At 71.3% G+C, this 57,340-nt stretch carries 46 protein-coding genes and 3 pseudogenes (1 of these 49 cut by a window edge); 21 read left to right on the top strand and 28 right to left on the bottom strand.

Translation table 11 applies throughout. The features are described from left to right. A protein-coding gene (locus KBX00_RS22960; protein WP_210830129.1) for a PP2C family protein-serine/threonine phosphatase crosses the window boundary here: on the top strand, positions 1-584 show its 3' portion. The gene continues 1,096 nt to the left of window position 1, outside the view; 584 of the gene's 1,680 nt are visible here — the last part of the coding sequence; the start codon falls outside the window, past its left edge; its stop codon occupies positions 582-584. A gap of 37 nt (positions 585-621) precedes the next feature. Here the strand turns inward: KBX00_RS22960 and KBX00_RS22955 are convergent, their stop codons facing one another. Beyond that, on the bottom strand, positions 622-1,173 hold the full coding sequence (locus tag KBX00_RS22955) for a MarR family winged helix-turn-helix transcriptional regulator (protein ID WP_301548444.1): 552 nt from the start codon (positions 1,171-1,173) through the stop codon (positions 622-624). A gap of 92 nt (positions 1,174-1,265) precedes the next feature. Here KBX00_RS22955 and KBX00_RS22950 point away from each other — a divergent pair, with 92 nt between their 5' ends. Continuing rightward, complete coding sequence (locus KBX00_RS22950) at positions 1,266-2,390, top strand: PP2C family protein-serine/threonine phosphatase (protein ID WP_210830128.1); 1,125 nt, start codon at positions 1,266-1,268, stop codon at positions 2,388-2,390. 15 nt (positions 2,391-2,405) lie between these two features. On the opposite strand, the gene KBX00_RS22945 is transcribed toward KBX00_RS22950, so the two are convergent. The 7 genes and pseudogenes from KBX00_RS22945 to KBX00_RS22915 all read right to left on the bottom strand — a co-directional run. Then, on the bottom strand, positions 2,406-3,890 hold the full coding sequence (locus KBX00_RS22945; RefSeq protein WP_210830127.1) for a sugar transferase: 1,485 nt from the start codon (positions 3,888-3,890) through the stop codon (positions 2,406-2,408). A gap of 203 nt (positions 3,891-4,093) precedes the next feature. Continuing rightward, positions 4,094-5,857, bottom strand: coding sequence for a substrate-binding domain-containing protein (locus KBX00_RS22940; protein WP_210830126.1), 1,764 nt, complete (start codon positions 5,855-5,857; stop codon positions 4,094-4,096). 145 nt (positions 5,858-6,002) lie between these two features. Continuing rightward, positions 6,003-7,037 carry a lactonase family protein gene (locus tag KBX00_RS22935; protein WP_210830125.1) on the bottom strand — a complete coding sequence of 345 codons (1,035 nt, stop codon included), beginning with the start codon at positions 7,035-7,037 and terminating at the stop codon, positions 6,003-6,005. 106 nt (positions 7,038-7,143) lie between these two features. Further along, positions 7,144-7,746, bottom strand: coding sequence for an ATP/GTP-binding protein (locus tag KBX00_RS22930; protein WP_210830124.1), 603 nt, complete (start codon positions 7,744-7,746; stop codon positions 7,144-7,146). Further along, positions 7,727-8,116 (bottom strand): DUF742 domain-containing protein, encoded by a 390-nt coding sequence (locus tag KBX00_RS22925; RefSeq protein ID WP_210830123.1) that lies wholly within the window; start codon positions 8,114-8,116, stop codon positions 7,727-7,729. The genes KBX00_RS22930 and KBX00_RS22925 overlap by 20 nt, the downstream gene beginning before the upstream one ends. Continuing rightward, entirely contained in the window at positions 8,106-8,525 is a 420-nt protein-coding gene (locus KBX00_RS22920) for a roadblock/LC7 domain-containing protein (protein WP_210830122.1), read from the bottom strand. The genes KBX00_RS22925 and KBX00_RS22920 overlap by 11 nt, the downstream gene beginning before the upstream one ends. A 191-nt stretch (positions 8,526-8,716) precedes the next feature. Beyond that, positions 8,717-11,440 (bottom strand): annotated as a pseudogene (locus KBX00_RS22915) (nitrate- and nitrite sensing domain-containing protein); the annotation flags it as partial. Positions 11,441-11,737: 297 nt separating this feature from the next. Between KBX00_RS22915 and KBX00_RS22910 the strand changes: the two are divergent. From KBX00_RS22910 to KBX00_RS22900, 3 genes are all read left to right on the top strand, one after another. Then, positions 11,738-12,334 (top strand): hypothetical protein, encoded by a 597-nt coding sequence (locus tag KBX00_RS22910; protein ID WP_210830120.1) that lies wholly within the window; start codon positions 11,738-11,740, stop codon positions 12,332-12,334. A gap of 10 nt (positions 12,335-12,344) precedes the next feature. Next, the gene (locus tag KBX00_RS29875) at positions 12,345-13,343 is read left to right on the top strand and encodes a hypothetical protein (RefSeq protein ID WP_210830119.1); all 999 of its coding nucleotides are present in this window, start codon (positions 12,345-12,347) and stop codon (positions 13,341-13,343) included. Positions 13,344-13,485: 142 nt separating this feature from the next. Then, positions 13,486-13,866, top strand: a complete 381-nt coding sequence (locus tag KBX00_RS22900) for a hypothetical protein (RefSeq protein ID WP_210830118.1) — start codon at positions 13,486-13,488, stop codon at positions 13,864-13,866. Positions 13,867-14,066: 200 nt separating this feature from the next. On the opposite strand, the gene KBX00_RS22895 is transcribed toward KBX00_RS22900, so the two are convergent. Next, the gene (locus KBX00_RS22895; protein WP_210830117.1) at positions 14,067-15,875 is read right to left on the bottom strand and encodes a glycoside hydrolase family 6 protein; all 1,809 of its coding nucleotides are present in this window, start codon (positions 15,873-15,875) and stop codon (positions 14,067-14,069) included. A gap of 534 nt (positions 15,876-16,409) precedes the next feature. Between KBX00_RS22895 and KBX00_RS22890 the strand changes: the two genes are divergently transcribed. Together KBX00_RS22890 and KBX00_RS22885 are read left to right on the top strand one after the other, a co-directional pair. Then, on the top strand, positions 16,410-17,498 hold the full coding sequence (locus KBX00_RS22890; RefSeq protein WP_210830116.1) for a hypothetical protein: 1,089 nt from the start codon (positions 16,410-16,412) through the stop codon (positions 17,496-17,498). Further along, positions 17,482-18,183 carry a class F sortase gene (locus tag KBX00_RS22885; RefSeq protein WP_210830115.1) on the top strand — a complete coding sequence of 234 codons (702 nt, stop codon included), beginning with the start codon at positions 17,482-17,484 and terminating at the stop codon, positions 18,181-18,183. The genes KBX00_RS22890 and KBX00_RS22885 overlap by 17 nt, the downstream gene beginning before the upstream one ends. Before the next feature lie 103 nt (positions 18,184-18,286). On the opposite strand, the gene KBX00_RS22880 is transcribed toward KBX00_RS22885, so the two are convergent. After that, on the bottom strand, positions 18,287-23,341 hold the full coding sequence (locus KBX00_RS22880) for an NAD-glutamate dehydrogenase (protein WP_210830114.1): 5,055 nt from the start codon (positions 23,339-23,341) through the stop codon (positions 18,287-18,289). 285 nt (positions 23,342-23,626) lie between these two features. On the opposite strand from KBX00_RS22880, the gene KBX00_RS22875 reads away from it, so the two are divergent. After that, positions 23,627-25,582, top strand: a complete 1,956-nt coding sequence (locus KBX00_RS22875) for a penicillin-binding transpeptidase domain-containing protein (protein ID WP_210830113.1) — start codon at positions 23,627-23,629, stop codon at positions 25,580-25,582. Between the two features lie 415 nt (positions 25,583-25,997). Here KBX00_RS22875 and KBX00_RS22870 read toward each other — a convergent pair. The 6 genes and pseudogenes from KBX00_RS22870 to KBX00_RS22845 all read right to left on the bottom strand — a co-directional run. Then, positions 25,998-26,990 (bottom strand): annotated as a pseudogene (locus KBX00_RS22870) (arginase family protein); the annotation flags it as partial. Positions 26,991-27,057: 67 nt separating this feature from the next. After that, positions 27,058-27,969 carry a tetratricopeptide repeat protein gene (locus KBX00_RS22865; protein WP_210830112.1) on the bottom strand — a complete coding sequence of 304 codons (912 nt, stop codon included), beginning with the start codon at positions 27,967-27,969 and terminating at the stop codon, positions 27,058-27,060. A 99-nt stretch (positions 27,970-28,068) separates the two neighbouring features. Then, positions 28,069-29,757, bottom strand: coding sequence for a methylmalonyl-CoA mutase (locus KBX00_RS22860; protein WP_210830111.1), 1,689 nt, complete (start codon positions 29,755-29,757; stop codon positions 28,069-28,071). Between the two features lie 105 nt (positions 29,758-29,862). Beyond that, positions 29,863-30,255 carry an Asp23/Gls24 family envelope stress response protein gene (locus KBX00_RS22855; protein WP_301548440.1) on the bottom strand — a complete coding sequence of 131 codons (393 nt, stop codon included), beginning with the start codon at positions 30,253-30,255 and terminating at the stop codon, positions 29,863-29,865. Between the two features lie 97 nt (positions 30,256-30,352). After that, positions 30,353-31,288, bottom strand: a complete 936-nt coding sequence (meaB, locus tag KBX00_RS22850) for a methylmalonyl Co-A mutase-associated GTPase MeaB (RefSeq protein WP_301548450.1) — start codon at positions 31,286-31,288, stop codon at positions 30,353-30,355. A 65-nt stretch (positions 31,289-31,353) separates the two neighbouring features. After that, on the bottom strand, positions 31,354-32,553 hold the full coding sequence (locus KBX00_RS22845) for an acetyl-CoA C-acetyltransferase (RefSeq protein WP_210830108.1): 1,200 nt from the start codon (positions 32,551-32,553) through the stop codon (positions 31,354-31,356). Positions 32,554-32,614: 61 nt separating this feature from the next. Here KBX00_RS22845 and mce point away from each other — a divergent pair, with 61 nt between their 5' ends. The 4 genes from mce to KBX00_RS22825 all read left to right on the top strand — a co-directional run bounded on the left by mce (position 32,615) and on the right by KBX00_RS22825 (position 38,477). Next, on the top strand, positions 32,615-33,088 hold the full coding sequence (gene mce / locus KBX00_RS22840; RefSeq protein ID WP_210830107.1) for a methylmalonyl-CoA epimerase: 474 nt from the start codon (positions 32,615-32,617) through the stop codon (positions 33,086-33,088). 98 nt (positions 33,089-33,186) lie between these two features. Further along, on the top strand, positions 33,187-34,542 hold the full coding sequence (gene ccrA, locus KBX00_RS22835; RefSeq protein WP_210830106.1) for a crotonyl-CoA carboxylase/reductase: 1,356 nt from the start codon (positions 33,187-33,189) through the stop codon (positions 34,540-34,542). 290 nt (positions 34,543-34,832) lie between these two features. Next, entirely contained in the window at positions 34,833-36,113 is a 1,281-nt protein-coding gene (locus tag KBX00_RS22830; protein ID WP_210830105.1) for a DivIVA domain-containing protein, read from the top strand. Between the two features lie 168 nt (positions 36,114-36,281). After that, positions 36,282-38,477, top strand: a complete 2,196-nt coding sequence (locus KBX00_RS22825; RefSeq protein ID WP_210830104.1) for a hypothetical protein — start codon at positions 36,282-36,284, stop codon at positions 38,475-38,477. A gap of 323 nt (positions 38,478-38,800) precedes the next feature. Here KBX00_RS22825 and KBX00_RS29435 read toward each other — a convergent pair whose 3' ends face one another. Continuing rightward, positions 38,801-39,115, bottom strand: coding sequence for a hypothetical protein (locus KBX00_RS29435; RefSeq protein ID WP_307869053.1), 315 nt, complete (start codon positions 39,113-39,115; stop codon positions 38,801-38,803). A gap of 283 nt (positions 39,116-39,398) precedes the next feature. Here KBX00_RS29435 and KBX00_RS22815 point away from each other — a divergent pair, with 283 nt between their 5' ends. Together KBX00_RS22815 and KBX00_RS22810 are read left to right on the top strand one after the other, a co-directional pair. Beyond that, entirely contained in the window at positions 39,399-40,199 is an 801-nt protein-coding gene (locus KBX00_RS22815; protein WP_210830103.1) for a helix-turn-helix transcriptional regulator, read from the top strand. Beyond that, positions 40,190-40,372, top strand: a complete 183-nt coding sequence (locus tag KBX00_RS22810; protein ID WP_210830102.1) for a DUF397 domain-containing protein — start codon at positions 40,190-40,192, stop codon at positions 40,370-40,372. The genes KBX00_RS22815 and KBX00_RS22810 overlap by 10 nt, the downstream gene beginning before the upstream one ends. A 118-nt stretch (positions 40,373-40,490) precedes the next feature. On the opposite strand, the gene KBX00_RS22805 is transcribed toward KBX00_RS22810, so the two are convergent. From KBX00_RS22805 to KBX00_RS22785, 5 genes are all read right to left on the bottom strand, one after another. Then, on the bottom strand, positions 40,491-41,300 hold the full coding sequence (locus tag KBX00_RS22805) for an alpha/beta hydrolase (protein WP_210830101.1): 810 nt from the start codon (positions 41,298-41,300) through the stop codon (positions 40,491-40,493). Then, positions 41,297-41,587: a hypothetical protein gene (locus KBX00_RS22800; RefSeq protein WP_210830151.1), complete on the bottom strand. Its 291-nt coding sequence runs from the start codon at positions 41,585-41,587 to the stop codon at positions 41,297-41,299. The genes KBX00_RS22805 and KBX00_RS22800 overlap by 4 nt, the downstream gene beginning before the upstream one ends. A 55-nt stretch (positions 41,588-41,642) precedes the next feature. Continuing rightward, a complete protein-coding gene (locus KBX00_RS22795; RefSeq protein ID WP_210830100.1) occupies positions 41,643-43,427 on the bottom strand; it encodes a 3-hydroxyacyl-CoA dehydrogenase family protein in 1,785 nt (594 codons plus the stop codon). Between the two features lie 180 nt (positions 43,428-43,607). Next, complete coding sequence (locus KBX00_RS22790; protein ID WP_374225349.1) at positions 43,608-44,672, bottom strand: alpha/beta fold hydrolase; 1,065 nt, start codon at positions 44,670-44,672, stop codon at positions 43,608-43,610. Between the two features lie 112 nt (positions 44,673-44,784). Further along, positions 44,785-45,249 carry an FHA domain-containing protein gene (locus tag KBX00_RS22785; protein WP_210830098.1) on the bottom strand — a complete coding sequence of 155 codons (465 nt, stop codon included), beginning with the start codon at positions 45,247-45,249 and terminating at the stop codon, positions 44,785-44,787. Positions 45,250-45,502: 253 nt separating this feature from the next. Between KBX00_RS22785 and KBX00_RS22780 the strand changes: the two genes are divergently transcribed. Next, positions 45,503-46,999 carry an aldehyde dehydrogenase family protein gene (locus KBX00_RS22780; protein ID WP_210830097.1) on the top strand — a complete coding sequence of 499 codons (1,497 nt, stop codon included), beginning with the start codon at positions 45,503-45,505 and terminating at the stop codon, positions 46,997-46,999. Positions 47,000-47,003: 4 nt separating this feature from the next. On the opposite strand, the gene nucS is transcribed toward KBX00_RS22780, so the two are convergent. Further along, positions 47,004-47,663: an endonuclease NucS gene (gene nucS, locus KBX00_RS22775; RefSeq protein ID WP_093410627.1), complete on the bottom strand. Its 660-nt coding sequence runs from the start codon at positions 47,661-47,663 to the stop codon at positions 47,004-47,006. Positions 47,664-47,734: 71 nt separating this feature from the next. Between nucS and KBX00_RS22770 the strand changes: the two genes are divergently transcribed. After that, entirely contained in the window at positions 47,735-48,355 is a 621-nt protein-coding gene (locus tag KBX00_RS22770) for a DUF4126 domain-containing protein (RefSeq protein WP_210830150.1), read from the top strand. An 83-nt stretch (positions 48,356-48,438) separates the two neighbouring features. Continuing rightward, entirely contained in the window at positions 48,439-48,738 is a 300-nt protein-coding gene (locus KBX00_RS22765; protein WP_210830096.1) for a DUF1540 domain-containing protein, read from the top strand. 44 nt (positions 48,739-48,782) lie between these two features. On the opposite strand, the gene KBX00_RS22760 is transcribed toward KBX00_RS22765, so the two are convergent. Further along, positions 48,783-50,786, bottom strand: coding sequence for a protein meaA (locus KBX00_RS22760; RefSeq protein WP_210830095.1), 2,004 nt, complete (start codon positions 50,784-50,786; stop codon positions 48,783-48,785). 108 nt (positions 50,787-50,894) lie between these two features. Between KBX00_RS22760 and KBX00_RS22755 the strand changes: the two genes are divergently transcribed. Both KBX00_RS22755 and KBX00_RS22750 read left to right on the top strand, forming a co-directional pair. Then, entirely contained in the window at positions 50,895-51,743 is an 849-nt protein-coding gene (locus tag KBX00_RS22755) for an ABC transporter ATP-binding protein (protein ID WP_210830094.1), read from the top strand. Beyond that, the gene (locus tag KBX00_RS22750) at positions 51,740-52,588 is read left to right on the top strand and encodes an ABC transporter permease (RefSeq protein WP_210830093.1); all 849 of its coding nucleotides are present in this window, start codon (positions 51,740-51,742) and stop codon (positions 52,586-52,588) included. Before KBX00_RS22755 ends, KBX00_RS22750 begins: the two co-directional genes overlap by 4 nt. 39 nt (positions 52,589-52,627) lie before the next feature. Here the strand turns inward: KBX00_RS22750 and KBX00_RS22745 are convergent, their stop codons facing one another. Together KBX00_RS22745 and murA are read right to left on the bottom strand one after the other, a co-directional pair. After that, positions 52,628-53,476 carry a 3-hydroxyacyl-CoA dehydrogenase family protein gene (locus tag KBX00_RS22745; protein WP_210830092.1) on the bottom strand — a complete coding sequence of 283 codons (849 nt, stop codon included), beginning with the start codon at positions 53,474-53,476 and terminating at the stop codon, positions 52,628-52,630. 74 nt (positions 53,477-53,550) lie between these two features. Next, on the bottom strand, positions 53,551-54,993 hold the full coding sequence (gene murA / locus KBX00_RS22740) for a UDP-N-acetylglucosamine 1-carboxyvinyltransferase (protein ID WP_210830091.1): 1,443 nt from the start codon (positions 54,991-54,993) through the stop codon (positions 53,551-53,553). Here murA and KBX00_RS22735 point away from each other — a divergent pair. Next, on the top strand, positions 54,992-55,564 hold the full coding sequence (locus tag KBX00_RS22735; RefSeq protein WP_210830090.1) for a cob(I)yrinic acid a,c-diamide adenosyltransferase: 573 nt from the start codon (positions 54,992-54,994) through the stop codon (positions 55,562-55,564). The two genes, murA and KBX00_RS22735, sit on opposite strands and share 2 nt — an antisense overlap. Further along, positions 55,540-55,956, top strand: coding sequence for a VOC family protein (locus tag KBX00_RS22730; protein ID WP_210830089.1), 417 nt, complete (start codon positions 55,540-55,542; stop codon positions 55,954-55,956). The genes KBX00_RS22735 and KBX00_RS22730 overlap by 25 nt, the downstream gene beginning before the upstream one ends. A 337-nt stretch (positions 55,957-56,293) precedes the next feature. Here the strand turns inward: KBX00_RS22730 and KBX00_RS22725 are convergent, their stop codons facing one another. Further along, complete coding sequence (locus KBX00_RS22725) at positions 56,294-56,896, bottom strand: hypothetical protein (RefSeq protein ID WP_210830088.1); 603 nt, start codon at positions 56,894-56,896, stop codon at positions 56,294-56,296. Between the two features lie 324 nt (positions 56,897-57,220). Next, positions 57,221-57,340, bottom strand: a pseudogene (locus tag KBX00_RS22720) (IS30 family transposase); the annotation flags it as partial.

Here is a 57,340-nt window from a genome sequence, read left to right as displayed (position 1 = left end):
CCGTCGGAGACGTCTGCGGCAAGGGGGTGGGTGCGGCCGTGCTCACCGGCCGGGTACGCCAGTCGCTGCAGACCCTACGTCTGGTCGAACGGCAACCACGGGAGCTGCTCAAGCTGCTCGACCGGGCACTGCTCGACCCGCCGGACACGAACCGGCGCGGCCAGTTCACCACCCTGCTGCTGGGCGACCTGCGCGTCGAACCCGAGGGCGAGCTGCGGATCCGGATCGCCGGTGGCGGACATCCGGCATGCCTCGTGGTCCGCGCCGACGCGACGGTGGCCGCGATTCGGGTGGGCGGGATGCCGGTGGGTGCGCTGCCCGGTGCCCGGTTCGCCGCCGCCGACCTTCGGCTGAGCCCCGGCGAAACGCTGTTCCTGCGTACCGACGGGGTCGCCGAGGCCCGGGGCGGCCCGCGCGGCACGGAGATCTTCGGCGAACAGCGGCTACGCCGGACGCTGGCGGCCGGCGCCGGGCGGCCCCCGGCGACGGTCGTCGACCGCGTGCTCCGGGAAATCGACAAGTGGTGCGCCGGGCACCGCCACGACGACGTCGCGATGCTGGCGATCGGTCCGGCCGCAGACTGATCCGGGCGGGCGTCAGCACCGGCGGTAGCCGGCCCGGTCAGGCCGTCCGGAAGACGGAGACGTCCCCCGCGGCCCAGCCACGAGGTGCCGGCTCGACGGCATCCCGGCCGTCCGCCTGTTCCGCACGCGGTTCCTCGGGCTGCGGCACCAGCGGCGACACCGGTCGTACGACCCGCGAGCGGGCGGCCTCGTCGAAGGCACGCAGCCCGCGCAGCAGCGCCTCCCGGGCTTCGGGAGCCATGTCGGCCAGGATCGCCGCCAGGTGCTGCCGACGGTCGTCGCGCAGCTCGGTCAGCAACCGGCGGGCCTCGGCGGTCAGATGCAGCGAGATCTCCCGCCGGTCGGCGCGCCCCGGCTCCCGCTCCAGCATCCCGGCGGCGACCAGCCGGTCGCAGAGTCGGCTGGCCGACGAGAGCAGCATGTCCAGCCCGGCGGCGAGGCGCCGCAGGTTTATCCCGTCATGCCGTTCGACGAGCATGACGGCGCGAAGCTGGGCGGTGGAGATACGGTTGGCCGTCCGCTCTCGCGCACCGTCCCAGACCGTCAGCAGGGCACCTGCCGCGGTATCCAGCTCGGCAGCCATACTCATCTCGGGTCCCGGTGGACCATGCAGTTCCGCCATGGTGCGCCCGAGCGTACCCCGATTCCGTCGGTGGTTGGGCTTGTGATCAAGGAGAGACCATGACCGAGCCGGTCGACAAGGGCCGCGCGGCCATCACCGCCGCCCCCGTGGACCTCCTGTTGACGCACGTCGGCGAGCTGCTCGAGCGGGAGTACGGCATCACCGACACGGAGCTTTTCCAGGTCGACTATCGGCTGGCGGCGTTGCTGCCACTCGGTTCCGGGGATGCGGTGACCACCCCCGGGCACCCGGCTTGGCGCTGCTTCGACCACCAGAGCCCGATTTACGACGACGGGGTCGGGTACCTGCCGCTGAGCATGCGTGGGGAACAGCGTGGCGTGCTTCGGGTGAGTCCGGTCACTGAGACGCGGCTGGCCGAGCTGGCCGACGTCGCCACCGCGCTGGCCCACGAGTTGGCCGCGGTCGACGCCGGCACGGACGTGTACCGGGTGGCCCGGCGCAGCCGCCGGCTCACCCTCGCCGCCGAGGTGCAGTGGGAGCAGTTGCCGGGACGCAGCCGGCTGCGTCCCTCCTTCAGCCTCGCCGGCCAACTGGAGCCGGCGTACGCGGTGCGCGGCGACAGCTTCGACTGGTCCGACGACGGGGAGCGGGTCTGGCTCGCCACGATCAACGGGATGGGTGAGGGGGTCGCCGCGTCGATGCTCACCGCCCTCGCCACCTACGCGCTGCGCAACGCCCGCCGGGCCGGCATTCCCCTGGCCGACCAGGCCGCCCTGGCCGACCAGGCGATCTACGACCTGCATCGGGGTGAGCAGTATCTCGCGACCCTGCTGCTCGAACTGGACCTGCGCAGCGGGCTGCTCACCGCCGTCGACGCCGGCTCGCCCCGGCTCGTTTTGCTGCGCGACGGCGAGGTGAGCATTCAGCCGCTTGAGGAGCAGTTCCCGCTCGGCATGTTCGAGGGGACCAACTACCGGGAACAGTTCGTCCAGCTCCAGCGCGACGACCGACTGTTCATGATCAGCGACGGGGTGATCGAGGCGACCAGTGGCAACGAGCGGTACGGCCAGACGGCGCTCGACCGGATGTTGCGCCGGACCGCACCGATGACGCCGCTGGACGCGGTCCGCTCCCTGCTCGGCGACCTGCGCGCGTTCGTCGCCGGTGATCTCACCGACGACGCCGTCGTGGTCTGCCTGGACTGGTTCGGCCCACAGCCGTGAGGCATCCCCGCCGGGTCAGTACGCGCCGCGGCTGTTGACCACCGCGCCGACGGTCTTCCACAGGATCGTCAGGTCGGCGGCCAGCGACCAGTTCTCCACGTAGTAGAGATCGAGCCGGATGCCGTCCTCCCAGCTCAGATCGGAGCGTCCGCTGACCTGCCAGAGCCCGGTCATCCCCGGCTTCACCAGCAGCCGGCGGGCGACGTCGCCGTCGTAGCGAGCGACCTCGGAGGGCAGCGGCGGCCGGGGACCGACCAGGCTCATCTGCCCCAGCAGGACGTTCACCAGTTGCGGCAGCTCGTCAAGTGACCATTTGCGCAACAGCCGGCCGACCCGGGTCACCCGGGGGTCGTCGCGCATCTTGAACAGCAGGCCGTCGGTCTCGTTGCGGGCGGCCAGCTCTGCCAACAGCACGTCCGCGTTGACCACCATGGTGCGGAACTTGAAGACCCCGAACTCCTGGCCACCCTGCCCGACCCGGGTCTGCCGGAACAGCACCGGGCCCCGGCTGTCCAGTTTCACGGCCAACGCGATGACCGCCAGCAGCGGCAGCAGCAGGGCCAGCGCGACAAGCGACATCGACCGGTCGACGAACCCCTTGACCAGTTTGCGGACGCCGCGGAACTCGGGTGCCTCCACGTGAATCAGCGGCAGGCCGGCGACGGGGCGGGTGTGGATGCGCGGGCCGGCCACGTCGGTGAGCGCCGGAGCCAGCACCAGGTCGATGCCGGTGCCCTCCAGTTGCCACCCGAGCCGACGCAGCCGGGTGGCGGTCAGCTCCCCGCAGGCGGTGACGGCGACCGTGTCGGCGCCGATCGTGGCGGCGGCCTCCGGGATGGCCCGGAACGAGCCGACCACCGGCACGTCGCCGAGCCGCTGGGCGACCGGGGCGAGCAGAGCGTCCGGGATGCAGGCACCGACGACCTGGTAGCCGGCGTACGGCTCGCGGCGCAGGGTGTGCACCAACTCCAGCACGTGGGCGGTGTCACCGACCACCAGCACCCGCCGCGACCAGCCCGACCCCTGCGACCGGGCGCGGTGCAGGCGCTTACGGGCAGCGAACCGGGCCACCTCCAGACCGATCGTGCCCACCGCGAAGGCGATGGCCAGGAAGCCTCGGGAGACCCCGACGTCGGCGACGTAGCCCGCGATCGCGGCGGCCCCGGCAAGGCGCAGACTCGCCATGCTCACCCGCCGGTACTCGTCCGCACCGTAGCCCACCACCCGGTCGTCGTAGCAGCGCAGAGCCTTCAGCGACACCAGCCAGGCCAGCACGAGCGCCGGGGCGACCAGGACGTACGGCACCGGGCCACGGGGCACGGCCTCACCGAACCGGACGGCGTAGCCGACCAGCACCGCCACCGCCAGCACGGCGGTGTCCAGCACGACAAGCCTCCGGACGTACGCCCGCTGGTCGGTGCGCACCGGTCGCCCCGGTGGCGGGACGTCGTGCGGTCGCGATGACGATCTGACCGGGGTCAACAGCGTCGCCGAGGTCACCGGCCCTCCCACTTCGCTCGCCGACGGCACGGGCCCGGCCGGGAAGGTCGGGTCTGCCGATGCACGACGACATCCTGCCCTGACAACCATGGCTACCAATTGCTTCCGACATATTGCCGTCAGTTTCCAAGGCGTAGGACAACGAGAAAGGAGCCTGTGGTACCGGCGAAATCGGTACCACAGGCCCCTTGCGGAGTCTCAGATCAGGCGGGTGCCTTCCGCAGCGCGATCGCCCGGAGGAAGATGTCACCGATCTTGGTGGGGTCCGTGGCGACGAACGCACCGCCACCGGCGCTCTTCGCGATGGTGTCCAGCTCCGACTTGCTGACCTCGGTGCCGATGCCGATGATGATCACCTGGATCGGCTGCTCCGGATCCTTGATCCGCTTCAGCTCGGCGAGCAGTGCCTTCTGGGAGATGCCGTTGGCGTCCTCGTTCTTGCCGTCGGTGAACAGCACGATCGAGTTGACCTTGCCCGGTTCCCAGTTCGCCTGGACGTCCTTGTACGCGGCCAGCAGCGTGTCGTACAGGCCAGTGTCGCCGCTCGACGAGGCGACCCGGTCCAGGCCCCGCTCCAACTCGCTGCGCTGCCGCGACAGCGGCGCGATCGGCACCAGTTCCTGGTAGTCGCGGGAGCCCACCAGGTTCGTCGAGAAGACCCACAGGCCGATCGACCAGGAGTCGTCGAAGAGGTTCAGCCCGCGCCGGGCCGCCTCCGTGGTGACCTGCTGTCGGGTCGCGCCGTTGGCGGTCGGCACCTCGTTCTTCATCGAGCCGGAGACGTCGATGATGCAGAGCATCCGGCCGGACAGGGTGGCGATGGACCAACTGGAGACCGCCCGCTCCACCGCGTCCGGCGCCAGCCCACCGGCGGCGACGCCGCCCTGGGCCGGAGGTGCGACGGAGGCGTCCCCGCCGGCCGGGCTCGGCGCGCCCTGCGGCGCGTTGAAACCGGTGCCCCAGTTGCCGTCCGGCGCCCGCAGCGACTGCCCGGCCAGCTTGTCCTTGAACGACGTCGTGGTCAGCGCCTCGAACAGCACCCCGGCGGCGGACGCCTTGGCCGGCTCGATCCCGGGCAGCACCGCGTACGGGTAGTCCAGCGGCAGTGGCGCCGGCTTCAGGTAGAGCGCCGCCAACGGCACCGGAGGCTTCCGGGCGTTGTACTCGATGACGTCCTCCTCGGACAGCGCCGCCGCACCGAGAGCGCTGGCCAGGGTGGTGGCGTCGGTGGCCGTCGGGAACTTGGCGAGCAGGTCCTGGCGCAGCGCCGAGGCGCCGGAGGCCAACGCCCGCAGCGCGCCGACGCGCTCCTGTTCGGCGGTCTCACCGCCGGTCGACGCCGCGGCGGTCATCATCGACAACAGGCCGGACAGTCCGGCGGCGTCCCGGGTCGGCTCCACGATGCCGGTCTTCAGCGGCCGATCACTGTTCAGGCGCGTCAGCAGGTCGGTCCAGCCGAGCTCCTGCTTCGGCCAGCCCAACCGGGTGGCGATCGGTTCCGGCATGGCGACCACCACCGGGCTGCTCGCGATGGAGGAGCCGTTGCCGGGCTCGAAGGCCGCCGCGCCGCCGGTCTTGAGTCGCAGCAGCCAGGTCGAGGAATCCGGAATCCAGACGTCCGGGCTCACCGCGGTGCCGCTGGCCTGGCCCACTCCGGCCAGGATCGCGCCGTGCTTGGCCGCCACCACCGCGGCCACCTCCACCGGGTTGGAGGCGGCGACCGTCACATCGATGCACGTTCCATCGACCGCGGCACCCTTCTCCTCCCACTCGGTGGCCGCCTGGTCGACCGCCGGGGCGAGCTCGCTGGCCACCGCGACGGACAGCTCGATCTTGCCCGAGCAGTCCTGGCCGGCGAGTTGGCGATAGCCGACCCACCCGCCAGCGGTGACGACGAGTACGCCGACCGCTGCTGCGGCGGCGGCACCGTGGATACTTGAACGCATGCGATGGCGGCCTGCTGACACGCAGACCATCTTGCGTATCCGACCGTTGTCCTGCCATGGCCGTTCGGACGAAAGTTACAGAGGAGAAACAGTTCACCGCGATTCGGTGACTTTGAGTGATTAGTCAGCGGCGCAATGTGGATGCATCTATGTCCGAGCCCCACGATCAGGGCAGAACGCAAGTAGGGCTCGCAACCGGCAGCGGCTCGCCGATCGCCACCGGCACGCCGGTCGCCGGTTCGACCCGGAACGTGCGCACCATGTCCGCCCGTTCGTCGGCGACGTACAGGTATTCCCCGATCAGGGCGAAGTGGCGCGGCCACTCGCCGCCGGTCTCCACCTCCGCCACGAGCTCTGGCAGCTCCGCACCGATGGCGAAGACCGTCACCGTGCCGACGCCCCGGTTCGCGACGTAGAGGAAGCGGCCGTCCGGACCGATTCCGATCTCGGACGGCTGGACGTGCCCGCCCCGGTCGCTGGCGTCGACCCGGCCACGTTGGTGCAGCGCCCCGTCGACCACCTCGTAGGCCAACACCGAGCCGTCCAGCTCACCCGAGACGTAGCAGCGCCGCCCGTCGGGGTGCCGGGCCAGGTGCCGGGGTCCCACCCCGGGCGCGGTTCGCACCCGGGGCGCGCGTGGCACCAGTCGTCCGGTGGCGCTGTCCAGGTCGTACCGGTAGATCGAGTCGGTGCCCAGATCGACCGCCAGCAACGGCGACCCACCCGTGCCCGGCGAGACCATGTGAGCGTGCGCCCGCTCCTGGCGTTCGGGGTCGGCTCCGTGTCCCTGGTGCTCCACCACATCGCTGCGCTCGCCCGGCACCCCGTCGGCGTCGAGCGGGAATACCGTCACGCTGCCGCCGCCGTAGTTGGCCACGAACAGGTGACCACCGTCGGGCGCGACCGCCAGGTGGCAAGGCTCCGCTCCGCCGGTGGGCCGCGAGCCGATCGGCGACAGTTCACCGTCGGCCCCGACCTGCCACGCGCTGATCTGGCCGTCGGGCAGCTCGTTTACCGCGTACAGCACGGGCCGCGCCGGGTGGCGGGCGAGGAAGGAGGGCGACGCGGTGACCGCGACGGTGCCCAGCGACGTCAGCTCACCGGTACCCGGATCCCGCCGGGCGGCGACGATGCCGGTGCCGCGCCCACCACTGGGCGCGGTGTACCCGCCGATGTGAACGATCTCGCCTCGACCTGCCACCGGTTGCCGCCCTCCGCTCGTTTCCGTCGCATCCACCTCGACAGCCTTCCCCCGACACCGGCGGATTAGACCTCTCCACCGCGACCCGGGGGACGCCCCGGTCGGCTCACGCCGTCGGTACCGGCTCGCCCCGGTGCCGGGCGACGTGTTCGACCAGGGAGATCAGCACGGTCTTGCCGGACTGCCGATCGCGGGCGTCGCAGAGCACCATCGGCACGTCCGGGTCCAGATCCAGGGCCCTGCGTACGGCCTCCAGACTGAACCGCCGGGCATCGTCGAAGCAGTTCACCCCCACCACGAACGGGATGCCCCGCTGCTCGAAGTAGTCGATCGAGGGAAAACAGTCGGCCAGCCGTCGGGTGTCGGCGAGCACCACCGCGCCGAGCGCCCCGAAGGCCAGCTCGTCCCAGAGAAACCAGAACCGGTCCTGTCCCGGGGTACCGAACAGGTACAGCTGAAGGTCCTCGTTGATGGTGATCCGTCCGAAGTCCATCGCCACCGTGGTGGTCGTCTTGGTCTCCACCCCGGAGAGGTCGTCGGTGTCGATGCCGGCACCCGTGAGGATCTCCTCGGTCTGCAACGGCCGGACCTCACTCAACGCACTCACCAGCGTCGTCTTGCCGGCGCCGAAGCCGCCGGCGATGAGGATCTTCAGCGCGATGGGAACGCGATTGCCCCGCCGCTCGCCGTCATAACGCACGGAGTCCATCGACCACCGCCTTGAGGATGTCGTTGTCGGGTAGGTAGGTGGCGCGCGGCGGCTGGTGCACGGCGACCAGTCCGCGGGACAGCAGATCACCAAGCAGTACCCGGACCACGCCGATGGCCAGGTCGAGGTCCGCGGCGAGTTCCACGACCGGGGTACCGCGGCCGGCCAACTCGACCAGCAGCCGGTGCTCCGGATGCAGCTCCGGGAAGGCCGCGAGGTCCGGATCCGGCTTCGCCAACACGTACGCGACCAGGTCGAGTCCGTCGGTGCTGGGACGGGCGCGTCCCCCGGTCAGGGTGTACGGCCGCACCACCGGCCCGGCGTCGTCGTCGAGCCACTCGTGTCGGTGCCCGGGTAAGTCAGTTTGCATCGGTGGTACCCGCAGCCGCCCGGGCCGGCGCGCCCAGGTTCTCGCCCACCCGGGTCACCAGCATCGCCATCTCGTACGCCACCAGGCCGATGTCCGCGTCGGCATCGCTGGCGACCGCCAGGCACGCGCCCTGGCCCGCCGCGGTGACGAAGAGGTACGCGGACTCCATCTCCACGACGGTCTGCCGGACCGGTCCACCGGTGAGGTGCCGGCTCGCACCCCGGGCCAGGCTGGACAGGCCGGACGCCAGCGCACAGAGGTGCTCGGCGTCGGCGGTGCCCAGCCCCGCGGAGGAGCCCAGCAGGAGTCCGTCGGCCGACAGCACCACGGCCTGCCGCGCGGTCGGCACCCGCTTCAGCAGATCGTCCAGCAACCAGTCGAGATCTGCGTTCTGCCTCGTCGATTGCATCAGGCGTCCCTCTCAGTCACGGTCGGGGAATCCACCGGCGCCGACTCGGTGGCCGGCGGGGTGCCGGGCGGCGCGGTGCTCCGGTCCTGACCCACCGGGCCCGGCCCGACCGGGCCGGGAACCACCACGGCGGAGCCGGCCGGCTCGGTCGGGTCGGCGGCAGCCGCACCGGGCTGGTGGTTCGGCTGCGCCGGGGACGGTCCGGCCGGGGCGTTCTCGTCGCCGAGGCTCGGTCCATCCGGGTCAGGGTTCGAGGTTCGGGCGGCGGCCCGCCGGCCCCGGGCCGTGCCCGCCTGCAACGCCGACATGACGCGACGTGCCTCCTCCGGGCTGCGCGGTGCCGGATCACGGTACGGCCGGGCCACGGTCCGGGACGCCACCACCGGTTGTCGGACGGTCGGACCGTCGATCGCGGCCGTCCGGGCGGGCCGTGCGGTCATCGCCGGCAGTTGCACGGTTGGCGCGTCCAGCACGCGGTCGCCACCGGGTACGTCCCGGTGCGCGGGATCCGGTCCGGCCGGCTGACCGGTACCGGGCTCGGCTGAATCGCTCCCGGACGGCCGCGCCGGTGCGGGCTGAGGTTCCGGTCCGGTCCGGACGACGGGAGCCACCTCGGTGGTGGAAGGAACGCCGTTGCCGTTGCCGGCACCGGTGGCCGACGGTGTCGGCGAGCCCGACACGGCGGTGGTGGGCGACGCGGCGGTGGTGGGCGACGCGGCGGCGGTGGGCGACGCGGCGGCGGAATCGCGGCGGCGGATTCGACGGGGCAGGCCGTCCGCCTCCGCCGGCCCGACCGTCGAGCTACCGCCCTGGGTCCGGACCGTCGTCTCGGTGACCGGACCGCCTTGCGCCGGGCCGCCGCCGGAGGCCGCCGTGCCGGGCGGGACGGCGCGGGTTCGGGGCCGGGGCACCGTGGTCAGCCGGGTCGCCCGGGCCAGCCGCCGCTGCTCCGGCGTAGCACCCTTGTCGTCGCCCGCCAGCGCCTCCGGACCGGGCAACGGCGACGGTTCCTCCGTGATCAACTCCGTCGGGATGAGCACCACGGCGGTGAGGCCGGTCCTCTTCGACCGACGCAACCGCACCCGGACGTCGTGCCGGGCGGCCAGTCGCGCCACCACGAACAGACCGAGCCGGGCGGTCTCGCTGGGATCGAACTCCGGCGACCGGGCCAGCTTCCGGTTCGCCTCGTCGATGGCCGCCTCGCTCATGCCGAGACCGTCGTCGGTGACGGAGAGGGCGTAACCGTGCGCCACGTGCTCACCGGAGATCTCGACCCGGGAGTCGGGTGGCGAGTACGCCGTGGCGTTCTCGATCAACTCGGCGAGCAGGTGGATGATGTCCCCCACCACCCGGCCTACCGTGCCGGCAGGCTGCACCGTGGTGATGTCGACCCGGTCGTACGACTCGACCTCGGAGATCGCCCCGCGGATGAGGTCCACCATGGCGACCGGGTTGCGCCAACCCCGGCCCGGTGTCGCACCGGCGAGGATGACCAGATCCTCCGCGTGCCGCCGGAGCCGGGTGGCGAGGTGGTCGACGCGGAACAGTTCGGCCAGGTGATCGGGGTCCTCCGCGTCGCGTTCCAGCCGGTCGAGCAGCGCGATCTGCCGGTGCACCAGGCCCTGACTGCGTCGCGCGATGTTCAGGAAGACGTCGTTGAGACCACGACGCAGGCTCACCTCGACCATGGCCGAGCGGATGGCGACCTTGTGCACCTCGGTGAACGCCTGTGCGACCTGGCCGATCTCGTCGGCGCCCCGGTCGGCCACCGACGCCTCCCGGGCCAGGTCGACCTGCTCACCCTTGCGCAGCCGGTCCACCACCTCCGGCAGGCGCCGCTCGGCGTCGGCGAGCGTGCCGCGTACCAGGGTCAGCCGTTGGGCGAGGGAACGGCCGACCCGGACCGCCACCACAAGCGCGAGCACGACGGCGATCAGGCCGAGCAGTCCCGCGGCGGCCAGCCGCACCAGGGTCCGTACCGCCATCGGCACGGACCGGTCGGCCAGGCCGTCCGCCTGGGTCAGTTCGAAGTCCCGCAGCGACTGCTGCACCGTGTCGTAGCTCGTCTGCCACGCCTGCGGGTCGAGCCGCAGCCGGGCCGAAGGGTCGGCGGCGACGACGTCGTCCTGCATCGCCCGCAGCCGGCCGAACGCCTCCTGCTCGGTCAGCCGCTGGTACGCGGTCCGGTCCGCCTCGGGCAGGTCGGCCACGGCGGCCTCGGCCAGGAACCGCTGATTTCCGATGCCCTGCACGAGCAGGGTGTGTTCGCCCTCGGCGAACCTGCCCGAGGTCAGCACCCCGGCCAACAGCGCGTCGGTCTGACCCAGCAGTTCCCGCGAGCGGCCGAGGCTGGTCAGTGCCAACGCCTCGCGGTTGAGGTCGTGGTCCGGCAGGTTGGCCAGGGCGGTGAAGGTGTGGAAGGCGGCGGAGATCATGCCGCTGTAGAGCCCGACGGCACCGGAGCGGTCGAGATCCCGACGGTCGATGAAGCCGCGTCCGGCCGGCAACGCGTCCAGTTCGCCGATGAGCCGATCGAGCCGGGCTTCGAGCAGCTCACCGGCGGCGTCCCGCAGCTGATCCCCGCCGACCCGGCGACGCAGCTCGGCGATCGCCGCGTCGGTGCGGGACCGCTGTGCCACCAGCGCCGGCAGCACACAGTTGGCCGGCGGTTGGCCGCACTCGGTGCGCGGCGAGGCGAGGTGCACCACGGAGAGCCGGCGTTCCCGTTGCAGTTCGGCCACCACGGTCTCGCCGGGCCTGCCGAGGTCGTACAGGAGGGTACGGGCGGCGAGCAGGTCGAGCGCCGGCCCGAAGGTGAGCGTGGTCGCGAAAATCCACAGTGCCAGCAGGGCGGTCACCGGCACGACGACCAACGCGGTCAGCTTCGAGCGGATCGGCCAGTCGCGGGTGTTCAATCGGACCTCGCCCGGAAGGGTGGCTGGAAGGGCTCCGGCACAGCCGGGCAGCGCCGTCACCGGAGCGCACCCGGTCGTCCCGCCGGGACGCCGGCTCGGGCGCCTTGGGCAGGATACGTAATCCGCGCCGGTCGCACTACCGTCCGTCGAGACTACCGGTGCGTTGCCGAACGTCCCGACGACGAACCACTTGTCGGGTTCCGCGGTGTGGCCTGCGGAGGTCGGGCCAGGAAAGTGTGCCGGAACGGGATTGGCGATCAGTGCGTGGCGGGAATACCTGCAGGCGAAGGAGGAGCCATGTCGCCCACGCAGATAGTCGTCACCATCCTCGTCATCCTGGTGGTCGCCGCCATCGCCGCCGCCGTCGTCGTGGCCGGCCGTCGCCGGGCGCTCCGGCAGCGGTTCGGCCCCGAGTACGACCACGTCGTCGCCGAGCAGGACAGCCGCAGCGCCGCCGAGCGCGAGCTGCGGGACCGGGAGCGCCGGCACGCCGAGCTCGAACTGGTCCCGCTCACCCCCGAGTCCCGTGCCCGGTACGCCGAGGCATGGGAGGAGCTTCAGGTACGTTTCGTCGACGCACCCGCCGAGACCGTGGGGCAGGCCGACGAACTGGTCAGCCGGCTGATCGCCGAACGCGGATACCCCACGGGTGAGTTCGACGACCAGATCGCCCATCTCTCCGTCGAGCACGCTCGCACGCTTGGTCACTACCGCGACGCGCACGAGATCCACCTGCGCAACTCCCGGGGCGAGGCCAGCACCGAGGATCTCCGCCAGGCCGTCGTCCACTATCGCGCCCTCTTCAGCGACCTGCTCGGCGAGGAGTCGCCGGTCGCTGCGGGGATGCCGGAACAGCGCCACCCCGATGCCGCCCACGACGCCACCAACCGCTGAGGAGATCACCATGCGGCAGGAAGAGCAGCAGCTCAACAACGACCACCCGGAGACCGTACGCTCCGCCCCGGCGACGGCGCCGGCCACTGAGGACGACCGCGAGCCGGGCGACGAGGTCGACACCGTCGACGAGCCGACGGATCGGGACCGGTCGGAGGCCGACCGCGGCCGCCCCTGGGACGGCCGGCCCGGCTCCGACGGTGAGCGGGCCGAGTTCCACGAGCCCGGTCCGGTGCCGACCGCCTTCGGCGCGACCACGGTCGGTGGCGCGGTCGCCGCGTCCGCGCTGGCCAGCCCGCGTCCCGAGGACGAGCGGGACCCGCGTGAGGAGGACACCGCCCGGCCCGGCGACGGTGCGGTCGACGGCGAACGTGAGGGACTGCGGGCGGACCCGACGGCCGAGTTCGACCGGACCGGCGACGAGTTCGCCGACGACCGCGACGTCGAGGCGTCGACCGCCACCGGCGAGAAGGCGGGCGACAGCCCGGCCGACGACCGGGTGGCCGACGACCGCGTCGACGTGGACCCGGCGACGGACGACACCGTGATGGCGACCGCGACGGTGGACGACGACACCCGGACGGCGACGACGGAGGCCGGCGACGACGCCCGGACCATGACCGACGACGACACGGCGGCGGGTGGGGTCGGCTACGGCAGCGCCACTCCCACGATGGTCGACCCCGACACCCAGACCTCGGGCGAGGGCACGTCCAACTCCCAGGCGGCGGTACCGGCCGGGGCGGCGACGCTGTTCGACGGCGCGACGGCGCAGGGCTTCCGGGACCGCTGGCGCGACGTCCAGTTGCGCTTCGTGGACGACCCCCGGGCCGCAGCGGGCGAGGCGCAGTCACTGGTGGAGGAGGCCATGGAGGCGCTGTCCGCCGCACTTGCCGAGCACCGCAACAAGCTCGGCGGCTGGCAGGAGGACGGCTCGGCCGACACCGAGCAGCTGCGGGTGGCCGTGCGCGAGTACCGGGACTTCCTCGACCGGGTGCTCGGCCGCTGACTCTGCGCAGCTGTGCCGCCCGAGGGCGGGTGACCCGGATCCGGGTCACCCGCCCTCGGCGTACCACCGTCAGGCATGGCTACCGGCGAGGCGGGTACGCCCAAGAGGGTCGACAGCGCCGCGTGACAGGAGGGCAGCAGCGATGACGGATCGTGATCGGCAACGACCGCTGGAGGAGCGCCCCGAGGCGGCTGCGGCGGTCGACGACGACAGCACCGTTCCGCAGCTGATGACCGGAGGTGGACCCGACCGGGACAATCCGGCGTTCGCCGAACCGGACGAGCGGCCCGGAAGCGGGCCGACCGACGACATCATCGCCGACCCGTACGCCGCCGGCACCGGCGCGACGGGGACCGGCACCGGGGCGGGCGGAGACAACATCCGCTCCGGCGCGGAGCAGCCCTGGGAGCCGGAGGATCTGGTGATGGCGCGAGGGCAGGATCTGACCGCCGAGAACATCGAACGGGCCCGGCGCGAACTGGACGAGACCGGTCGCGCGGCGATCGAGAAGACCGTTCCCTGATCCGCCCGTGCCCCGGTGCGCCCCCACCAAGGCGGCGGTAGCCGGTTGCGGCGTACCGACGTCGCCGGGCGGGTGACGGCAACCGTGGCGCAGGCGGCGCGAGGGGCCCCTGGTCCGACCGGTGCGGTCGGACCAGGGGCCCGGGTGACCTGCCGCCGCAGCGCCTCACCTACTGTCGGCGGCGGGTGTGCCTGTGTCCGTCAGGACAGCGGCGGGTAGGCGTTGGCCATCAGCTCGGCGAACTGTGCCGGGAACCAGGCGCCCGAGATCGGGGCGTCCGCCAGGGCACCGCTCATGCTGTTGCCGTTGCGGTCGTTGCCGGTGTAGGTCGGGTCGCACATCCGGTCGAAGCCCTTGCCGTCGTTGTTCGGGATCTCGCTGCTGGAGCCGTCCGACTCGCCCGGGGGCTTGATCCAGACGTACGCGTCGATGCCGGACGCCGGGGCCGCCTTCGGACGCTCGCCCAGGCCAGCACCGGACTGGTTGCACCAGTTGCCAGGGTGGATGCGGCGGTCGACCCGGCCACCCTCCACGTAGGCGTTCACGCTGGTCGTCGGGCCCGCAGCGGTGGGCCGCTCGGAGCCGCCCCAGCCGTTACGGGAGGTGTCGATCAGCATGCCGATGCCGCTGGGGAAGCCCTGCCCGACCAGTTCCTGGCGGAACGCCTGGGCGAAGCTCTGCTCGTCGTTGTACTGGTTCCAGTCGATCCAGTCGGACTGCCGCACCGACTGGCCGTTCACCGAGTCGGTGATCTTCACATACGGCTCGATGGTCGCCGAGTAGTTCGCGGTGTTGACGATGAAGCCGTGCACGTGGTTGACGGTGCTGCCGGAGGCCGTCGCGGCCTCCTTCAGGATCTGGGCGGTCGGGGTGAAGTTGCTGTCCCAGCCGATCCAGCCGTGGTGAGCGGCGTCGACGTAGTTGTAGACGTTCGAGAAGGCGCCCAGCTGAGCCAGGGCGTAGCCGACACCCTGCACGTACGCGCCGTTGGCCTTGACCGTGTCACACATCACGGTGCCGCCCGCGTTGCCGCTGGTGTTGGTCACCAGGTTCGGCAGCGAGTCGACCTCGATGACGTTGATGATCCTGATGTTGCGGTACTTCGGGTCACCCTGGATCGCCGCGATCGGGTCGATGTACTCGGCCTTGTACTTCGGCAGCTCGTCCGCCTGAAGCTCACCGTTGGAGGCGAGCGCCGCGCAGTCGCGGCCGGGCAGGTTGTAGATGACGAACTGGATGTAGTCGGCGTCCTGCTCCAGCGCCTCGTCCAGGTGGTCGCGGATCCCCATCGGACCGTTGGACTGGCTGTTGTCGGTACCCTCGATCGCCGCGATCCGGTCGATCCAGACCGCGGTCGGGGTGTTCGACACCCGGCTGCCACCGGTGACCGACTCGGCCTTGGCCTTCCACTCCGGGTTCACGTAGCCCTGGGCGTTCAGGTACGGGTTGTCCACCCTGGTGCCGGGCGGCGGCGGGCTGGTCGGCGGAGTGCTGGTCGGCGGGGTACTGGTCGGCGGCGTGCTGGTCGGCGGGGTACTGGTGGGCGGCGTACTGGTCGGCGGGGTGCTGGTCGGCGGCGTGCCGCCGTTGCAGGCCACTCCGTTGACGGTGAACGAGGTGGGCTTGGGGTTGCTGCCGCTCCACGAGCCGTTGAAGCCGATGTTGGTGCTGGCACCGGTGGCCAGGTTGCCGTTCCACGACTCGTTCTGCGCGGTCACGTTCCGGCCCGACTGGCTCCACCGGGCCGACCAGCCCTGAACGAGACGCTGGTTGGCGTTGGGGAACGTGAAGCCGAGCGTCCAGTTGCTGAGCGCGTCGCCGACGTTCCTGATGGTCACGTTGGCGGTGAACCCGCCCTGCCAGTCGTTCGTCGTGTACGTCACGTCGCACTGCGTCGCCGCGTGCGCCGCGGTCACCGGTAGCGTCACCAAACCGCCCGCGACCAGCGCGCTCGCGCCGGCCAGCGCGACGGCCCGGCGTCGACCGGACAGCCTTCTCCACACATTCATGCCACTGATCTCCTTGGGCGAGACCGGATCCGCGTACGGCCCGGCACGTGGCCCGAGGGACGTCCTGCGCGGACGGCCGCCGGTGCCAACGGGATTCTTCGGGAGCGCCCGACCCGGACGGGCGTTGGTGGTGGTGCGACGACCGGCGTCACCGGTCGGCGGCCAGGTGGTCGTCCCGGCGAACCGGATGCCCTCGACACCTGCCTACGCGGTGTGGCTCTGCTCACCGCGTGCAGCGATTCTTGCATGGGAGCGCTTCCATGGCAATGGTTCGATGCTTTCGAAAGACTACCGGGACAAAAGCCGCACCGTCTCCGATGGTCGCGCCCGCGAGCCACCTGGCCAACGGTCCGGCCACCGCCCGAAAGACGGACAGGGTGGCATTCCCCGGGCGAGTGACCGAGGCCGAAGCCGGCATACCGAACTAATGGCAGAACACGAATTTTTCCCTGCATAAGTCATGAAACGGTCTAACGTCAGTTCTGGCTCGGTTGTTGCCGGCCGCAGGACAACAGGGATGGAGTGACACAGGTCATGGCTAAGAAGATGCTGGGGAAGGTGGTTGCGGGTGCTGCCCTCGGCAGCGCTTCCCTGCTGGTGTTCGCGCCGGGGGCCGCGTACGCCGACGGCCAACCACAGACGGATGAGGGCAAGGTCTTCGCCAAGCCGCACGCCGTCAAGGCCGGCGAAGAGGTCAAGCTCGTGCAGATCTGCCCCGAGGAGCAGGAGCACCCCTTCGTCTGGTCCAAGGTCACCGGGAAGGTGAAGCTCGAACCGGCTCGCGACGGCGGTTCGCGGGGCGACCACAAGGACTGGCGCGAGGAGAACGGCGCCGCCGAAGGCGCGGACCGCGAGGGCTGGTCCGGCCACGAACGTTCGCAGCCCGCCGAGGCCGAGTCCGGCAGCGGTTGGGGCGGCGGCGCGGCGGACGCCCGCGACGACTGGAAGGGCGAGGAGCACGCCCAGGACGCCGAGGGTGGCGACTCGAAGGACCACGACAAGAAGGACAAGAAGGACTGGAAGGACCAGGCCGAGGAGAGCGACTCGGCCGACGAGAAGTCCACCGGCGGCTGGTCCGGGCACGAGAACGGCTCGGACTCCGCCGAGCACGACTGGTCCGGCAAGGACGACTCCGGCGAGTCGGACGAGCGCGAGTGGTCCGGCAAGGACGACTGGTCCGGCGAGTCGGGCGAGAGCGAATGGTCCGGCAAGAGCGAATGGTCCGGCGAGTCGGGCGAGCGCGAGGAATGGTCCGGCGAGTCGGGCGAGCGCGAGGAATGGTCCGGCGAGTCGGGCGAGAGCGAGGAATGGTCCGGCAAGCGCGACTGGGCGGCCGACGAGCGTGGCAAGGGCGACAGCTGGGAGCACAAGAAGGACTTCGTCTACTACGGCGAGGCCCAGGTTGCCGAGGACGCCAAGCCCGGCACGTACAAGCTGGAGGGCTCCTGCGGCACGGGCGAGCTGGTCGTCCTGCCGAACGGTGGGGTCGACGGCGGTGACGGTGGCATCGCCACCGGCGCCGACCGTGGTCTGGCCGCCGCCGGAGCGAGCCTGGTCGGCGCGGCCGCCCTCGGTGGCCTCGTGCTGATGCGCCGTCGTCGGGTCGATGAGTTCGCGGCCTGACGCGACGACGAGACGGGCCGGCGGCCGTCACGGTGGACCGTGGCGTGCCGTCGGCACCGCCGTCGTCGTCCTGCTCGCCATGACGGGCTCCGGGCTCGTCGGCGCGTCGTTGAAGACCACCGACTCGGTGCGTCCACCACAGCCCGTGGCGGGTACGAACCAGCCGTCCCCGAACGGTCCGTTCGCCGAGGCCGACCTCGACGGCGCGCGGCGGGTACCCGCCGGACTCCCCCGGGCCGCGCCCACCAGGATCGACATTCCCCGCATCGGAGTCCGCGCCGGCATCATGGCGCTCGGCACCAACCCCGACGGCACCGTCCAGGTGCCGCCGCTCGACCAGGCGCTGCTCGCCGGTTGGTACGAGCCCGGCCCGAGCCCGGGGGAGCCGGGCAACTCCGTCATCGTCGGACACGTGGACTCGGCCGCGATCGGTCCCGCCGTCTTCTTCTCGCTCGGCGCCCTGCAACCCGGCGACACCGTGAGCGTCGAACGGGCCGACGGCCGGACGGCGACCTTCCGGGTGGACTCGGTGGCCGCGTACCCGAAGGACGCCTTCCCCACCGAGCAGGTGTACGGACCCAGCGACCGCCCGGGACTGCGGGTGGTCACCTGCGGCGGCCAGTTCGACGAGGCCACCGGCGACTACCCCGACAACGTGATCGTCTTCGCCTCCCTCACGCCCTGACCCCTGTCCCGCACACGCCGATCATGCAGTTGTGGCACCGAACGAAAGCCGTGTACCCAGGCGTTCGGCGCGCCACAACTGCATGATCGCGAAGGGCGAGGCGTCAGCTGGCGGCGGAGGTCCGGACCAGGGTGCGGATCTGGCGCAGCAGCACCGACAGGGCCGCCAGGTCCGCGCGGGACTCGTCGAACTCACCCATCGCCCGTTCGGCGCGGTGGATCGAGGTGGCGTTCGACTGCTCCCACTGCTGGACCCGCTCCTGCGGCGGCAGGTCGCCCGGCGTGGAGTCCAGCACCTCCGCGGTGAGTGCGGCGAGCGCGGCGTACAGGTCGTACCGCAATGCCATCCTCGCCAGCGTCTGCCACCGGTCCTCGCGCGGCAGCAGGGAGATCTTCGACAGCAACGAGTCCACCCGGAACCGGTCGGAGAGCACGAAGTAGATCGAGGCTACCTCGCCCACGTCCCGCCCGGCGCTCGCGGCGGTCTCGACGACGTCCAGCAGGCCGAAGCTGTACATCAGTCGGGTACTGCGCTCGGCCAGCTCCCGCGGCACCCCACGCTCGGTCATGGAGTCGATGTGCGCCGCGATCGACTCGCGCTCGCTGCCGTAGAACAGCGTCTCCATCCGGGGCAGCAGCCGGGCGATCCCGTCCCGCAGTCGGGCGATCTCCGCCGGCACGTCGATCGGCGAGCGGCGGTTGGTCACCAGCCACCGGACCGCCCGGTCGAGCAGCCGTCGGGTGTCCAGGTAGACGTTCGTCTGCAATTCCGGATCGATCCGGTTGTCCAGCGTCTCGACCGCGTCCCACAGCTCGCGCAGTCCGAAGACCTCACGAACCACCACGTACGCCCGGATCACGTCGGCCGCCGTGGCGGCGGTCTCCTCCACCACCCGGAAGACGAACGAGATCCCGCCCCGGTTGATCGCCTCGTTGACCAGCACCGTGGTCACGATGTCGCGACGCAACCGGTGCCGGTTCATCCGGTCGGCGAACCGCTGCCGCATCGGCGTCGGGAAGTAGTTGACCAGCACCTCGCCGGTCCACCCCTCGTCGGGCAGCGTGTCGGTGAGGATCTCCTTCTCCAGGGCGATCTTCACGTACGCCAACAGCACGGCGAACTCCGGCGCGGTCAGTCCGGACTCGGTGCGTACCGCCAGTTCCTCGTCCGGCGGCAGCGCCTCAAGCGACCGGTCCAGCACGCCGGCTCGCTCCAGCTCCGTGATCATCCGCCGGTGCACCGGAAGCAACGAGGTCGCCTGGGCCTGGGAGTTGTTGATCGCCCGAGCCTGGTCGTAGTTGTCCCGCAGCACCAGCTCCGCGACCTCGTCGGTCATCCGGGCGAGCAGCTCGTCCCGCTCGGGAATGGTCAGCTCGCCGTCGGCGACCGCGGTGTTCAGCAGGATCTTGATGTTCACCTCGTGGTCGGAGCAGTCCACCCCGGCCGCGTTGTCGATGAAGTCGGTGTACATCCGGCCGCCCGCCTGGGCGTACTCGATCCGGCCGTGCTGGGTGAAGCCGAGGTTGCCGCCCTCACCGACCACCCGGCAGCGCAGGCTGCGGCCGTCCACCCGGATCGCGTCGTTGGACTTGTCGCCGACCTGGGCGTTGGTCTCGCTTGACGCCTTGACGTAGGTGCCGATGCCGCCGTTCCAGAACAGATCGACAGGCGCGGTGAGGATGGCCTTCATCAGCTCCTGCGGGCTCAGCTGGTCGACGTCGTCGTCGAGCCCGAGCACGGCACGGACCTGTGGTGAGATCGGCACCGACTTCGCCGTACGCGGGTAGATCCCGCCACCGGCGGAGATCAACTCGGTGTTGTAGTCCTCCCAGGTGGACCGGGTCATCTCGAACAGCCGCTTCCGTTCGGCGTACGAGGTGGCCGGGTCCGGGTCCGGGTCCAGGAAGAGGTGCCGGTGGTCGAAGGCGGCCACCAGCCGGATGTGCTCCGACAGCAGCATGCCGTTGCCGAACACGTCACCGGACATGTCGCCGACTCCGGCCACGGTGAAGTCCTGGCTCTGGGTATCGTGCCCCATCTCCCGGAAGTGCCGCTTGACCGACTCCCACGCGCCCCGGGCGGTGATGCCCATCTTCTTGTGGTCGTATCCGGCCGAGCCACCGGAGGCGAAGGCGTCGCCCAGCCAGAAGTTGTGTGCCGTCGAGATCTCGTTGGCGGTGTCGGAGAAGGTCGCGGTGCCCTTGTCCGCCGCCACCACCATGTACGGGTCGTCGCCGTCGTGCCGAACCACGTCGTCGGGCGGCACGATCTCACCGGCCACGATGTTGTCGGTGACGTCCAGCAACGCCGAGACGAACTCCTTGTAGCAGGTCACCGCCTCGTCCCGGTCGCCCGGCTTCTGCTTGAGCACGAAGCCGCCCTTGGCTCCCACCGGCACGATCACGGCGTTCTTCACCATCTGCGCCTTGACCAGGCCGAGCACCTCGGTACGGAAGTCCTCCCGCCGGTCGGACCAGCGCAGGCCGCCCCGGGCCACCGGCCCGAACCGCAGGTGCACACCCTCGAACCGGGGCGAGTACACGAAGATCTCGAACTTCGGTCGCGGCGCGGGCAGCTCGGGTATCGCCTGCGGGTCGAGCTTGAACGCCACGTACGGCTTGGGCCGCCCACCCACCGGCCGCTGGTAGAAGCTGGTCCGCAGGGTGGCCTGGATCAGGTTCAGGTAGGACCGCAGGATCCGGTCCTGGTCGAGGCTGGCCACGTCGTCGAGCGCGGTACGGATCTCGGCCGCCAGTTCGGCACCGCGCCGCTGGCGCTGTTCGGCACCGACCGGGCCCGGCTCGAACCGCGCCTCGAACAGCTGCACCAGCAGCGTGGCCAGGTGCGGGTACGCGATGAAGGTGGACTCCATGTAGTCCTGCGAGAACACCGTGCCGGTCTGCCGCAGATACTTCGCGTACGCCCGCAGCACCACCACCTGGCGCCAGGTGAGGCCGGCGAGCAGGACCAGCTCGTTGAAGCGGTCCACCTCGGCCTCGCCCCGCCACGCCGCCGCGAAGGCGTTCTCCACGTGCGGGCGCACCTCGGCCAGTTCCTGGTGCCCCTCCGGCAGTCGCAGCCCGAAGTCGTACAGCCAGATCCGGCCGTCGACCCGTTCCACCTCGTACGGGTGCTCGTCGACGACCTTCACCCCGAGCGAGTGCAGCACCGGCAGCACCGCCGAGAGCATCATCGGCTCGCCGTAGCGGTACACCTTGAACCGCACGTCCATCGACTCGTCGGCGTCCGGACCCCGACCCACGGCACGCGGCGCCAACTGCTTGCGGAACAGGTGCATCTCCAGCTGGCCGGGCTCCTCCAGCAACTCCAGCTTGGCCAGGTCCTTCATCGCCTCGTACGGCGTGTGCCCGTCCTTGTAGCCCTCCGGGAACGCGTCGGCGTACCGGCCGAACAGGTGCTTGGCCTGCTCGTCACCGAGCTTGCGCTCCAGCACCAGCCGGTAGTCGTCGTCCCACAACCGGGTGGCGTCGGCCAACTCCTCGGCAAGCAGGTCGGCGTCGATGTCGCCGGGCGGGCTCGTCGGGTCGGTACGCACGATGAAGTGCACCCGGGCCAGCATCGACTCGGTCACCCGGGTGGTGTAGTCCACCCCGACACCGTTCAGCTCACGCAGCAGGATGTCCTGCATGCGCAGCCGGTTCTGGGTGGTGAACCGGTCCCGGGGCAGGTAGATCAGACAGGAGATGAACCGCCCGTACGCGTCCCGGCGCAGGAACACCCGCAACTGCCGGCGACCGGCCATCCGCAGCACCCCGACGACCGCGTGGTACAGGTCGTCGGTCTTGATCTGGAACAGCTCGTCGCGCGGGTACGTCTCCAGGATCTGCATCAGATCCTTGCCGGAGTGGCTGCGCAGGCTCAGGCCCGACCGGTCCAGCACCTCGGCGACCTTGCGCCGGACCACCGGCAGCTCCTGGACACTGGTCCGGTACGCGGCGGTGGAGAACAGGCCCAGGAAGCGGCGCTCGCCCACCACCTCGCCGTTCTCGTCGAAAATCTTGAAGCCGATGTAGTCGAGGTACGCCGAGCGGTGCACGGTGGCCCGCGAGTTCGCCTTGGTGATGATCAGCAGACGCTTCTCGGTGACCTTCTCGTGCGCCTCGGGCGTCATCGAGGACAGCGCCCGCGCCTCCGGCGAGTCCTGACGCAGGATGCCAAGTCCGGTGCCGAGCACCGCTTCCAACGCCGGCCCCTCCTCGGCCGAGTTCGGCACCAGCCGGTACTCGCGGTAGCCGAGGAAGGTGAAGTGGTCGTGCGCGAGCCAGCGCAGCAGCTCCACCGAGTCGGTAATGTCCTTCTCCGGCACCGGCGGCCGGTTGTCACTGGTCCGCGCGGCGGCCAGCTCGTCGGCGAGGGCGAGGGCCCGCTGGCGCATCTTCGGCCAGTCCTCGACGGCCTCCCGCACGTCGGTCAGCACCCGTTGGAGTTCCCGGCGCAGCTTGTCCCGCTCCTCCGGGTCGCGGACCGGGTCGATCTCGATCCGCATCCAGCTCTCCACCAGGTCGCCGGAGATCGCGTCGTCCGGCTCCACGTCGGCGGCGACCTCGACCAGCCGCCCCAACGGCTCCCGGCGGACCACGACCAGTGGGTGCACCAGCAGGTGGACGTCCAGGTGGTGGGTGTTGAGCAGGGCGGTCACCGAGTCGACCAGGAACGGCATGTCGTCGGTGACGATCTCGATGACGCTGTGGTGCTGCTCCGCGTCGGGCGAGTGGATCCGCAGCTTCAACTCACCCGGCACCCGCTGCCGGGCCAGTTCCCGGTGCGCGCGGGCGGCGTCGAGCATCTCCTCGGCGGTGAACCCGATCAGTTCCTCGTCCGGCGCGAACCGCCAGAACCTGCCCACCAGGGTCGCCGCGTCGTGGTCGTCGCCGGCCAGCGACACCGCCTGGGCCACCAGTCGCTCGGCGTTGGGCACCGGCTCGTCGAACTCGGCGTCCTCCGCGTCGTCGGTCAGCGCCTCCGGCGGTAGTCCCAGGTCGTAGAGGGTGTCGATGCTCGAACCGGTCATCCCGGTCGCACCTGTGTCTAGCCGACCGAAACCGTCCCCGTCGGTCGCCGTGTCGAAACTGTCGTCCCGGCCGGTGTCAACCTGCCGGAGGTCGGGTTCCGGTTTGATCGCCGGACGCCGGTCCATCGGTGCCACTCCCCTCGACCCACAACGCTGTGGGTCACTCTGCCGCCAAGCCTAGGCCGACCGATCGCTTCCTCCGTCGGCGGACCACCGGCCGGACGTCCGGATCTCCGACGCCGTCCTTTCACCCGTTGCGGTACGAGGTTCGACCGGGTTCGGAGTACCCCACCTGATGTTGTTCATCACACCGTCACGAGACCGTCTTTTCGCCTGGCCAGGCCGACCGGGGCAGTGGCCGGCGCGTCGGCGTACTAGCGTGCGGAGCAGCCGACCAGGAGGAAGCACCAGATGCACGTTCCGCGCCGACACCGCCGCAGCCGGTCGCCACTGGCGGTCGCCGCCACCTGCCTGGTCGTCGCGGCCAGCCTGGTCGCCTGCTCCGGCGAGGACGGCCCACAGCGCACCGTCGACGCCTTCCTGGACGGCTGGCGCAAGGGCGACCTGAACGCCGTCGGTTTCGTCGACCCCACCGGTGCGAAGATTGCCGCCGGCACCGTCGTCCAGGAGATCCGGGAGCTCTCCGGCGAACTCGTCGACGCTCCGCTCACGCTGACCCGTCAGGGCGATCCCGAGGTGGTCCGGGACACCGCCACCGCAAGCATCCGCGCGGAGTGGACGCTGCCGGGCGGGACGAGTTGGGCGTACGACCGGCCGGTGCGACTCACCCAGGGCCGCGACGACCAGTGGCAGGTGATCTGGGAGCCGCAGATCGTCCAGGAACAGCTCACCCGCGGCGATCGGCTGGGACTGCGGCGGGACCGGGCACCCCGGGCCACCGTGCTCGACGGTGCCGGTGAGCCGATCGTGGCGCCGCGCGACGTGGTCCGGGTGGGGTTGCAGCCCAACGAGGTGACCGACGTCAAGGCCATGGTCCGCGAGCTGGACGCCGCGTTCCGCGCCATCCGGCCGGCGATCACCCCGCCGGTCGACCTGTCTGACCTGCCGAAGCGGCTCAAGGAGGCGAAACCGGACGCATTCGTCGAGGTGGTCACCCTGCGCGACGAGGCGTACCGGCAGATCAAGTCGCGCATCCACCCCCTGCCCGGGACGAAGTTCCCGACCGACAAGCTGGACCTCGCACCCACCCGCGAGTTCGCCCGGGCGGTGCTCGGCAGCGTCGACCCCGCTTACGCCGAGGACCTCGCCGACCATCCCGACCGCTACTCCCCCGGCGACCTCGTCGGTCACGGTGGGTTGCAGGGCCGCTGGGACGAACGGTTGCGTGGCGTACCGGGCCTGGCCGTCGTCATCAACCGGGCCGGGCCGAACGGCACCGTCGAGTCGACCGGCACCGAGGTCTTCCGCCGCGAGCCCCAGCCCGGCCAGCCGGTTCGTACCACCCTCGACGTGACCACCCAGAACGCCGCGGACCGGGCGCTGCGCGCCGAGCGCCGGCGGGCCGCCCTGGTGGCCGTACGGATCAGCGACGGTGCCGTGCTCGCCGCCGCCAACGGTCCCGGTGCCGCCGGCGAGAACCTGGCCTTCACCGCGCAGGTGCCACCCGGCTCGACCTTCAAGATGGTCAGCGCGTTCGGGCTGATCGAGCGCGGCGCGGTCACTCCCGACACCACTGTCGACTGCCCGAAGAGGTTCGACGTGGAAGGACGTTTGTTCAAGAACTCCAATGACTTCGCCCTCGGCGAGGTGCCGTTCCGCACCGACTTCGCCAAGTCGTGCAACACCGCCTTCGCCGCGCTCGCCCCCCAGCTGGGCGCGGACGGTCTGGCCGCCGCCGGACGCACCCTGGGTCTGGAAGGCGAGTGGGCAGACCTGGGTCTCGATGCGTTCACCGGCAAGGTCTCGGCGAACGGCGGCGCCACCGAGCAGGCCGCCGCGGCGATCGGCCAGGGCACGACAGTGGTCAGCCCGCTGGCCATGACGGCGGCGACCGCGGCGGTGGCCCGGGGCAAGTTCCTGCCACCGCAGTTGCTCGTGGATCCCGCGCCGGAAGGGGCCGCCGAGCCGGGGCCACAGTTGAAGCCCGAGGCGGTCAAGGCCGTCCAGGACATGATGCGCGAGGTGATCACCAGCGGTTCCGGCACGGCCCTGCGCGACGTACCGGGCGAGCCGGTGCACGGCAAGACCGGCACCGCCGAGTACGACGACAACCCGGAGAACACCCACGCCTGGTTCGTCGGCTGGCAGGGCGACGTGGCGTTCGCCGTTTTCGTCGAGAAGGGCGGCTCGGGCAGCGGCACGGCGGTACCGATCGCCGAGCGCTTCCTGCGCGCCCTGGCCGACTGAGCGCCTCAGCCCTCCCAACCGCCGCTGACCCCCCGCAAACGCTCCCCGGTAAGCAACTTCGGGGTTGTTGCTGGGTCAGCGGGGCCTCCAGGCAGCAACAACCCTGAAGTTGTCCGAAACGGCGGCGGGATGAGACGGCGGCGCTCTGTCAGGCGGCCGGCCCGCCGGTGGCGGTCGCCGGACGAGTGGCCCCCGTCGAGAAAGCAGTGCCGCCCAGGTCACCATCGGCTACACCACCATCGGCCAGGTCATGATCAGCCAGGCCACCATCGACCGGGTCACCGCCACCCACACCGCCACTGCCGTCGCCCGCGCCACCGCCGTCCGTGCCGCCACCGCCACTCGGGCGGCCGTCGCTGTGGCGATGGTCGTCGGACTGACCGCGGTCGACAGGTGCCGGTGCGTCCGGTGGGCCGGGTTGATCGATGCTCCGGCGCGGGCCGGGGGTGGGACGGCGACTCTCCTCGGGACGCAACCGAGGTGGCGCCGAACCGGGAGCGGTCACCGGGCGCAGGCCGGACACCACGGTGTTGACGATCTCCGCGGCGTACGCGCCGTCCGGGTCGTAATCGGGATCGAAGACGGTCAGCTCGACACCGAGACAGTGCGGGGTGTCGACCAGGCCGGCGAGCAGGATCTCCAGCTCGGCGAAGGCGATGCCACCCGGGTCGGGCGCGTCGACCGCCGGCATCACGGCGGGGTCGAGCACGTCCACGTCGACGTGCACCCAGTAGCCGGCGCAGTCGGCCAGTTGCTCGTGCGCCCACTGGGCGGTACGCGCCGCGCCCTCGGCGCGGAGCGCCGGCACCGGTCGGGTGACGATGCCGGCGGCCTGCAGGTCGAGCCGGTACTCGTCCTGGGCACGGATGCCGAGCACCACCACGTCGACGTCGCGGAAGTAGGGTCGCCGTCCCTCGATGCCCGCCAGGTCGGCCTGGCCACGACCGGTGACCAGGGCGAGATCCTCACCCGCCGCCGCGCCCACGTACGAGGCGTTGCCGGGGTGCCGGAAGTCGGAGTGGCCGTCGACGAAGACCAGCCCGATGCGGCCACCTACCGCCTCGCCCAGCCGGTGCATGGCCAGCGCCGAGCCGAGCAGGATCGAGCAGTCACCGCCAAGGACCACCGGGAACTCGCCCCGGTCGATGATGGCGCCGATCCGGTCGGCAAGTGCCGCCGAGTAGTCGGCGATCTCCCGCGCGTGGCAGACCCCGTCGCCTGGTCGCCAGTCGCCGGCGTCGTAACGGGGCGGGGTCAGGCAGCCCGCGTCGCGGGCGCGCAACCGGGGCAGCAGTCCCTGGTCCCGTAGCGCGCCGGGCGCCTTCCCGCAGCCCGGCACGGAGGTGGGTGTGGGCGGGCGCAGACCGAGGTTGCTCGGCGCGTCGAGGACGGCGATCCGGCGCAATATGGGCTCCCGTCCTCTCGGTGTGAAGGCGGGCCGGCGACACGCCGGCCCGCGCTGGCGTGGCAGGTACTCAGAACAGGGCGCTGGCCAGCGCCCGGCGGGCCGAGGCGACGGCCGGATCCTCCGGCCCGGCGATGGCGAACAGGCCGACCAGGTGCTGACGGACCTTCTCCCGGTCGTCGCCACCGGTGCGGCGTACCAGCCCCACCAGGCGCTGGTACGCCTGATCGGCCAGACCGCTGAGCACCTCGATGTCGGCGGCGAGCAGTTGGGCGTCGACGTCGTCGGGCTTGGCCGCCGCGGCGGTGAGCGCGGCCTGCGGATCGGCGCCGGCCACCCGGCGGGCGAGCCCCACCTGGGCCAGCCCGGCCTCGGCGGCGGCGTCCGCCGGGGTCTCGGCGAGGATCTTCCGGTACGCCTGCTCGGCGGCGTCCAGGTCGCCGCTCATCAGCGCGTCGTCCGCCTCGTCGAGTCGTGGATCCTCCGGCTCGGCCACGCTCACCCCGCCGGCCTTGAGCACGGCCTGAAGCCACTGGCGCAGCTGCGCCTCGGGCACCACGCCGGAGAAGGCGTCGACGGGCTGCCCGCCGACCACCGCGTACACCATCGGGATGCCCTGGACCCGGAACATCTGCGCGAGCCGCGGGTTGGCGTCCACGTCGACCTTGGCGAGCACCCAGGCGCCGCCACCCTCCACCGCCAGCCGTTCCAGCACCGGGGAGAGTTGCTTGCAGGGCTGACACCACTCGGCCCAGAAGTCGATCACGACGGGTGTGGTCAGCGAGCGCTCCAGCACCTCGGACTGGAAGGTCGCCTCGGTCACGTCGATGACGGTGACGCCACCGACGGCGCCGCCGGGCGCCCCGGCGGGCGGGCCGGCCTGGACCGGAGCCGGTGTAGAACTCGGGGCAGGGGTGCGCAGCGCGCTGAGGTCGACCGCGCCGCGGGTGAAGATCGACGAGGTGATCCGTGGGTCGCTCATGGTTATCTAGTCTCGCACGCAGTTCGCCGAACTCGGATCAGCCTCGGCCCGCGCAGTTGCCACTGTCACCCCTGCCCAGCCGCCCTGGTGGGCCGAAGGTCAGAACCGTGCAGGCTCGCGGTAAACGCCCCATTCGGCCCGCAGCGCGTCGCAGATCTCGCCGAGCGTCGCCTCCGCCCGGACGGCGTCGAGCATCGCCGGGATCATGTTCTCCCCGGTACGGCTCACCGCCACCATCGCCTCGACCGCGGCACGTACCCGGGCCTCGTCCCGGCCGCGTTTGCGGTCGGCGAGCATCCGGCGCTGTTCCACCTCCACCTCGTGCGAGATGCGCAGGATCTCCAACTCCTTGGCGACGGTGCCGGTGTGGCAGTTGACGCCGACGATCTTCTTGTCGCCCTTCTCCAACGCCTGCTGGTACGCGAACGCGGCCTCGGCGATCTGTCCGGTGAACCAGCCGTCCTCGATGCCGCGCAGGATGCCGGAGGTCATCGGCCCGATCTGGTGCGGGCCGTCGCCGCCGAGCGCGCGGATCCGGGCGAAGATCTCCTCCGCCTCGGCTTCGATCCGGTCGGTGAGCGCCTCGACGTACCAGGAGCCGCCCAGCGGGTCTGCCACGTTCGTCACCCCGATCTCCTCCATCAGCACCTGCTGGGTACGCAGGGCGATCTCGGCGGAGGAGTCGGTGGGCAGGGCGAGGGTCTCGTCGAGGGCGTTGGTGTGCAGCGAGTTGGTGCCACCGAGCACCGCGGCGAGCGCCTCGACGGCGGTGCGTACCACGTTGTTGACCGGCTGCTGCGCGGTCAGCGACACACCGGCGGTCTGCGTGTGGAAGCGCAGCCAGAGCGCCTTCTCGCTGGTGGCGCCGTAGACGTCACGCAGCCAGCGGGCCCAGATCCGGCGGGCGGCCCGGAACTTGGCGATCTCCTCGAAGAAGTCGACGTGCGAGTCGAAGAAGAAGCTCAGACCGGGAGCGAAGACGTTCACGTCGAGCCCGCGCGACAGCCCCAGTTCGACGTAGCCGAAGCCGTCGGCCAACGTGTACGCCAGTTCCTGCGCGGCCGTCGAGCCGGCCTCCCGGATGTGGTACCCGGAGACCGACAGCGGCTTGTAACGCGGGATCTCGGCGGCGCAGTACTCCATCAGGTCGCCGATCAGCCGCAGGTGCGGCTCCGGGTCGAACAGCCACTCCTTCTGCGCGATGTACTCCTTGAAGATGTCGGTCTGCAACGTCCCGTCGAGGCTCGACAGGTCGGCGCCCTGGCGCTCGGCGGCCACCAGGTACATGCAGAACACCGGCACCGCCGGGCCGGAGATGGTCATGCTCGTGGTGACCCCGGCCAGGTCGATGCCGTCGAAGAGCACCTCCATGTCGGCGGCGCTGTCCACCGCCACCCCGCAGTGGCCCACCTCGCCGAGCGACTGCGGGTCGTCGGAGTCGCGGCCCATCAGGGTGGGCATGTCGAAGGCGACCGAGAGCCCGCCCCCACCGGCGCCCAGGATCATCTTGTAGCGTTCGTTCGTCTCCCGGGCGTTGCCGAACCCGGCGAACTGGCGGATGGTCCAGGTCCGCCCCCGGTAGCCGGTCGGGTGCAGGCCCCGGGTGTAGGGGAACTCCCCGGGCCAGCCGATGCGCTCGAAGCCCGGATACGCCGCGCCCTCGGGCGGGCCGTAGACCGGCTCGACAGGCATTCCGGAGAGCGTGGTGAAGTCGGCGTCCCGCTTGCGCGCGGAGTCGTAGCGGGCCTGCCAGCGGGCCCGCCCGGCTGCGATGTCGTCGGCGTTCATCCCCGGGCTCCTCCTCGAGTCCTCGACTGCACGTCGAGTGTAGAGCCCTTACCTGAACGATCGATCAGGTAGTGCGTACCGGCCGGTAACCTGAGCTGCGCGAACTCAGCCGACGGGGCCGTCGATGGCCACGTCGTCCACCCGGATGTTGATCTCGTCGACCCGCAGTCCGTACGCCTCGACCGCCCTGGTCACCTCGACCCGCACCGCGGTGGTCACCTCGGGTACCGGGTGCCCGGCGTCGGTCACGATCACCAGGTTGATCACGGCGCCGCCGTTCGTCACGTGCGCCGAACACCCCCGCCGCGCGTCGCCGACCTGGTCGAGCCCGACCCGGTCCAGCACCGCGTTGAAGAACCGGGCGATGTCGCCGCCCAGCTCGACCACGCCCGGCACGGCCTTGGCCGCGGCCACCGCGATCTTCTCCACCACCTCGTCCGAGATGTGGGTACGCCCGCCCGCGACCGCGTCCGGCGTCATCGCCAACTCCTGCGTCATCTCGTGATCCATGCGTCCCCCAGCGGCCGTCGCGGCTTCCGCGCAACCGCGCGGCGGTGCGAGCCTAACCGTCTCCGGCGGTCCGCAGTGGACGCGGTTACCCGGAGAGCTGAGCGAGCAACGCCTCGGCTGCCGCGTACGGATCGGTGGCACCGGCCGCCACCTCGGCGGCGAGCGCCGGCAGCTGCGTACCGTCGCGAAGGGAGCCGATCCGGGCGCGGAGCACGCCCAGCGCGATCGCCTCGACCTCGGCGGCGGCCCGCGCCTCGCGCCGCCGCCGCAGTTCGTCGTGCTCGACAAGCCAGGCGCGGTGCTTGTCGATCGCGGCCACCACGTCGTCGATGCCCTCAGCACGCGCGGCGATCGTCCGCACCACCTGTGGACGCCACTGACCCGGCCCGCGCTCGCCCAGGGCGATCATGCCCTGGATGTCCCGGACCGTGGCGTCGGCGCCGTCCCGGTCGGCCTTGTTGACCACGAAGACGTCGGCGATCTCCAGGATGCCGGCCTTCACCGCCTGGATCGCGTCGCCCATCCCCGGCGCGAGCAGCACCAGCGTGGTGTCGGCCAGGGAGGCCACCTCGACCTCCGCCTGACCGACCCCGACGGTCTCCACGAGCACCACGTCGCAACCGGCGCCCTCCAGCACCCGCACCGCCTGCGGGGTGGCCGCCGACAGACCACCGAGGTGCCCCCGGCTGGACATCGAGCGGATGTAGACGCCCGGGTCGGTGGCATGGTCCTGCATCCGCACCCGGTCACCGAGGATCGCACCGCCGGTGAACGGGCTGGACGGGTCGATGGCCAGCACCCCCACCCGGTGACCGTGGGCCCGCAGGGCCCGGACCAACTCGTTCGTGGTGGTGGACTTGCCCACCCCGGGCGAGCCGGTCAGGCCGACCACCTGGGCCCGTCCGGCGTACGGGGCGAGCGCCGCGGCGATGGCCGGCACGGTCTCGTCGCCCGACTCGACCAGGGTGATCAGCCGGGCGACCGCGCGGGGGTCACCGTCGCGGGCCCGTCCGACCAGCATCGGTACGTCCCGGCTGCGGCGCACCGAGCCGGTGGCCGCCGCCGGGACGCGGGTGTTCGACTCGCTCACAGATCGGTTTCGCTGGGGTCGGGAACGTGGATGATCAGCGCGTCACCCTGGCCCCCGCCGCCGCACAGCGCGGCCGCGCCGGTGCCGCCGCCACGCCGCTTGAGTTCCAGTGCGAGGGTGAGCACCAGCCGGGCGCCGGACATGCCGATCGGGTGGCCGAGCGCGATCGCGCCGCCGTTGACGTTTACCTGGTCCGGGCTGATCCCGAGGTCGCGGATCGACTGGATACCGACCTGGGCGAACGCCTCGTTGATCTCGATCAGGTCGAGGTCGGAGATGGCCAGGCCGCCCTTGCGCAGGGCGTGCTGGATGGCGTTCGACGGCTGCGAGTGCAGGGAGTTGTCCGGGCCCGCCACGTTGCCGTGCGCTCCCACCTCGGCCAGCCAGGCCAGGCCCAGCTCCTTGGCTTTCGCCTTGCTCATCACCACCACGGCCGCGGCACCGTCGGAGATCGGCGAGGAACTGCCGGCGGTGATGGTGCCGTCGGAGGTGAACGCCGGACGGAGCTTGGCCAGGGACTCGGCGGTGGTGTCCGGCCGGATGCCCTCGTCCTCACTGATCACCAGCGGGTCACCCTTGCGCTGCGGGATGACCACCGGGGTGATCTCCTCGGCGAAGTGGCCGTTCTTCTGCGCGGCGGCGGCCCGCTGGTGGCTGCCGGCCGCGAACTCGTCCTGCTCCTGGCGGGTGATGCCCCGGGTGCTGCCGTGCCGCTCGGTGGACTCCCCCATCGCGCAGCAGTCCCAGGCGTCGGTCAGCCCGTCGAGCGCCATGTGGTCCTTGAGCGTCACGTCGCCGTACTTGTAGCCAGCCCGCTGGCCGAGCAGCAGGTGCGGGGCGTTCGTCATCGACTCCATGCCGCCGGCCACCACGATGTCGAACTCACCGGCCCGGATCAGCTGGTCGGCCAGGGCGATCGCGTCGAGCCCGGAGAGACAGACCTTGTTGATCGTCAGGGCCGGTACGGACATCGGGATGCCCGCCTCGACGGCCGCCTGCCGGGCGGGGATCTGCCCGGTGCCGGCCTGGAGCACCTGGCCCATGATCACGTACTGCACCTGGTCGGCTGCGACTCCCGCCCGTTCGAGCGCGGCGGAGATGGCGATGCCGCCGAGTTTGGTCGCCGGTAGGTCCTTGAGGTTGCCCAGCAGGCGCCCCATCGGGGTCCGCGCGCCGCTGACGATCACCGAAGCCATACCTGCCTCCGAGGGGGTGCCGCACTGTACGCCTTAACGAATGTTCGGCAAGACTAACGTCATGCCAGAGAACTCCCCCGCCGAGCCCGCTGCCGACTATGTCACAGACATCGGGCTGCGCCGTATCGACCATGTCGGGATCGCGGTGCCCGACCTCGACGTCGCAATCGACTTCTACCAGCGCACGTTCGGCATGCGCTGCGTGCACACCGAGACCAACACCGAGCAGGGTGTCCGGGAGGCGATGTTGACGGTCGGGCCGAGCACCGAGGGCGGTTGCGTGCAACTGCTCGCACCGCTGACCCCGCAGTCGACGATCGCGAAGTTCCTGGACCGCAACGGCCCGGGTGTGCAGCAGGTGGCATACACGGTGGTCGACATCGACGCGGCCTGCGCGGCGCTGCGCGAGCGTGGCGTGCGGCTGCTCTACGAGACCCCGAAGCGCGGCACCGCCGACTCTCGGATCAACTTCGTGCACCCGAAGGACGCCGGCGGCGTGCTGATCGAGCTGGTGCAACCGGCCGCGTCCCACTGAACCCGATGCACTTTTTCACAGGAGGCTTCCAGCCTTAGCTACCGTTCAGTAACCTCCGGCCTCACAGGTAGTTGGCGCGGCGAGAACCGGAGGTCACCGTGCAGGACGTTCTTGAAGCCGTCATGGCCGCGGAAGGGTCGACCGATCCGGCCCGCGCACTTGCCGGCGTCGCCGGGCTGCCGGTACCGGAGAGCTACCGGGGCGTGGTCGTCCGGGCCGAGGAGACCGGGATGTTCGACGGCATGGCCACCCGGGACAAGGATCCGCGCAAGGCCCTGCACCTGCAGGAGGTGCCGACGCCGGAGCTCGGCCCGGGCGAGGCGCTTGTCGCGGTGATGGCCAGCGCCATCAACTACAACACCGTCTGGACCAGCATCTTCGAGCCGGTGTCCACCTTCAGGTTCCTCACCCGCTACGGCCGTACCTCCGAGCTGGCCCGGCGGCATGACCTGCCGTACCACGTGGTCGGCTCCGACGCGGCGGGGGTGGTGCTCCGGGTCGGTGCCGGGGTGAGCCGCTGGCGTCCGGGCGACGAGGTGGTGGCCCACTGCCTGTCGGTCGAGTTGGAGGACGCGGCCGGTCACGACGACACGATGCTCGACCCGCAGCAGCGGATCTGGGGGTTCGAGACCAACTTCGGGGGCCTGGCCGAGCTGGCCGTGGTCAAGGCCAACCAGCTGATGCCCAAGCCGGCGCACCTGAGCTGGGAGGAGGCGGCCAGCCCCGGGCTGGTCAACTCGACCGCGTACCGGCAGTTGGTGTCGCACCACGGCGCGAACATGAAGCAGGGTGACGTGGTGCTGATCTGGGGCGCCTCGGGTGGGCTGGGCGGGTACGCCACCCAGCTGGCGCTCAACGGTGGTGCCATCCCGGTCTGCGTCGTCTCCTCGCCGGAGAAGGCGGAGCTGTGCCGGCGGATGGGTGCCGAACTGGTCATCGACCGCTCCGCCGAGGGCTTCCGGTTCTGGTCGGACGAGGAGACCCAGAATCCGGACGAGTGGCGCCGCTTCGGCGAGCGGATCCGGGAACTCACCGGCGGCGAGGACCCGGACATCGTCCTCGAGCACCCGGGCCGGGAGACCTTCGGTGCCAGCGTCTACGTCGCCAAGCGCGGTGGCACCGTCGTCACCTGCGCCTCCACCAGCGGCTTCCGGCACCAGTACGACAACCGCTACCTCTGGATGCACCTCAAGCGCATCGTGGGCAGCCACTTCGCCAACTATCGGGAGGCGTGGGAGGCCAACCGGTTGGTGGCGCTGGGGACGATTCACCCCACCGTGTCGAGGACGTACCCGCTGGAGCGGACCGGCCAGGCCGCGTACGAGGTGCACCGCAACGCCCACCAGGGCAAGGTCGGCGTGCGCTGTCTGGCCCCGGCGGACGGACTCGGCGTACGCGACCCCGAGCTACGCGCCCGCCACTTCGAGGCCATCAACCGGTTCCGGGGGCGCTGACCTGACGGCCGAGGTGCCGGTGGCCATTCGGTGACCGCCGATTGGCTTTCCACACGGCCGGCCTGACGCCCATTCGTGGACCACAGCGACGCGGAAACAAAGGGGCCGTGCGCGATCCCGCCACGGCCCTTTTCCACGTCACGCTCGGTGCCATCCGGCTCGCCCCGGAGCTGGCAAGATCCCCTGTCGCCCCGGTGGTCGACCGCCGACCGGAGTTGACCATGTAATGCGGACGGCAAAGGGCGGCACGCTCTTGCGAAGCACCCCGGGGAGTCTGCCAGTATGTCCCAATGCCCCAGCAGCAGTCCTCCCCTCTCGCGTTCTTCGATAACGCGAACTCGCAGCCAGATTTCACGGTTGGCCTGCGCGGATACAACACCGGTCAGGTCGACGACTTCATCGGCCGGCTCAACGCCGCACTGAGCCAGGCCAACAAGGACCGCGCCGACGCCGAGCAGGCGCTCAACGACGCACAGCGCCGGCTCCGGCAGTCCGAGCAGCGACTCACCGCCCTTGAGCAGAAGCTGACCGACACCAGCAAGCAGCTGGAGGAGAACAGCCGGCCCACGCTGTCCGGGCTCGGCACCCGGGTCGAGCAGATCCTCCGGCTCGCCGAGGAGCAGGCCAACGATCACCGCAACGAGGCCAAGCGCGAGTCGGAGGGCATCCTCTCCGCCGCCCGCCTCGAAGCGCGGGAGATCACCGACAAGGCCCGGGCCGAGGCCGCGGCCATGAAGGCGACCGCCGAGCGGGAGGCGGGCAACCTCCGTACCGCCGCCGAGCGCGAGGCCGCCGAGGTGCGCGTCCAGGCCCGACGCGAGGCCGACACGCTGCGCGCCGACGCGGATCGGGAGACCAAGCAGCTGCGTACGGTGACCGCCCACGAGGTCGCCGAGCTGAAGTCCACCGTGGAACGCGAGGTGGCCACCCTGCGGGCCACCGCCGAGCGCGAGATCACCCAGCAGCGGGCCAAGGCCGCCCGCGAGGCCGAGGAGAAGCGCGCCGAGGCGACCAAGCTGCTCACCGACGCCCGCGACAAGCGCGACAAGGATCTCCAGGCCCTGGAGTTGCAGCTCGCGGAGCGCCGGGAGAAGGCCGAGCGCGAGGAGTCGGAGCGGCACGCCGCCCAGGTCGCGCAGACCCAGAAGCTGGTCAACGAGGCCGAGCAGCGGGCCCGCGCCGCTCAGGACCGGGCCAAGGAGATCGAGCAGCGCGCCGAGGCCCGCCGGGTCGAGTCGGAGCGCAACGCCACCGAGACGGTGGAGAAGGCCAAGGCCCTGGCCGAGCGGACGCTCAACGAGGCGCGCGCCGAGTCGCAGCGCCTGCTCAGCGAGGCCCGCACCGAGGCCGAGCTGACCACCCAGGCGGCCGGCCGCGAGGTCGAGGACCTCACCCGGCAGAAGGATGCCGTCACCGCCCAGCTCGTCCAGATCCGCTCCAGCCTCGCCGGCCTCGCCGGTCTGGTGCCGGGTGTGGCCGACGCGGTGGTCGCCAAGGTCGAGGCCACGAAGACGGAGGACGCCAAGGCGGAGGGCGCCGAGAAGCCCGTCGCCGCCGAGTCGGCCAGCTGAGCCGCCTCCCGTACCGGGGCATGATTTGCGGCGTGAGGTGACACCGGGTTACCGGTGGCACCTCACGCCGTCATGCGTCCCACACCCGTTGTGATCCCGTGTGAAGTACCTCCAATCCACGGCGTCCGTATCGCCCCAGGAGGGCCCGATGCGTGTGAGGATGGGAGCATGTCGCACGGCGAGGAACTGTTCGCGCTCGGCGGGGACGTGACCACGGAGCCCAGCTTCGAGTCCGCCCTGCGGGGGTACGAGAAACGACAGGTCGACCGATACGTCGCTCGTGCGGAGCACGAGATCGCCGCGCTCGCGGCCGAACGGGAACAGGCGTACACCCAGATCCACAAGCTGGCCGGTCAGGTCGAGGTGCTGCAACGTGACCTCACCCAGGTGCGCAAGCAGGTCGGGGTCGTCGACCGGGCCGCATTCCGGCATCTCGGGCCGCGGGTGGAGCAGATCCTCGCGCTGGCCGAGGAGCAGGCCGAGGACATCATCTCCGACGCCAACGAGGAGATCGAGGCCCGCCGCGCCGCCGCCGAACACATCATCGAGGAGGCCCGCGTCGCGGCGGCCACCGCGCTCAAGGACTTCGAGATCGCCCTGGCCGCCCGCCGGTCCGAGGAGGAGCGGCAGGCCGCCGCCCGCCGGGCCGAGTCGGAGGCCGCCGCGAAGTCCGCGAAGGAGGAGGCCGCCCGGCTGCGCAAGTCCGCCCAGGAGTCCCTGGCCCGGGCCCAGCAGGAGGCCACGCAGCTACGCGACGCGGCCAAGGAGATCCACAGTCGGGCCCAGCAGGAGGCGACCAAGCTGCGCGACACGGCCCGTGAGGCGCTCGCCACCGCCCAGCAGGAGGCGACCCAGCTGCGCGACGCCGCCAAAGAGGTGCACGCGAAGGCCCAGCAGGAGGCGCGACGGCTGGTCGATCAGGCCACCGAGGCGGGCCGGGCCACCCATGCCAAGGCCCAGCAGGAGGCCAAGCAGATCATCGACGACGCCGCCGAGGCCGGCCGCGCCGCCCGAAACAAGGCGCGCCAGGAGGCCGAGCGGCTGAGCACCCAGGCGACCGAGGCGGCCAAGCGCACCCGCGCCGAGACCGAGGCGTACGCCCAGCGGATGCGCGGCGAGACCGAGGCGTACGTACAGCACGCCCGGGCACAGGCGCAGCAGGAGCTGGGTGCCTGGCGGGCCGGGGTGGAGAAGGAGGTGAACAGCCGGCGCGAGGCGGCCGACCGGGAGCTGACCGAGCGCAAGACGACCGTCGAACGCGAGTTCACCGCCCGCCGCGATCAGTTGGAGAAGCAGTACAAGACCCGCAACGCCGAGCTGGACGAGCGGATCCGCACCCGTACCGCCGAGCTGGAGTCCGGCTTCGATACCCGTCGGTCCCAGCTGGAGTCGGAGTACACCACGCGGAAGAACGAGATCGAGCAGGGCGCCGACCAGATCCGCCAGGACGCCGAGCAGGATGCCGCCGCAGTGCGCGGGCAGGCCGAGCAGCAGGCCGGTGAGCTGCTGCGCCAGGCCGAGACCGAGTCGGCCACGAAGCGGCGCGAGGCCGACGAGTACGTCACGGCCGTCCGGCACGAGGCCGACGAGTACGCGGCCAGCACCCACCGCGACGCCGACCAGTACGCCGACACCACCCGGCGGGAGGCGGACGAGCACGTCGCCGCCGTGCGGCACGAGGCGGACGAGTACGTCGCGGCGTCCCGCCGCCAGTTCGAGGAGTACGCGGCCACCACCCAGCAGCACCTGGCCACCACTCAGCAGCATCTGGCCGCCACCCAGCAGGAGGCGGCGGCCAGCCGACAGCAGCTCGCCCAGGTGATGCTGGAGATCGCCAAGGCCCAGCAGCAGCTCGCCGACCTGCGCCAGGAGACGTGGAAGTCCCGGCAGGAGTCCGACGAACTGGAGCGCAAGCTGCTCGGCCTGCGGCTCCAGGCCACGTCCGCTCCCGCCGCGTCGGCCGCGCCTTCGGTGGCCACCGCGCCCACAAACGGGGCGCGCCCCGGCGGCGTCTCGACGAACGGTGCTCGACCCTCCGGCGACGATGCGCCGCCGGCCGACGGCCGGACCGGCGACCGTCCGGGCGGGGACGACGCCCGGCCGGCGACGAAGCCGGTGGCGGAACCGGTCACCACAGTGGAGAACCCCGCCCCGACCCGCCCCGCGGCCGAGCCGACGAGCGCCGACGGCGGCACCGCGAGCGAAGGACTTGACGGCGAGCCGACGGTGGCTGCGGTTCCCGGCGAGGGCGGCCGAGGAGCCACCCCGACGAAGATCACCAGCACCGGCGAGAACGGCAAGCGCCCCACCAAACCGACCACCGACGAGCGCACCGCCAAGCCCAGCAAGGTCACCTCAGACTGAGGCCCCAACCCCGTGGCGAGCCGGCATGGGCGGCTGGACGACGTTGGCAAGGACACGCTCGCGGCTGGCTCCCCAAAGTGCGGTGACAGCAGTCCCGGCAGTGGCCAGCCTGCCCCGGCACAGGATGCTGATGGTCCCCGCCCTGTCGAGCTGAGAGCGTGCGCGCATCGCCCCTCCCGCCGAGCACCTGGCGTGCACGCATCGCCCCTCCAACCGACCACCTTCAGCCGCGCCGCCACCACCCGTGACCCGCAACGCCCCGCAGTCCACTCAGCGGCGATCATGCAGTTGTGGCGGTTACAGAGCGGTCCACAGCGGACAAATCAGCTGCCACGACTGCATGATCGGCATGTCGGTGGGGGGTGGTGGCGGGTTCGGTTCCAGGCCAGGAAGCGGGAGTAGAGGACCGGTGGCGCGGGGGCGTCGTGCGGGTTGAGGTGGTACAGGTCGCGCATCGCCTCGTACATCAGGCCGGCGAGGTAGACGGACAGACCGGTCAGGTCGTCTTCGTACTCCGCGCGCAGCAGCAGTCGCGCCTTCCCGCAGGGCCAGGGCTGCCCGTCGGTGCGGCAGCACCAGGTCGGCCGCAACGGCGTGTGCGGCGGCCGACCTGGTCGGGCCGCGCGCTCGGTGAACACATCAAGCTCCGGCGGGGAGGGCTCTGGGCGCGGCTGTCGTCGCCAGGGCAGCGACAGACGCACCCGGAGCGGGTTCGGAAGGGCCGCCCGCAGGGGATTGCGGGCGGCCCCCGCCTGAACCCGTCCGCGCCCTCCGGGCAACGAACGAATCCGGCATGGCTGACAGTCTGGTGACGGGACCACTACTGTCGGAATGCATCGAGGCTGGTGGTGGCCCTGGTGCGTGGCCCGGAGGCCGCCGAGGGATGCCGAGTGATTCTCGGCCGGTGATTGTGGAGGCAGTGTGGAGCAGACCACGGCGGACCTGATCCGGTCCCAGCTACGCCGGCTACGCGTCACCGCCGGGCTGAGCCAGGAGGAGTTCGGGAAGCTGGTGCACTACTCGGCGTCGATGGTCTCCGCCGTCGAGACCGGCGCCCGGCCGTACGATCGCCAGCTGCTGGCCCGGGCCGACGAGGTGCTGACCTCCGGCGGGCTGCTGGCGTCGCTGCTGCGGATCGCCGAGCGGGAGGGCCAGCCGTCCTGGTTCCTGCCCTGGCTGGACGCCGAGCGGCTGGCCCGGCAGTTGCGGGTCTTCCAGCCGACGCTGGTCCCGGCCCTGCTCCAGACCGAGGGCTATGCCCGCGCGGTGATCCGCTGCGACGACCTGCTCGCCGACGACGAGGTGGAGCAGCGGGTGGCCGCCCGGCTGGACCGGCAGGCCATTCTCGACCAGCCCGACCCGCCGCAGCTCATCGCGGTCGTCGACGAGGCGATCCTGCACCGGCGGGACGAGCGCTTCCGCACGCTCATGGCGCACCAGATCGAGCACCTGATCGCCTGCGCCGAGCGCCCGAACGTGAGCGTCCACGTCGTACCGCTAAGCGTCGGGCTGCATATCGGCCTGTCCGGGCCGTTCTCACTGGCCCGGAACGTGGACGGTGGCTGGGTGGCGAGCCAGGAGACCCAACTGACCGCCGCGCCGACCGACAACGAGGCGAATCTGGCTACCCTGTTGGCGCGCTGGGAGACGGTGCGCAACGAGGCCCTGTCCCGCCAGCAGTCGATCGCACTCCTCAACGAGATGGTGAAGTCATGGCCCTGACCGGCGCGACCTGGCGCACCTCCACCCGCAGCGGCAACACCGACTGCGTGGAGGTGGCCGACAACCTGCCCGGCCTGGTGGCCGTCCGGGACAGCAAGGACCGGCAGGGCCCGGTGCTCGCGTTCACCCCGTCGACCTGGCGCTGCTTCGTCGACCGACTCAAGAACGCGTGATCTGCCGCACGTGTGGGCGCTGAACCACCCACGCTCTCAGCTCGACAGCGACCCCGCACCACGACCCCGGTCGGTGCGGGCTCGCCGGCCCGGGGCAGCACGACGCGGCGGCACCGGCTCAGTCGGCCTGGCGCTGCGGTGGACCCGACACCGGGGTGTCGGCGAACGCGGCGACCGTCCGGTCGGCGTACGCGCTGGCGTCGCCGGTTTCCATCGGGCCGTCCCAGGTGGTCGGCAGCGGCACCGACACCGCCGGGTTGACCCGCCGGACCACCTCGTCCAGCACCGTCTCGGCGTCGCCGACCCACAGGTGCTTGGCACCGGGTACGCCGACGACCTCCGCCTGCGGTATCGCCGCGAACTGTTCGCGGGCCTGCTCCGGGCGCAGGTAGTCGTCGAACTCCGGCACCAGGGCGGTGAGCGGTTTGCCCGACTCGGCCCACTGGGCCAGGTCGGCGGGGCCGGAATAGCGCAGCGGCGGGGAGAGCAGGATCGCGCCGGTCACCGCCGGGTCGCAGCCGTAGCGCAGCGCCAGGTCGGTGCCGAACGACCAACCCAGCAACCAGACGTTCGGCAGCTCGTGGAACTCGGCGTACTCGATGGCGGCGGCCACGTCGAAGCGCTCGCCGACGGCGGAGTCGAAGCTGCCCTCGCTGGTGCCGCGCACGCTGCTGGTGCCCCGGGTGTTGAACCTGAGCACCGCCACGTCGGCGAGGGCGGGCAGACGCCAGGCCGCCTTGCGGAACACGTGGCTGTCCATCATTCCGCCGTGGGTGGGCAGCGGGTGCAGGCAGACCAGGGTCGCGGCCGGTTCCCGGTCGACCGGGCGGGCCAGCTCGCCGACCAACCGCAGGTCGTCCGCGGTGTGCAGCTCGATGTCCTCTCGATGCCCGGGCAGGATCGAGGAGGCACGGATCGGTGCGCTCATGGCTCCAGTCTCCCGTTTCGCCGGCCGCGCTGGATCACCGGGGCCCGCCGGTCGCGGGCCCGCCAGCAGCCGGTGTGCCAGTGCCGGCGATCAGTGAGATCGCCCCGTCCGTCCGCCGGCCAGGCCACGACGTGCGCCACGCCGGGCCGGATCTCCTGGTCGCAGCCGGGGCAGCGGTACGTCTTGGTGGACGCGCCGCCGCTGATGCCGCGCACCTGCCACTCCCCGTCGCGCCACTGCTGGACCGCGGCGACGCCGTGCCGGGCGCGCTCGGTGTCCAGGCGCACCTCGTCGTCACGGCGGGGACGGTTGCGACGGGGACTCACGTCGTCAAGCGTACGGTCAGCGGCGGGTATGGTCGCGGAACCCCCGGCCGGCCTTGCGGCCCAGGTAGCCGGCGGTGACCAGGTGCTCCAGCAGCGGTGCCGGGGCGAACCCGGGCTCGCGCAGCTCCAGGTACAGCTCCCGCTGGATGGCCAGCGCCACGTCCAGACCCACCACGTCGAGCAGCTCGAACGGCCCCATCGGGTAACCACAGCCGAGCTTCATCGCGTGGTCGATGTCGTCGGTGGTGGAGTAGCTGGCCTCCAGCATCCGCACCGCGTCGTTGAGATACGGGAACAGCAGCGCATTGACGATGAAACCGGACCGGTCGCCGCAGACCACGCCGGTCTTGCCCAGCGTGGCGCTGACGGCCTGCGCGGTGGCGACGGTCTCGGCGGAGGTACGGATCGTCCGGACGATCTCCACCAGCGGCATCGCCGGGGCCGGATTGAAGAAGTGCAGACCCACCACGTCGGCCGGGCGCTGGGTGGCCATCGCCATCTCGATCACCGGCAGCGACGAGGTGGTGGTCGCCAGCACCACGCCCGGCTTGCATAGTTCGTCCAGGCTGGCGAAGAGGGCCTTCTTGACGCTGAGTTCCTCGACCACCGCCTCGACCACCAGGTCCACGTCGGCCAGGTGGTCCAGCGTCGCCGACCAGTTGATCCGGCCGAGCGCGGCATCCCGGTCGACCTCGCTGAGCCGGCCCCGGACCACGCCCTTGTTGAGCGAGGTCCGCACCGCCTCGAAGACCTTGGCCGACTGCTCCGCGCCCCGGGTCACCGACACGACCTCGTAGCCGGCGTGGGCGAAGACCTCGATGATCCCGGTCGCCATGGTCCCGGAACCCACGATGCCAACCTTGGTCACGACTGCGCTGGTCACCGCCGGTTCCGTCGTGATCGGCGTCTGCTCGTCCGGTACGACCTTCGGCGAGCCGGGCCGTTCGTAGGTGTAGAAGCCGCGCCCGGACTTCCGCCCGAGCAGCCCGGCGGTCACCATCTGCTTGAGCAGCGGCACCGGGGCGTGCCGGCGGTCCCGGCCACCACGCCGGTACATGGTGTCCAGGATCTCGTACGCGGTGTCCAGGCCGATCAGGTCCATCAGCGCGAGCGGGCCCATGGGCAGTCCGCAGCCGAGCTTCATGGCCGCGTCGATGTCCTCGCGGGTGGCGTACCGGGATTCGAACATGTCGACGGCGTGGTTGAGGTAGCCGAAGAGCAATGCGTTGGCGATGAACCCGGCCCGGTCGCTGATGGTCACGTCGACCTTGCCGAGCCGTCCGCAGAGCGCCTCCACGTCGGCCACCACGTCGGCCGAGGTGACCACGGTGCGTACCACCTCGACCAGCTTCATCACCGGTGCCGGATTGAAGAAGTGGATGCCGACGACCTGGTTGGGGCGCGCGGTGGCCACCGAAATCTCGGTCACGCTCAGCGACGAGGTGTTGGTGGCGAGGATGGCCTCGGGCTTGCAGACCCGATCCAACTCGGCGAAGAGCCGCTGCTTCAGATCGAGGTGCTCGGGTACCGCCTCGATCACCAGGTCCACCGAGTGCAGGGCGTCCAGCCCGACGGCGAAGGTGACCCGGGCCAGCAGCGCGTCCCGGTCGGCCTCGGCGAGCTTGCCCCTGGCCACCGCCCGGTCCGTCGAGCCGGTCAGGTTCGCCCGCCCACGGTCGAGTGCGGCGTCGGAGATCTCCACGGCCACCACGTCGATGCCGTTACGGGCGAAGACCTCGACGATGCCGGCACCCATGGTGCCCAGACCCACCACACCCACGCTGGTGAACTCGCGCGCCACGACCCGGCCTCCCCTGTCCGCAACGACACGGCCGGACATTAACGGCCGCTAAGGTTATGCGCGCGAGTCTGCCATGTGACGCACCGTTGTCGAGGCGTCGTGGCACATGTCACCGATGTCCCGGTTTACCCGCCCGACCCGGTCGGCGGTCGACCGGGTCGGGTCGGGAGCGGAACCGGCTCAGTCGGGGTCGACCCCGGCGAGGGCGAGCAGTTCGGCGACGAACTCCGCCGGGCGCTCCAGGTGCGGGCTGTGCCCGCAGCCGGACAGCACCACCTCCCGGTAGCCGCCGCCGGCCTCGGCGTACCGGTCGAGCACCGCGCGGGTCTGCCCGATCATCGGCTGCGGTGGGCACTGCTGCGCCCCGGGCCAACCGGGCACCACGCCCAGCGCCCCGAGCTGTGCCAGGTCGAACAGTGAGGTGTCCGAGACGATCACGTCGGCGTCACCCCGGATCCAGGTGACCGGAGGCTTGGGGGCCACCGCCACCAATTCCTCGGCGACCCGGAACCGCGCCAGCGCGTTGAGCACGCCACGGCCGCCCGGCGCGCTACCCGGCCAGTTCGGCGAGCTCACCGCGTCGCCGGGGTAGTTGTCCGTGCCGGTGGCGGTGGAGAGCACGCTGTCGAGCAGCGCTTCCTCGTCGTCGCCGAGGCAGGTGGGGTCCGCCACGTAGGCCGCCCGCAGCACGCTGCGCGGGCTGGTCCGGGCCTCCGCGCTGCGGTCACCGGCGGCCAGCCGCGCGACGAAGTCGCCGCTCGCCGTGCCGGCGCCGGAGCCGGCCAGGTCGGGCGTGGTCGGCGTGCCGGCCAGGTCGCGGGTGGCGCCGAAGCCGTACGGGGACACCGGTGCCGCGAGCAGCAGCCCGGCGATCCGGTCGGGGTGGTCCACCAGCAGGCGCATCGCCACTCCGCCGCCGAGCGAGTGGCCGACCACCACGGGCCGGGCTCCCGCGGCGAAGAGCGACGGCTCGTCGAGCAGCGCCGCCACGTCGTCGGCGAAATCGGTCAGGCCGCGTTTGGCGTCGACCGGCGCGGTCTGCGTGGCGCCGTAGCCGCGCAGGTCCGGCGCGACCACCCGCAGGGTCGGCGGCAGGCGGCGCACCAGGGGCTCCCAGAAGGCCGCCGAGGAACAGTTGCCGTGCACGAGCAGCACCGGCACGCCGTCGGCAGGTCCGGCCACCCGGACGGTCTGGGTGATTCCGTTCGCGCTGACGATCTGCTGCTGGCTCTCCATCCGCGGCATGCTGCCACGATCGACACGGCAGGTCCATGTGGCCGGCAACCACGGGTCCGGACCGGCGGTTGTGGCCGGCATCCGACGCAGTCGCGCCGACCAGGTGACCGAGGCCCGGTCGTCAGCGGTGGACGCCGACCACGGCCGCCGTCTCCGGCGCCCCGGCCTGCGCGGGCACCACCGGCGGCGCGACCGTGGCGGGCAGCGGTCGCGACGACCGCCGCTCCTGCCGGGGCAGTTCGAAGCTCAGCCCCACCGGGTCCGTACGGGCCACGCCCGGGTCGAAGAATCTCAGCTCGGTACGGCCGATCCTGATCACGTCGCCGTCGCTGAGCCGGATGACCTCGGTTGCCCGGAGGTCGTTCACCCAGGTGCCGTTCGTGGACCCGAGATCCACCAGGGAGGCACCCTCGCCGGCCCGCCAGATCTCGACGTGGCGTCGGCTCAGATGCGGGTCGTGCACCACGATGTCGACCGCCGGATCACGCCCGATCACCTGCGGCCGGCGCGGCAGCCGGAAGCGCCACCCTCGCATCGGCCCGGCAGCCACGGTCAGCAGCGGCATCAGTTGCGGATGTTCCTCCATGGACGGTCAGCCCCTCCACCCGTGCGACGATCCCGGGCCAGCGTTTCACCACCGGGAGTCCACCTCCACCATCCAGCCGGATGCGTACCGGTAACCGTCCGGGTGCTTTGTGTTCACATGTTCCACGGCGTCCCCCGACGGGACTACCGGACCCGACGAGAGGTTCGTCCGGTTCAACCACCCGGACGGCTGGGAGGATTCGCCCGTTTCCCTGCCCCTACCGGTGAGTAATTCTCGCGTCTAGACTTCCGCCATGACGGCTGCGCTACCCCCCGGCACCCCAGCGGTCCAGGGCAACCACCTGGTCTCGACCAGCCCGACCACCGGTGACGAGGCCGGGCGCGTTCCGGTCGCCACGTCGGTGGACGTCGAGCGCGCCGTCGAGCGGGCCCGCGCCGCCGCCCAGTGGTGGGCGGGGCTCGGCTTCACCGCGCGGCGGGAGCGGTTGCTGCGCTGGCGGCGGCTGCTCGCCCAGCGGATGGAACAGTTGGCCGGCCTGATGCACGCCGAGGGCGGCAAGCCGGTCGCCGACGCACTCGTCGAGATCGTGACCGCGGTGGAGCACGTGGACTGGGCGGCCCGTAACGCCCGGCGCGTGTTGGGCCCTCGACGGGTCCGCTCGCGGCTCGTCCTGGCCGAGTTCTCGGCCCACCTGGAGTACCAACCACACGGCGTGGTCGGCGTGATCGGTCCGTGGAACTATCCCGTCTTCACGCCCATCGGCTCCATCGCGTACGCGCTGGCGGCCGGCAACGCGGTGGTCTTCAAGCCCAGCGAGTACACCCCGGTCGCCGGCCAGTGGCTGGTCGACAGCTTCGCCGAGGTGGTGCCCGAGCACCCGGTGTTCACTGCGGTGCACGGCCTCGGCGACGTCGGCGCGGCCCTGTGCCGGGCCGGCGTCGACAAGCTCGCCTTCACCGGCTCGACCGCCACCGCGAAGAAGGTGATGGCGGCGTGCGCCGAATCGTTGACCCCGGTGCTGCTGGAGGCCGGCGGCAAGGACGCCATGATCGTGGACGCCGACGCCGACCTGGACGCCGCCGCCGAGGCCTGCGTCTGGGGAGCGATGACCAACGCCGGACAGACCTGCATCGGTATCGAACGGGCCTACGCCGTGGAGTCGGTCTTCGACACCTTCGTCGACAAGGTCGTCGAGCGCGCCGGGCGGCTCACCGTCGGCCCCGACCACACCGACATCGGTCCGATCACCATGCCGAGTCAACTCGACGTGATCCGACGGCACATCGAGGACGCGGTGGCCGGTGGTGGTCGGGCGGTGCTCGGCGGGCCGGACGCGGTACGGCCGCCGTACGCGCACCCGACCGTGCTGGTCGAGGTGCCGGAGGAGGCCGCCGCCGTACGCGAGGAGACCTTCGGCCCCACCCTGACCATCAACCGGGTCCGCACCGTCGACGAGGCGCTCGCCCGGGCCAATGCCCTGCCGTACGGGCTGGGTGGTTCGGTCTTCGGCAAGCGGCGCGCGGTCGCGATCGCCCGGCGGTTGCGCTCCGGCATGGCCTCGGTCAACTCGACGCTCACCTTCGCCGGCATGTCCACCCTGCCGTTCGGCGGGGTCGGCGAGTCCGGCTTCGGCCGCATCCACGGCGAGGACGGGCTGCGCGAGTTCGCCCGGGCCAAGGCCGTCACCCGGCGCCGGGGGCGCTCGCTGCTGCCGTCGACCACCTTCGAGCGCACCGAGGCCGACATGAGCCGGCTGGTGAAGGCGGTCAAGCTGCTCTACGGCCGGTGACCGGCTAGAAGAGCGTCAGCTCGTCGCGCTCGATACCGCGCAGCCGGTCGTAGTCGACCACCACGCAGCGGATCCCCCGGTCGGTGGCGAGCACCCGGGCCTGCGGCTTGATCTCCTGCGCGGCGAAGACCCCGGCGACCGGGGCGAGCAGCGGATCCCGGTTGAGCAGTTCCAGGTAGCGGGTGAGCTGCTCCACCCCGTCGATCTCGCCACGGCGCTTCACCTCGACGGCCACCGTGCCCTGGTTGGCATCGCGGCAGAGCAGGTCGACCGGGCCGATCGCGGTCATGTACTCGCGACGGATCAGGGTGTACCCGTCGCCCAGCGCCTCGGGGTTGGCCGCCAGCAACTCCTGGAGGTGCGCCTCCACGCCGTCCTTGCGCAGCCCGGGGTCGACACCCAGCTCGTACGAGGTGTCCTGGAAGATCTCCTCCAGGGTGATCCGCAGCTCCTCGCCGGCCTTGTTCACCACCCGCCAGACGCCCGGGGCCTCCTCCAGCCGGCACGGCGGGCTCATCCAGTTCAACGGCTTGTACGCCCGGTCGTCGGCGTGGATGGAGACCGATCCGTCCGCCTTCACCATCAGCAGCCGGGTGGCCGGCGGCAGGTGGGCCGAGAGCCGTCCGACATAGTCCACCGAGCATTTCGCAATCACCAACCGCACCCGAGCAGGGTAGCGGAGTCACCGGATGTCGCCACCGAGCGGCGCTGGCGCGCCGGTGCGATGCTGTGATGGTGCTCGAAGTGCTCACCGGTACCGGCCTCGCCGCCTCGGCGGGGCTGAACGCCTACATTCCGTTGCTCATCACGGGTGCGCTGGCCCGCTACACCAGCGTCATAGACCTGCCTGGCGGCTGGCAGTGGCTCGGCAACGAGTGGGTGCTGGGCATCCTCGCGGTGCTGCTCGTGGTCGAGGTCGTGGCGGACAAGGTGCCCGTGGTCGACCACGTCAACGACATGGTGCAGACGGTCGTCCGGCCGACGGCCGGCGGGCTGGCGTTCGGGGCCGGTTCGGCGTCCGAGACGGTGACGGTGAGCGACCCGGACAGCTTCTTCGCCAGTGGCGGCCAGTGGTTGCCGGTGCTGGTCGGGGTGCTCATCGCGCTCGGCGTCCATCTGCTGAAGTCGACCGCGCGGCCGGTCATCAACGCCACCACGGCGGGCCTGGGCGCGCCGGTGGCGAGCACCGCCGAAGACGCCACGAGCGTGGTGATGTCGCTCGTCGCGATCATCCTGCCGGTGCTGGTGCTGGCATTCCTGGTCGCCCTCGTGCTCGTCCTGCCGTGGCTGCTGCGCCGCCGGGCCGACCGACGGCGGGAACGACAGGCCGCCCGCGAGGCGGGCTTCCGCGTCTGAGCCGGGCCGCCGGCTCGACCGAATCGCCACCCCAACCCGCCCTAAAGCCTAAAATTGGGGCAATCAACGGAGGAGGTTGGGTCATGACCGCAGCAATGGAGATGCCCCGGGTCCAGGAGTGCGTGGTCGCCGCCTGCGCGTACAACCACACTGGCGACTGCCACGCCTTCGCCATCACCATCGGCAGCATGGACCACGCCCACTGCCACACCTTCATCGAGATGCCCGCCGTCCGGGCCGGTCTCGACGGCCAGATCGCCCAGGTCGGGGCGTGCCAGCGCGCCGACTGCCGGCACAACGAGCAGCTGGAGTGCCAGGCACCGGCGATCCGGGTCGGCCCCGACGCCGACATGGCCGACTGCATGACCTACGACCACCGCTGAGACCCCGTCCGCGCGGATCCCGGCCACCCGCCGGGGTCCGCGCGTCACAGCTCGTTCGCCTGCCGGATGACGGTGACCAGCTCGTCGATGATGTCGGTGAGCGCGAAGTCCTTCGGGGTGAACACCCGCGCCACCCCGGCCGCGCGCAGCTCCTCGGCGTCCCGGGCGGGAATGATGCCGCCGACCACCACGGGCAGATCCGGTCGGCCGGCGGCCCGTAGCCCGTCGAGCACCGCCGGCACCGCCGCCAGGTGCGAGCCGGAGAGCACGGAGAGGCCGACCAGGTCCACGTCCTCCTCCACCGCGGCGGCCACGATCTGCCCAGCGGTGAGCCGGATGCCCTGGTAGACCACCTCGAAGCCGGCGTCGCGGGCGCGTACCGCGATCTGCTCGGCACCGTTGGAGTGCCCGTCCAGGCCGGGTTTGCCGACCAGCAGTCGCAGCCGCGCGCTGCCCAGGTCGCGGGCGGTGGTGGCGACCCGGGCGCGGACCTCGGCCAGGCCCTCGTCACTGCCGCCCGCAGAGCCGCCCGCCAGCCCGGTCGGTGCCCGGTACTCGCCGAAGACCTGTCGCAGGGCCGCCGCCCACTCGCCGGTGGTCACTCCGGCCCGGACGCACTCCAGGGTGGCGCTCATCAGGTTCGCCGTGGTCGCGGCGTCCGCCCGCAGCCGGGCCAGGGCCGCGTCCACGGCCACCTCGTCGCGATCGGCCCGCCAGGCGCGTACGGCCGCCGAGGCGGCGATCTCCACGGCGGGGTCCACCTGCTCGACCGCCTCGGCACCGGCGGCGGTCAGCGGCGAGGGTTCGGTCTCGGTGAACCGGTTGACGCCGACCACGACGTCGCTGCCGGTCTCGATCCGTCGCCGACGATCGGCCAGCGAGGCCACCAGGGCGCTCTTGAGGTATCCGGTCTCCACCGCGGCGACCACGCCGCCCATCTCCAGCACCGTCGCCAGCTCGGCCCGGGCGCCGGTGACGATCTCGTCGACCAGCGCGGTCATCACGTGCGAGCCGTCGAACAGGTCCGGGTAATCCAACAGGTCCGACTCGTAGGCGAGCACCTGCTGCATGCGCAGCGACCACTGCTGGTCCCACGGTCGGGGCAGGCCGAGCGCCTCGTTCCAGGCCGGCAGCTGCACCGCCCGCGCCCGCGCCCCACGCGAGAGGGTGACCCCGAGCATCTCCAGCACGATGCGCGGCACGTTGTTCTCCGGCTGCGCCTCGGTCAGGCCGAGGGAGTTGACCTGCACGCCGTACCGGAAGCGGCGCTGTCGCGGATCCGCCACGCCGTACCGGTCCCGGGTGATCTCGTCCCACAACGCGCCGAACGCGCGCATCTTGGCGATCTCCTCGACGAACCGCACCCCGGCGTTGACGAAGAACGACATCCGCTGCACCACGTCGCCCATCCGCCGCGCCGGCACCTGGCCGCCCTCGCCCACCGCGTCGAGCACCGCCACCGCCGTGGCCAGCGCGAACGCCACCTCCTGCACCGGCGTGGCCCCGGCCTCCTGGAGGTGGTACGAGCAGATGTTCACCGGGTTCCAGCGCGGCATCTCGCGCAGCGCGTACGCGATCACGTCGGCGGTCAGTCGCAGCGAGGCGGCCGGCGGGAAGATGTGCGTTCCTCGGGAGAGGTACTCCTTGATGATGTCGTTCTGGGTGGTGCCGGCGCAGCGGGCCAGTTCGGCGCCCTGTTCGGTGGCGACCGTGCCGTAGAGGCCGAGCAGCCACATCGCCGGCGCGTTGATGGTCATCGAGGTGTTCATGTCGGCCAGCGGGATGCCGTCGAAGAGCACCCGCATGTCGCCCAGGTGCGCCACCGGGACGCCGACCCGGCCGACCTCGCCGGTGGCGAGTTCGTGGTCGGGGTCGTACCCGGTCTGGGTGGGCAGGTCGAAGGCGACCGACAGGCCGGTCTGCCCCTTGGCCAGGTTGCGGCGGAAGAGCGCGTTCGTCGCGGTGGCCGAGGAGTGCCCAGCGTACGTCCGCATCACCCAGGGACGGTCACGTTCCGGCAGCCGGCCCATGAGTGCCTTCTCGTCCATGGGCCGGAGTCTAAGTTACCGTTCAGTAGAACGGGTTGTGCGAAACCACACAACCTCCACCACCCCCGGTGCGGACGCCGGGTCACGGCGGGCCGCACACTTGACCGCATGAGTGACGACGTCGCGATCCGCGTCCGAGGGCTGCGCAAGGCGTACGGCGAAAGCCTCGCGGTCGCCGGGCTCGACCTGGACGTCCACCGGGGCGAGGTGTTCGCGCTGCTCGGGCCGAACGGCGCCGGCAAGACCACCACCGTGGAGATCCTGGAGGGCTACCGCCAGCGCGACGCCGGCGAGGTACGCGTCCTCGACGTCGACCCGGCCAGCCCGACGCGCGACTGGCGGGGGCGGGTCGGCATCGTGTTCCAGGGCACCGGCGAGTTCGACGAACTCTCCGTCGCCGAGGTGGTGCACCACTTCGCCGGCTTCTACGCCGACGCGGACGACCCCGACAAGGTGATCGAACGGGTCGGGCTGGCCGCCAAGGCCCGCGCCCGTACGCACACCCTCTCCGGCGGTCAGAAGCGCCGGCTGGACGTGGCGCTGGGCATCATCGGCCGCCCGGAACTGCTGTTCCTGGACGAGCCGACCACCGGCTTCGACCCGGAGGCCCGGCGGGAGTTCTGGGAGCTGATCCGTGATCTCGCCGCCGCCGGCACCACCATCGTGCTCACCACGCACTACCTGGACGAGGCCGAGGCGCTCGCCGACCGGGTGGGCGTGATCGCCGGCGGCCGGCTGGTCGAGGTGGCCGCACCGAACCAGCTCGGCAACCGGCAGGAGGCGCTGGCCACGGTCTCCTGGCGTACCCCGGACGGCACGCCGGACAGCGCGCAGAGTGCGACGCCGACGGCGCTGGTGGCGGACCTCGCCGCGCGGTTCGGCGGCGAGGTGCCCGGCCTGACCGTCACCCGGCCCACCCTCGAAGACATCTACCTGACGATGATCGGACAGCGATGACCACCACGACGAGACCGGCCGAGCCGGTCACCGCGGCAGCTCCGGCCCGCCGTAGCGGCCCGACCGGCCTCGCGCTGCGTCAGGGGCGGCTGGAGATCCGGCAGTTCCTGCGCAGCCGCGAGTCCGTCGTGTTCACGCTGGGCTTTCCGCTCATCATGGTGCTGATCTTCGCGTCGATCTTCGACGAGGAGATCGCGCCCGGGGTGAGCTACACGCAGTACTTCATCACCGGCATGATCGCGACCGGTCTGATGACGGTCAGTTTCCAGAACCTCGGCATCTGGATCCCGATCGAGCGGGACCGGGGCGTACTCAAGCGCTACCGGGGTACGCCGATGCCGAAGTGGGTCTGGTTCGCCGGCAAGGTGATCATGGTGCTGGTGACCGGTTTCGTGATGACCGCGCTGCTGCTCGCGGTCTCGGTGACGCTGTTCGACCTGGACCTGCCGACCACCACCACGGCCTGGTTGACCTTCGGCTGGGTCAGCGCCCTGGGGGTGACCGCCTGCACGCTCTGCGGCATCGCCATCTCGTCGCTGGCCCGGACCGCCCGCAGCGGCTCGGCCGTGGTCACCCCGGTCGCGCTGGTGCTCCAGTTCATCTCCGGGGTCTTCTTCGTCTTCACCAACCTGCCGACCTGGATGCAGCAGGTGGCGGCGCTGTTTCCACTCAAGTGGATGTGCCAGGGCCTCCGGTCGGTCTTCCTGCCGGAGAGCTTCGGCGCGGACGAGCCCGGTGGCTCGTTCGAGCTGACCCGCGTCGCGCTGGTGCTGGGCGTCTGGTGCGTGATCGGTCTGGTGCTCTGCCTGACCACCTTCCGCTGGACCACCCGCCGCGACGGCTGAGCCACGGGGAGGGCCCGACGGGCCCTCCCCCACGCCGCGTCAGTACGAGTAGAAGCCCTGGCCGGTCTTGCGGCCCAGATCGCCCGCGGTGGCCATCCGCTGCAACAGCTCCGGCGGGAAGAACTTCTCGTCGGCCGTGTCGGTGTAGATGTTGCGGGTCGCGTTCAACAGCACGTCGACCCCGGTCAGGTCGACGGTGGCCAGCGGGCCCATCGCGTGCCCGAAGCCGAGCCGGCAGGCGGTGTCCAGGTCCTCGGCGGAGATCACGCCCGCCTCGACCAGCTGCACCGCCTCCATGGCCAGCGCGCAGATCAACCGGGTGGTGACGAAGCCGGCGATGTCGCGGTTCACCACCACGACGGTCTTGCCGATCTCCTCGGCGAAGGTCTTCGCCCGCTCCAGGGTGGCGTCGCCGGTCTTGTAGCCGCGCACCAGCTCGCAGAGCTTCATCATCGGCACCGGCGAGAAGAAGTGGGTGCCGACGACCGCCTCCGGACGCTCGGTGGCCGTCGCGATCTGGGTCACCGGGATCGCCGAGGTGTTTGTGGCCAGCACCGCGTCCGCCTTGCAGATCTTGTCCAGCGCGCGGAACACCTCGTGCTTGATCTCCAGCTTCTCGAAGACCGCCTCGACGACGATGTCCGCGTCGCCGGCCGCCTCCAGCTCTGTGGTGGGGGTGATCCGCCCGAGCGTCGCCTCGACCTCGTCCTCGGTGAGCTTGCCCTTCTCCGCGAACTTCGCCAGCGACCGTCGGATGCCGTCCAGACCACGCTTCGTGGCCGTCTCGTCCAGATCCCGCAGCACCACCTGCCAGCCCGCCTGCGCCGCCACCTGGGCGATGCCCGAACCCATCAGACCGGCACCGACGACCGCGAGTCGACCCGCCATGCTGCTTCTCCCTCGCTGCGAATGAGTGTCTGTCTGCACCCTAGTCGGCGGGGCTGAACGATGGCTAAGGCGACTCAGATGGTCAGTTCGGGTTCCTCGGGTGCGGTCGCCCGCTCCACCTCGATGCCGAGCGCCCGCAGGTCGGCCACGAAGTCGGGATAGCCCCGGTCGACGTGGTGCACGTGCGACACCTCGGTCACCCCGTCGGCGCAGAGCCCGGCGATGATGAGCCCGGCCCCGGCCCGGATGTCGGTCGCGCGTACCGGCGCGCCGGAGAGTCGTTCCCGGCCGCGTACCACCGCGTGATGCCCGTCGGTCTTGATGTCCGCGCCCAGCCGCATCATCTCGTTGGCGAACATGAACCGGCCGTCGAAGATGTTCTCGGTGATCAGCGAGGCGCCCTCGCTGAGCGCGGCGAGCCCGATCGCCATCGGCAACAGGTCGGTGGCGAAGCCCGGATAGGGCAGCGTCACCACGTCCACCGCGCGGGGTCGGTCGTCCATGCGTACCCGGAAGGAGTCCGCCCGGGTCTCCACCGTGCCGCCGGCCGCCACCACCTTGTCGAGCGCGACCTCCAGGAACGCGGGGTCGAGACCGGTCACGGTGACGTCGCCACGGGTCATCGCCGCGCCGAACGCCCAGGTCCCCGCGACGATCCGGTCCCCCACCGTGGCGTGCCGAACCGGGCTCAGCCGGGGTACGCCGACGATGGTGATGGTCGACGTGCCCTCGCCGTCGATCAACGCACCCATCCGCTGGAGCATCGTGCAGATGTCCACGATCTCGGGCTCCCGGGCCGCATTCTCGATCACGGTGGTGCCCTCGGCCAGCACCGCCGCCATGACGAGGTTCTCGGTCGCCCCGACGCTGGGAAAGTCCAGCACGATCTCCGCGCCCCGCAGCCGGTCGGGGGCCGAGGCGATCACGAAGCCGTGCTCGCCGGAGATGTCGGCACCCATTCGGGTCAGCCCGGAGATGTGCATGTCCAGACCCCGGGAGCCGATCGCGTCGCCGCCCGGGTGGGCCACCCGCACGTACCCGCGTCGGGCCAGCAACGGCCCCAGCACGCAGATCGACGCCCGCAGCCGGCGAACCAGGTCGTAGTCGGCCTCCACACCGGGCTGCTCCGGCACGTCGATGGTGACCGAACGGGACCGGGCCACCCCGCCGACCGCCACCATCGGGTCCACCGGATCGTCGGCGTCGAACCGTACGCCGCAGCCGAGGCGGCGCAGCACCTCACCCATGATGGCGATGTCGGTGATCCGGGGCACGTTTGTGATCATCGTACGACCGGGAGCGAGCAGCGCGGCGGCCATCAGCTTCAGCGCCGAGTTCTTCGCACCGACCACATGCACGGTGCCGGCGAGCCGGGCGCCACCGCGTACCCGGATGACGTCGACATCGGCGAGCGCCGCGTCACCCGCGTCACCCGGGCCGACGCCCGCCGGCCAACCCGTGCCGGCGTCCGGCCGGGCCGGGATCGTCAGGTCCGGTATCCGTAGGCTGTGCGTCATGGCCGTCCACCTCACGCGCATCTACACCAAGGCCGGCGACGCCGGCATGACCAGGCTGAGCAACAACGAGCAGGTGCCGAAGAACGATCCGCGGATCGCCGCGTACGCCGACGTCGACGAGTGCAACGCCGCGCTCGGCGTGGCACTCGCCCTGGGCCAGCTACCCGACGGGCTCCGCTCGGTGCTGGGGTCGATCCAGAACGACCTGTTCGACGTGGGCGCCGACCTGTCCACCCCGGTCGAACCCGACCCGAAGTACCCGCCGCTTCGGGTCACCGAGGAGTACGTCGAGCGCCTTGAGGGCTGGTGCGACGAGTACAACGCGCGCCTGAGCAAGCTCGACTCCTTCATCCTCCCCGGCGGCACCGCAGGCGCGGCGCTGCTGCACGCGGCGCGGACGATCGCCCGGCGCGCCGAGCGGTCGGCGTGGACGCTCATCACCCACGACCCTGACCGGACCAGCCACCTCCCGGCAAAGTATCTCAACCGGCTGTCGGATCTGCTCTTTATCCTGTCAAGAACGGCAAATCCGGACGGAGACGTGCTATGGGTGCCGGGCGGAGGCCGGTGACGCTCGGTGCACTGCACCACGTGGAGGTCTGGATACCCGACCTGACCGCCGCGATGCGTAGCTGGGGCTGGCTGCTCGGCGAGTTGGGCTGGACGTCGTTCCAGCAGTGGCCGGTCGGCCACTCCTGGCGACTCGGCCCGACATATCTGGTGCTGGAGGCGTCACCGGCGCTCACCGGCCGACGTCACGACCGGCGCGCCCCGGGCCTCAACCACCTGGCCTTCCACGCCGGCTCGGCCGCCGCCGTGGACCGGCTGGTCGAGCAGGCACCGGCGTACGGGTGGGAACTGCTCTTCGCCGACCGGCACCCGTACGCCGGCGGGCCCGACACGTACGCCGGGTATCTGGCGGACGGGCAGGGGTACGAGGTGGAGTTGGTGGCGTCGGGCTGAGCTGTCCTGTGCGTGGTTGCGGTTTGGGCTGGGGGCTGTCGTGTCTGGCTTCTCGGGTGGTTGCGGTGGGGCTGGGGGCGACCGTGCCCGGCTCCGGGCGGTCAGGCTTGATCCCTGCGCCGGGCACGGTCGCCCCCAGCCTGACCTGGTCGGTCTCCGTGCGGGTGTGGGCCAGCCCGGGTGGGTTTGACTGTCTGCTGTCTGCTGTCTGGTTGATCTGGCTGTGGTCAGTTCGCGTGGTGGTGTGCAGATGCCGCTGGCCGGCACCCGGGTGTCGGGTGCCGGCCAGCGGTTCTTGCTCCCCCTGTGGAGGAATGTCTTCGGTTGTCGGCTGGTGTCAGCTGGTCCAGTGTTCGGTGACGAGGTCGGCGGCCTGCTGTTCCCACTGGGCGTAGTGGTCGGGGTAGGCCGACACCTGCACGGTCTGGGCGGCCTCAGTGAGGGGCATGTCCTGCCAGCCGTCGACCTGCTTGAGGGCCTTGAGGAAGGCCAGGGTCGAGTACTCCGGGTCGGTGATCTGCTCCACCGTGCCCCAGCCGCTCGACGGGCGCTGCTGGAACAGGCCCTGCGAGTCGTGGTCGTTGCGGTCACCGAGGTGGCCCAGGTTCTCCAGCTTCGACTCCTGCAACGCGGTCGCGATCGACACCACCGCGGCACGCTCGTCCATGCCGGCCTTCTTCGTCGCCGCGATGATCGCCTTCACATTCGCGGTCTGCTCGTCGTTCAGCTCGATCGTCGACTGGTTGCTGGGGGTGCCGTGCGGCAGCACCTTGCTCATGTCCGGCTTGTCAGCCCGCACCACGTCAGCCTGCACCGCCGCGACGGGGGTGGTCTTGACCGGGGTGGCCTCGGCGTGGGCGGCCACCGGACCGGCGAACAGGCCACCGGTGAAGGCCAGACCCGCGATACCCAGCACGCTCTTACGCAGCATCGTGTTCATGACAAAGCTCCATTCGGGGGTCGACGCACACACACCCGGGGGAAGGGCACACGCGCGCAAGCACCAAAGGCGCTCAAGCTTTCAAAGGGGGAAGGAGGCTCTCGATCACCCGGGTCGCGGGGCCCGCAGGGGCCGCTTCACGTCGCCGGGACCATGTGTAACGACCACCGGCCCGCCATCATTCCCGGGCCACACCCACCACCGTTCGGCAGGCGATCTTCCTCGGTCGCTCACCCGTCTACAACCACCCCGACCCGCCACCCATTCCGCCCGAGCCCCCGACCACTCCGCGATCTTGGTCCGAAACCGCCCACCGAGGCGGATTCAAGCGGCGGTTGCAACACCGAGTAGTTGGGCCATTTTCTCACTGGGAGTGGCCCAACCTAGGGTTTGACGGGGACGGGTGTTCAGTTCGTCGGCGACGGCGTCGAGGTCGGCCTGGCT

Origin of the sequence: Micromonospora sp. C95, from assembly GCF_018070465.1 — a bacterium.
In the GTDB taxonomy this organism is placed as follows: Bacteria; Actinomycetota; Actinomycetes; order Mycobacteriales; family Micromonosporaceae; genus Micromonospora.
Note: the sequence above shows the minus strand (reverse complement) of the source record. Positions and strands in the feature narration are given on the sequence as shown.

What these genes read in the sequence shown, in the direction of transcription:
- KBX00_RS22760 (WP_210830095.1), bottom strand. Translation starts at nt 50,786, where the DNA reads ATGGACGAGAAGGCACTCATGGGCCGGCTGCCGGAACGTGACCGTCCC.
- KBX00_RS22900 (WP_210830118.1), top strand. Translation starts at nt 13,486, where the DNA reads ATGACGGATCGTGATCGGCAACGACCGCTGGAGGAGCGCCCCGAGGCG.
- KBX00_RS22910 (WP_210830120.1), top strand. Translation starts at nt 11,738, where the DNA reads ATGTCGCCCACGCAGATAGTCGTCACCATCCTCGTCATCCTGGTGGTC.
- murA (WP_210830091.1), bottom strand. Translation starts at nt 54,993, where the DNA reads ATGACGCACAGCCTACGGATACCGGACCTGACGATCCCGGCCCGGCCG.
- KBX00_RS22830 (WP_210830105.1), top strand. Translation starts at nt 34,833, where the DNA reads ATGCCCCAGCAGCAGTCCTCCCCTCTCGCGTTCTTCGATAACGCGAAC.
- mce (WP_210830107.1), top strand. Translation starts at nt 32,615, where the DNA reads ATGCCAGAGAACTCCCCCGCCGAGCCCGCTGCCGACTATGTCACAGAC.
- KBX00_RS22765 (WP_210830096.1), top strand. Translation starts at nt 48,439, where the DNA reads ATGACCGCAGCAATGGAGATGCCCCGGGTCCAGGAGTGCGTGGTCGCC.
- KBX00_RS22810 (WP_210830102.1), top strand. Translation starts at nt 40,190, where the DNA reads ATGGCCCTGACCGGCGCGACCTGGCGCACCTCCACCCGCAGCGGCAAC.
- KBX00_RS22875 (WP_210830113.1), top strand. Translation starts at nt 23,627, where the DNA reads ATGCACGTTCCGCGCCGACACCGCCGCAGCCGGTCGCCACTGGCGGTC.
- KBX00_RS22930 (WP_210830124.1), bottom strand. Translation starts at nt 7,746, where the DNA reads ATGGACTCCGTGCGTTATGACGGCGAGCGGCGGGGCAATCGCGTTCCC.
- KBX00_RS22730 (WP_210830089.1), top strand. Translation starts at nt 55,540, where the DNA reads ATGGGTGCCGGGCGGAGGCCGGTGACGCTCGGTGCACTGCACCACGTG.
- KBX00_RS22825 (WP_210830104.1), top strand. Translation starts at nt 36,282, where the DNA reads ATGTCGCACGGCGAGGAACTGTTCGCGCTCGGCGGGGACGTGACCACG.
- KBX00_RS22855 (WP_301548440.1), bottom strand. Translation starts at nt 30,255, where the DNA reads ATGACGCAGGAGTTGGCGATGACGCCGGACGCGGTCGCGGGCGGGCGT.
- KBX00_RS22790 (WP_374225349.1), bottom strand. Translation starts at nt 44,672, where the DNA reads ATGCCGCGGATGGAGAGCCAGCAGCAGATCGTCAGCGCGAACGGAATC.
- KBX00_RS22865 (WP_210830112.1), bottom strand. Translation starts at nt 27,969, where the DNA reads ATGAGCGACCCACGGATCACCTCGTCGATCTTCACCCGCGGCGCGGTC.
- KBX00_RS22925 (WP_210830123.1), bottom strand. Translation starts at nt 8,116, where the DNA reads ATGCAAACTGACTTACCCGGGCACCGACACGAGTGGCTCGACGACGAC.
- KBX00_RS22725 (WP_210830088.1), bottom strand. Translation starts at nt 56,896, where the DNA reads ATGAACACGATGCTGCGTAAGAGCGTGCTGGGTATCGCGGGTCTGGCC.
- KBX00_RS22845 (WP_210830108.1), bottom strand. Translation starts at nt 32,553, where the DNA reads ATGGCTTCGGTGATCGTCAGCGGCGCGCGGACCCCGATGGGGCGCCTG.
- KBX00_RS22895 (WP_210830117.1), bottom strand. Translation starts at nt 15,875, where the DNA reads ATGAATGTGTGGAGAAGGCTGTCCGGTCGACGCCGGGCCGTCGCGCTG.
- KBX00_RS22805 (WP_210830101.1), bottom strand. Translation starts at nt 41,300, where the DNA reads ATGAGCGCACCGATCCGTGCCTCCTCGATCCTGCCCGGGCATCGAGAG.
- KBX00_RS22780 (WP_210830097.1), top strand. Translation starts at nt 45,503, where the DNA reads ATGACGGCTGCGCTACCCCCCGGCACCCCAGCGGTCCAGGGCAACCAC.
- KBX00_RS22920 (WP_210830122.1), bottom strand. Translation starts at nt 8,525, where the DNA reads ATGCAATCGACGAGGCAGAACGCAGATCTCGACTGGTTGCTGGACGAT.
- KBX00_RS22950 (WP_210830128.1), top strand. Translation starts at nt 1,266, where the DNA reads ATGACCGAGCCGGTCGACAAGGGCCGCGCGGCCATCACCGCCGCCCCC.
- KBX00_RS22745 (WP_210830092.1), bottom strand. Translation starts at nt 53,476, where the DNA reads ATGGCGGGTCGACTCGCGGTCGTCGGTGCCGGTCTGATGGGTTCGGGC.
- KBX00_RS22885 (WP_210830115.1), top strand. Translation starts at nt 17,482, where the DNA reads ATGAGTTCGCGGCCTGACGCGACGACGAGACGGGCCGGCGGCCGTCAC.
- KBX00_RS22735 (WP_210830090.1), top strand. Translation starts at nt 54,992, where the DNA reads ATGGCCGTCCACCTCACGCGCATCTACACCAAGGCCGGCGACGCCGGC.
- KBX00_RS22955 (WP_301548444.1), bottom strand. Translation starts at nt 1,173, where the DNA reads ATGAGTATGGCTGCCGAGCTGGATACCGCGGCAGGTGCCCTGCTGACG.
- KBX00_RS22860 (WP_210830111.1), bottom strand. Translation starts at nt 29,757, where the DNA reads ATGAACGCCGACGACATCGCAGCCGGGCGGGCCCGCTGGCAGGCCCGC.
- KBX00_RS22785 (WP_210830098.1), bottom strand. Translation starts at nt 45,249, where the DNA reads ATGGAGGAACATCCGCAACTGATGCCGCTGCTGACCGTGGCTGCCGGG.
- KBX00_RS22890 (WP_210830116.1), top strand. Translation starts at nt 16,410, where the DNA reads ATGGCTAAGAAGATGCTGGGGAAGGTGGTTGCGGGTGCTGCCCTCGGC.
- KBX00_RS22880 (WP_210830114.1), bottom strand. Translation starts at nt 23,341, where the DNA reads ATGGACCGGCGTCCGGCGATCAAACCGGAACCCGACCTCCGGCAGGTT.
- KBX00_RS22750 (WP_210830093.1), top strand. Translation starts at nt 51,740, where the DNA reads ATGACCACCACGACGAGACCGGCCGAGCCGGTCACCGCGGCAGCTCCG.
- KBX00_RS22755 (WP_210830094.1), top strand. Translation starts at nt 50,895, where the DNA reads ATGAGTGACGACGTCGCGATCCGCGTCCGAGGGCTGCGCAAGGCGTAC.
- KBX00_RS29875 (WP_210830119.1), top strand. Translation starts at nt 12,345, where the DNA reads ATGCGGCAGGAAGAGCAGCAGCTCAACAACGACCACCCGGAGACCGTA.
- meaB (WP_301548450.1), bottom strand. Translation starts at nt 31,288, where the DNA reads ATGCTGGTCGGACGGGCCCGCGACGGTGACCCCCGCGCGGTCGCCCGG.